The sequence below is a fragment of the Kluyvera ascorbata genome, from assembly GCF_023195735.1.
In the GTDB taxonomy this organism is placed as follows: Bacteria; Pseudomonadota; Gammaproteobacteria; order Enterobacterales; family Enterobacteriaceae; genus Kluyvera; species Kluyvera ascorbata.
In genome coordinates, this window is record NZ_CP096201.1 from 862,501 (window position 1) to 918,841 (window position 56,341).

Sequence of the window (56,341 nt, forward strand, 5' to 3'; positions counted from 1 at the left end):
GGGTACGCTGATGGTTGAGCCGACGGAATCCGAAGGCAAAGCTGAGCTTGACCGCTTCATTGACGCGATGCTGGCTATTCGCAGCGAAATCGACCGCGTGAAAGCGGGCGAGTGGACGCTCGAGGACAACCCGCTGGTCAACTCCCCGCACACTCAGAATGAGCTGGTGGCGGAGTGGAACCACGGTTATACCCGCGAAATCGCCGTCTTCCCGGCAGGCATGGCGAACAAATACTGGCCGACGGTGAAACGCCTCGACGACGTTTACGGCGACCGCAACCTGTTCTGCTCCTGCGTACCGATGAGCGAATATCAGTAATTCTCTGATTAGGCTATCTTTTAAAGGCGCTGCGGCGCCTTTATTTTTTGGGAGACGCGAATGGCAATAGCATTAGTGACCGGCGCCAGCCGGGGAATCGGCCGGGCGACGGCGTTACAGCTGGCGCAGGAAGGATATACGGTGGCAGTGAACTATCATCGCAACGAAGCCGCCGCCAGCGAGGCGGTAGGTGCGATTATTGCGCAGGGTGGCAAGGCCTTTGCCGTTCAGGCCGATATTGGCGATGAAGCGCAGGTAGAGGCGATGTTTGCGCGTCTCGACATGCAGGGCGAACCGCTAACGGCACTGGTCAACAACGCGGGCGTGCTGTTTACCCAAAGCCGCGTCGAGGCGCTAACCGCCGAGCGTATTAACCGAGTGCTGACCACCAACGTTACCGGCTATTTTCTCTGCTGCCGGGAAGCGGTAAAGCGAATGGCGATACCGCACGGTGGGCAGGGCGGGGCGATTGTTAACGTCTCCTCGGCGGCTGCACGTCTAGGCTCACCGGGTGAATATGTGGATTATGCGGCTTCGAAAGGGGCGATTGATACGCTGACGACCGGGCTGTCGCTGGAGGTGGCGGCGCAGGGCATTCGGGTGAACGGGGTGCGGCCTGGGTTTATCTATACCGAGATGCATGCCGACGGCGGGGAGCCGGGGCGTGTCGATCGCGTGAAGTCGGTGCTGCCAATGCAGCGCGGCGGTCAGCCGGAAGAGGTGGCGCAGGCGATAGTCTGGCTGTTGAGCGAGAAGGCGTCGTATGTGACGGGGAGCTTTATTGAGCTGGCGGGTGGGAAGTAGTGCGGTCAGCCCCCTCACCCTAACCCTCTCCCCAAAGGGGAGAGGGAACCGATGGTGCGGCTATCTGATATTAAGCTCGGACTGCTTTGCCCCCTCTCCCCTTTGGGGAGAGGGCCGGGGTGAGGGGGAAACAGACTTACAGACTCTCGCCGTTGCTAGCAATCACCGCTTTATACCACTCAAAACTCTTCTTGCGTGAACGTGACATATCGCCCGTGCCGTCGTCGTGCTTGTTCACGTAGATAAAGCCATAGCGCTTGCTGTACTGCCCGGTAGTGAACGACACGCAGTCGATGCAGCCCCACGGCGTATAGCCCATCAGATCCACACCATCATAGGTGACCGCTTTCATCATCTCTTCGACGTGCGCGCGCAGATAATCAATACGGTAGTCGTCGTTGATGCTGCCGTCGGCTTCGACTTTGTCGTACGCGCCAAAGCCATTTTCCACGATGAACAGCGGTTTCTGGTAGCGCTCGTACAGTTCACACAGCGAGTAGCGCAGGCCGACCGGGTCAATCTGCCAGCCCCAGTCTGATGCCTTCACGTGTGGGTTCGGTACGCTGCCTTCAAAGCCGGAGATTGCGTCACCGCTGCCGCCTTCCGCCTTCACGGCGTTGGTCATGTAGTAGCTGAAGCCGAGGTAGTCGCAGGTGCCTTCACGCAGAATCGCCTCGTCACCCGCTTCCATTTTGATGTTGAAGCCACGGCGTTCCCATTCGTTCAGCACGTAGCTTGGGTAGTAACCGCGCAGCTGCACGTCGGTGAAGACGTAGCGCTCACGCATCGATTCCTGGGCAAACATCACGTCTTCTGGTTTGCAGGAGAACGGATAGAGCGCCACCATTGCCAGCATGCAGCCGACTTTCATCTCTGGGTTGATGCGACGAGCGGCTTTCACCGCCAGGGCGCTGGCCACGAACTGGTGGTGCAGCACCTGGTACATGGTCTCTTCCGGATTTTCATGTTCGGTGTAGACCACGCCGGAGCAGCAGTAGCCGAACAGCGGCGCGCGCCAGTTACGCTGGTTGTTGATTTCGTTGAAGGTCATCCAGTATTTGACCTTATTCTTGTAGCGCTCAAACACCACTTCAGAGAAGCGAACAAAGAAATCAACAACTTTGCGGTTAGTCCAGCCGCCATACTGCTGCACCAGGTGCAGCGGCATTTCGAAGTGGGAGAGGGTGATCACCGGCTCGATGTTGTACTTCAGCAGTTCATCGAACATGTCATCATAGAATTTCAGCCCTTCTTCATTTGGCTGAGTTTCGTCACCGTTCGGGAAAATACGCGTCCAGGCGATAGAGGTGCGGAAGCATTTGAAGCCCATCTCGGCGAACAGCTTGATGTCTTCTTTGTAGTGGCCGTGGAAGTCGATGGCTTCGTGGTTCGGGTAGTATTTGCCCGGCTCGACCTGCAGGGTAATTTCGCGCGGAACGCCGTGGGCGCCGCCGGTTAGCACGTCACAGATGCTGGGGCCTTTGCCGCCTTTATTCCAGCCGCCTTCAACCTGGTGCGCAGCAACCGCGCCACCCCATAAAAAGTCTTTCGGTAAGGTCAGTTTTTTCATCTTTGCTATGCTCAGTTATTGGGCTTAATAAGGCTGAGTCTAACAAAGGGGAAATAAATGTCACGATATAACAAATCCCACAACAGGGAATATGTTACATCGAAAAAACACCCTGTATTTTTATGCTAATTTCTTCGCCAGCTTACGGCCTAATGATTCCAGAATATAGATAACCGGGATCTGGGTCGTAATATCGTAGACGCCGCCGATGCGCGTTTGCGGCACGTGCCAGGAGAGGTTGAAGTCGGCAAGCTTTGCCAGTCGTGAGTGTTCATGGCTGGTGATGGACATTACTTTGCAGCGATGCAGGCTGAACTGCCCGGCAAAGCGCAGAATTTCTTCGGTTTCACCCGATACTGAAAGCACAATAGCCAGCGCGTTTTTTGCCATGTCGTTGGTGACGGGGAAATAAGGATCGTCGATATGGTTGCTGAATTTCCCTATATTCGAGAAAAAACGTGCGCCATATTTTGCCAGCGAACCAGAGGTTCCCGCACCGACAAATATAATACGTTCTGATGCGAGAATAATATCAACCGCGTCATCCAGCAACTTATCAAATTCGTCATTATTAACGCCTTTGAAAAAGCTGATGATTTCGCTGGCACCAAAATTTGCCTGTTGCGGTTCATCCTGCTCTAAATACAATTTGAAGCGCACCCGAAACTCCGAGTAACCTTCGCAGTTGAGCTTTTTACAAAAGCGCATCACCGTGGTGGTGGAGACGCCCGCCGCGTCGGCCAGTTCACGGATGGTCATGTACATCACCGTGTCACGATTTTTAATGACGTAGTGATAGACCATCATCTCAAGATTATTGAGGCTGGCAACGGCGGCGTGGGAGAACATGCTCACGGTGATGGATACTCGTAAAAATAGATGACCTGAGGGAATGATAACATGCAGCCAAACGACATTACTTTTTTTCAGCGCTTTCAGGACGACATTCTCGCCGGACGGAAAACCATTACGCTGCGCGACGCGGCTGAGTCGCACTTTAAGGTCGGGGATGTGTTGCGCGTCGGGCGCTATGAAGATGATGGGTATTTCTGCACGATTCGTGTGGTGGCGACCTCAACCGTTACGCTGGATACGCTGAGCGAGCGCCATGCGGAGCAGGAAAACATGAGCCTGCCGGAGCTGAAAAAGGTGATTGCCGATATCTATCCCGGCGAGAACCTGTTTTATGTGATTGAATTTAAACGCGTTGAATAAAAGTGTGTACAGGTGTTAGCTGAATGAATTTGTTAACTAATTGATTATTCTTAGTTTACAAAAATTCATCTTTTTATTTTAGCTTACATGTGTTCACTGGAACCATTCTCAGTTACGCTAGGGTGTTTGCTTTATTTGTCGTTCGCCCGGAGCGCGTAATGGATAAGAAACCACTCATTAAACATGGATATTCTCTGGCAGAGGAAATTGCCAATAGCATCAGCCACGGCGTTGGCTTTGTCCTGGGAATTGTCGGGCTGGTTTTGCTGCTGGTTCAGGCGGTTGACGCCAATGCCAGCGCTACGGCTATCACCAGCTATAGCCTGTACGGCGGCAGTATGATCCTGCTGTTTTTGGCCTCTACGCTGTATCACGCTATTCCGTCACAGCGCGCCAAAGTATGGCTGAAAAAATTCGACCACTGTGCTATCTACCTGCTAATTGCCGGTACCTATACGCCGTTCCTGCTGGTGGGGTTGGACTCGCCGCTGGCGAAAGGGCTGATGATTGTTATCTGGAGCCTGGCGCTGCTGGGGATCCTGTTTAAGCTGACCATTGCGCATCGTTTTAAAATCTTGTCGCTGGTGACCTATCTCACGATGGGCTGGCTGTCGCTGATTGTGGTCTATCAGTTGGCGGTGAAGCTTGACATTGGCGGCGTTACGCTGTTGGCGGTGGGCGGGGTGGTTTATTCGCTGGGGGTGATTTTCTACGTCTGCAAGCGCATTCCTTACAACCACGCTATCTGGCATGCGTTTGTGCTGGGCGGTAGCGCCTGTCATTTTCTGGCGATTTATCTGTACGTGGGGCAGCACGCGTAGGAACGGAGCAAACCCGGCGGCGCTGTGCTTGGCCGGGCTACGGTTAATCGGTAGCCCGGGCGAGGCGTTTACGCCGTCCCCGGGGAAACACCGGACTCAATTACTCTTCGTCTAACGAATACGGCAGCGGCTTGATGCTCAACGTGTTGGCATCGTCGCGCACGCGGAACACGCTGTCGGCTTCCATATCATTGTTCATCACTACCTGCACCAGTACCTGACCATCTTCCAGCTGTACGGCGGCCAGCACGGTGCCGGTACGTCGCCAGTTGTCGCCCATTTTGAGCTCAAGATCTTCACCGGCTTCCGGTACGCGAGCGGCTTTACCTGCCAGCGTCCACAGCGCGCGTTTGTTGGCTCCGCGGAACTTCGCGCGAGCAACCATCTCCTGCCCGGTATAGCAGCCTTTTTTGAAGCTGATACCGCCCAGCGCCTGTAGGTTGGTGGCCTGCGGAATAAACTGCGCGCTGTTCGCTTCATCAATCACCGGCAGACCGGCTTCGATATCCAGCGCCAGCCACTGTTGGCTGTTGTTGAGCTGTGCTTCACCGCGCAGCGCGTCGGTAACGCGTTCTGCGGTCGCAGTATCGGTCACCAGCAGGAAACGTTCTTCCGGATGGGCAAACCACAGCAGGGACGTTTCACCTTCTTGCAGGCATGGTTTCTCGGCGTTTGGCAGCGTTGTGAACAGGTTAGCCAGCGCAGCGCGAGCCTGGAAACCGGCGACGCCGAGCAGGACAACATCGTCGTTTGGCGCAATCACCACCTTCGAGAAGACCGCGTACTTTTTCAGTTGGGTCAGTTGCGCTTCGCGCACGCTTCGACGTTCAATAAAAGCGAAGCCATCCTGACGACGGAACAGACGCAGGTTACTCCACATTTTGCCTTTGGCATCGCAGTGGGCGACCAGCAGATGCTGATGCTCACCCATCTGGGCCACATCTGCCGTGACCTGACCCTGCAGGTATTTCTCACTGTCGGCACCGGTAACGGTCGCCAGCGCCCAATCATCAAGCGTCATCAGCGTCAGCGGCAAACGGGCTGCAACGCCGGGCTGACGTGGAGGAAACGGAGTAAAAGCCATATTGATGTCCTGAATAGAGTTGCGAACGCACTTATCCACTCATGGTAAAAGAGATGCTTACCATTGCAAGCGGTTTTGCAGGGCGTTTTGTGCCCTCTGCGCGTTCTGCGAAGCGGATCGAAAGAAAAATAATCCCATTCATTTTTAAGGGGTTTTATCGGAATATGACGCGCATAATGTGATATTCCGGTAAGGTAACGGCAAAAAACACGTTAAACTAGACGCAACGTAATGCTGGAAGGAAATTATGGACATCAATAATAAAGCCCGTATCCACTGGGCATGCCGCCGCGGTATGCGCGAACTCGATATCTCCATTATGCCGTTCTTTGAGTACGAGTACGACACGCTCAGCGATGAAGACAAAGCCATTTTCATTCGTCTCCTTGAATGCGACGATCCTGACCTTTTCAACTGGCTGATGAACCACGGTAAACCTGCCGACGCTAACCTTGAGCGCATGGTACAACTCATTCAAACACGGAATCGGGAACGTGGTCCTGTGGCAATCTGATTTACGCGTCTCCTGGCGCTCACAGTGGCTTTCCTTGTTACTCCACGGTCTGGTGGCGGCTTTCGTGCTGCTGATGCCCTGGCCGTTGAGCTACACCCCGCTCTGGCTGCTTTTGCTCTCTCTGGTGGTCTTTGACTGCGTTCGCAGCCAGCGACGCATTCATTCGCACCAGGGGGAAATTAAGCTGCTGATGGATTCAAGGCTGCGCTGGCGTAATCAGGATTACGAACTGCTTGGTGCGCCGTGGATGCTGAATTCAGGGATGATGCTGCGGATTCGTCGTCTGGAAGGAGGCCGTCGTCAGCACCTGTGGCTGGCGGCAGATAGCATGAATCCTGAAGAGTGGCGTGACCTGCGGCGGATACTTCTGCAACAGCCCACGCCAACGAAGCACTAGGAGAACTGCTCGGCCATCTCGCCGAGAATCTGTTCGCACCAGCTCTGAATGCGTTCATCGCTAAGATCGTACTGGTTGGTTTCATCCAGCGCGAGACCGACAAAAAGCTGACCATCAGCAATAACCGGTTTCGGGCTGGTGAACTCGTAGCCTTCGGTTGGCCAGTAGCCGACAAACTTCACCCCTTTAGTCGCCAGCTTATCGTGCAGCATGCCCAGCGCATCAAGGAACCACTCGCCGTAGCCGAGCTGGTCGCCCATGCCGTACAGCGCGATGATTTTACCTTCCAGATTGAGCGTATCCAGCTGTTCCCAGACCGCTTCCCAATCTTCCTGAATCTCACCGAAATCCCAGGTCGGGATACCAAGAATGAGCACATCGTATTGCTCCATCAGGGTGGGGGAATCATCTTTCAGGTTATGTAATGTGATCAGTTCCGGGCCGATAATGTCGCGAATTTTTTCCGCTGCCATCTCGGTGTAGCAGGTGCTGGAACCGTAAAAAAGGCCGATATTCATGACGTACTGCTCTCGATTCTTGCGATGATGATGCGCCCAGTGTACCAGAAAGGGGGCTAATTCAGGCATAATGGTGCTGATTTAACACGCAGAGGGGCCGAGGTGGATAAGGATCTTGCACGAATCGAACAGTTTCTCGATGCGCTGTGGCTGGAGCGCAATCTGGCTGAAAATACCCTTAGCGCGTACCGCCGTGATTTGACCATGGTGGTCGAGTGGCTGGCGCATCGCGGGCTCTCGCTGGAGACGGCTCAGAGCGACGACCTGCAAAATTTGCTCGCCGAGCGTCAGCAGGGGGGCTATAAAGCAACCAGCACTGCACGACTGCTGAGCGCCATGCGCCGCTTCTTCCAGCATCTGTACCGCGAAAAATTCCGCCCGGACGATCCCAGCGCGCAGCTGGCGTCGCCGAAGCTGCCACAACGGTTGCCAAAAGATCTTAGCGAAGCGCAGGTTGAAAGACTGCTGCAGGCACCGCTGGTCGATCAGCCGCTGGAGCTGCGGGATAAGGCTATGCTTGAAGTGCTTTATGCAACCGGGCTGCGCGTTTCCGAACTGGTGGGGCTGACGATGAGTGATATCAGCTTGCGTCAGGGCGTGGTTCGGGTGATCGGTAAAGGAAATAAAGAGCGTCTGGTGCCGCTTGGCGAAGAGGCCGTTTATTGGGTGGAGAACTGGCTGGAGCACGGCCGCCCGTGGATGCTCAACGGCGTGGCGATTGATGTGCTGTTCCCCAGCCAGCGCGCCCAGCAGATGACACGCCAGACCTTCTGGCACCGCATTAAGCACTATGCCCAACTGGCGGGAATCGATAGCGAAAAGCTGTCACCGCACGTGTTACGCCATGCCTTTGCAACGCATTTATTGAACCACGGCGCGGACTTACGTGTCGTACAAATGCTGCTGGGCCATAGCGATTTGTCGACCACACAAATTTATACGCATGTCGCGACAGAGCGGCTGCGACAACTTCATCAACAGCACCATCCACGAGCATGATGCTGATTTAAAAGGACAGTTTATGAAACAAGGTTTAATGATGTTCACCCTGCTGGCGACGGCATTTTCCAGCCTGGCGCACGCTGACGATGCGGCTATCAAACAGTCACTGGCGAAACTGGGCGTGCAGAGCACCGATATTCAGCCGGCGCCGGTAGCCGGGATGAAAACCGTCCTGACCAATAGCGGCGTGCTGTACGTCACCGATGACGGGAAGCATATTATTCAGGGGCCAATGTATGACGTGAGCGGCGCGCAGCCGGTCAATGTCACCAATGCGCTGCTGATGAAGCATCTGAACGCGCTGGAAAAAGAGATGATTGTCTACAAAGCGCCGCAGGAAAAACACGTCATCACCGTTTTCACCGACATCACCTGCGGCTACTGTCACAAGCTGCATGAAGAGATGAAAGACTACAACGCGCTGGGCATTACCGTGCGCTATCTGGCTTTCCCACGTCAGGGCATTCAGAGCCAGGCTGAGCAGGATATGAAATCTATCTGGTGTGCCAAAGACCGCAACAAAGCGTTTGACGATGCGATGAACGGCAAAGGCGTTCAGGCGGCGACTTGCGATATCGACATTGCCAACCACTACGCGCTTGGCGTGCAGTTTGGCGTGAACGGTACTCCGGCTATCGTGCTCAACGACGGCTACGTGGTACCGGGCTATCAGGGTCCGAAAGAGATGAAAGCGTTCCTCGACGAACACCAGAAACAGACCAGCGGTAAATAATTCGCGTGAAACCACAGACTCAACTTCGCCGCCGTGAGGTGGATGACTCAATCGCACTGCCTGACGAACTGTCGCCGCTGCTGCGCCGTCTGTACGCCAGCCGCGGCGTGAAAACCCCGAGTGACCTGGAGCGCGGCCTGAAAGGCATGCTGCACTGGCGCTCGCTGACGGGTGTGGAAAAAGCCGTCGAGATGCTGCATGACGCGTTTGAAAAAGAGCTTCGCATCATGGTGGTGGGGGATTTCGATGCCGATGGTGCGACCAGTACCGCGCTAAGCGTGCTCTCTCTGCGGGCGATGGGCTGCCACAACGTCGAGTATTTGGTGCCGAACCGTTTTGAAGATGGCTATGGGTTAAGCCCTGAAGTGGTCGATCAGGCCCACGCTCGCGGCGCGCAGATGATCATGACGGTAGACAACGGGATCTCTTCCCATGCCGGGGTTGATCATGCGCATGACCTCGGGATCAGCGTATTGGTTACAGATCACCACCTGCCGGGCGAAACGCTGCCTAACGCCGATGCGATGGTGAACCCGAACCTCATCGACTGTCCGTTCCCATCGAAATCGCTGGCGGGCGTTGGCGTGGCCTTTTATCTGATGCTGGTGCTTTGCAACCATCTGAAAGAGAAGGGCTGGTTCGAAAAACGCGGGATTCCAGCGCCGAAGATTGTCGAATTTCTCGATCTGGTGGCGCTTGGCACGGTTGCCGACGTGGTGCCGCTGGATGCCAACAACCGCATTCTCACCTGGCAGGGACTGAGCCGCATCCGCGCCGGTTACTGCCGCCCGGGTATTAAAGCGCTGCTGGAGATTGCCAACCGTGATGCAGCCAAGCTGGTGGCAAGCGATCTCGGCTTTGCGCTGGGGCCGCGTCTGAATGCCGCCGGTCGCCTGGACGACATGTCGGTCGGCGTGGCGCTGCTGTTATGCGATAACCTCGGCGAAGCCCGCGTGCTGGCAAACGAGCTCGATGCGTTGAACCAGACGCGTAAAGAGATTGAGCAGGGAATGCAGGCGGAAGCGCTGACGTTGTGCGAACAGCTTGAACGCAGCCGCGCCGAGCTGCCCGGCGGACTGGCGATGTATCACCCCGAGTGGCATCAGGGCGTGGTCGGCATTCTGGCCTCTCGCATTAAAGAGCGTTTCCATCGCCCGGTGATCGCCTTTGCGCCTGCGGGTAACGGTCAGCTGAAAGGCTCGGGTCGATCCATTCAGGGGCTGCATATGCGCGATGCGCTGGAGCGTCTGGATACGCTGCATCCCGGCTTGATGCTGAAGTTCGGCGGTCACGCGATGGCGGCGGGGCTCTCTTTGGAGGAAGAACGCTTCGAAGAGTTTCAACGCTGCTTTGGCGAACTGGTTACCGAGTGGCTGGACCCGGCGCTGTTACAGGGTGAAATCCTCTCCGATGGTGAGCTGAGCCCACAGGAGATGACGCTGGAGATGGCGCAGATGCTGCGCGAAGCCGGGCCGTGGGGGCAGATGTTCCCGGAACCGCTGTTTGACGGGCGTTTTCGTCTGTTACAGCAGCGTCTGGTGGGCGAACGTCACCTGAAGGTGATGGTGGAACCGGTCGGCGGTGGCCCGCTGCTGGACGGCATTGCGTTTAACGTCGATACCGCCGTCTGGCCGGATAACGGCGTGCGTGAAGTGACGCTGGCTTATCGCCTGGATATCAATGAATACCGTGGCAACCGAAGTTTGCAGCTTATCATCGATCATCTCTGGCCGATTTAGCATCTCTTATACTGTAATTAAGGGCGGGAATCCGCTAAGATTCCGCTCTTATAACCGCATTTTTCTCGTCCATTAAAAGAAAATAGACCATGTTTGAAATAAACCCGGTAAATAATCGCATTCAGGACCTCACGGAACGCTCCGACGTTCTTAGGGGGTATCTTTGACTATGACGCCAAGAAAGAGCGTCTGGAAGAAGTAAACGCCGAGCTGGAACAGCCGGATGTCTGGAACGAACCCGAACGCGCGCAGGCGCTGGGTAAAGAGCGTTCCTCGCTTGAAGCGATTGTCGACACCCTCGATCAAATGTCTCAGGGTCTGGAAGATGTTTCCGGTCTGCTGGAACTGGCTGTAGAAGCCGAAGACGAAGAGACCTTCAACGAAGCCGTTGCAGAACTCAATACCCTGGAAGAAAAGCTGGCACAGCTGGAATTCCGTCGTATGTTCTCCGGCGAGTATGACAGCGCCGATTGCTATCTCGATATCCAGGCAGGTTCTGGCGGTACTGAAGCGCAGGACTGGGCAAGCATGCTCGAGCGTATGTATCTGCGTTGGGCAGAAGCGCGCGGCTTTAAAACCGAAATTATCGAAGAGTCCGAAGGGGACGTGGCCGGGATTAAATCCGTGACCATCAAAATCTCCGGGGACTACGCGTACGGCTGGCTGCGTACGGAAACCGGCGTTCACCGTCTGGTCCGTAAGAGCCCGTTCGACTCCGGCGGCCGTCGTCACACCTCGTTCAGCTCTGCATTCGTGTATCCAGAAGTTGATGACGATATTGATATCGAAATCAACCCGGCGGATCTGCGCATTGACGTATATCGCGCATCCGGTGCGGGCGGTCAGCACGTTAACCGTACGGAATCTGCGGTGCGTATCACCCACATCCCAACCGGGATCGTGACGCAGTGCCAGAACGACCGTTCACAGCACAAGAACAAAGACCAGGCCATGAAGCAGATGAAAGCGAAGCTTTATGAACTGGAAATGCAGAAAAAGAATGCAGAAAAACAGGCGATGGAAGACACCAAGTCCGATATCGGCTGGGGTAGCCAGATTCGTTCCTATGTCCTGGACGATTCCCGCATTAAAGACCTGCGCACCGGGGTTGAAACCCGCAATACGCAGGCGGTACTGGACGGAAGTCTGGATCAATTTATCGAAGCAAGTCTGAAAGCAGGGTTATGAGGAACCAACATGTCTGAACAAAACGCACAAGGCGCTGACGAGGTAGTCGATCTTAATAACGAAATGAAGGCACGCCGCGAGAAGCTGGCTGCACTGCGTGAGCAGGGCATCCCGTTCCCGAACGATTTCCGTCGTGACCGTACCTCTGATCAACTGCACGCTGAATTCGATAGCAAGGACAGCGAAGAGCTGGAAGCGCTGAATATCGAAGTTTCCGTTGCCGGTCGTATGATGACTCGCCGTATTATGGGTAAAGCTTCCTTCGTGACTTTACAGGACGTTGGCGGTCGTATTCAGCTGTACGTCGCGCGTGACGATCTGCCGGAAGGCGTTTACAACGAGCAGTTCAAGAAATGGGACCTCGGCGACATCCTGGGCGCGAAGGGCAAACTGTTCAAAACCAAAACCGGTGAACTGTCTATCCATTGCACCGAGCTGCGTCTGCTGACCAAAGCTCTGCGCCCGCTGCCGGACAAATTCCACGGCCTGCAGGATCAGGAAGCGCGCTACCGTCAGCGTTACCTGGACCTGATCTCCAACGATACTTCCCGCAATACTTTCAAAGTGCGTTCCCAGATCCTGGCGGGTATTCGTCAGTTCATGGTTGGCCGCAACTTTATGGAAGTGGAAACCCCAATGATGCAGGTGATCCCTGGCGGTGCGTCTGCCCGTCCGTTCATCACCCATCACAATGCGCTGGATATGGACATGTACCTGCGTATCGCGCCGGAACTGTACCTGAAGCGTCTGGTGGTTGGCGGCTTCGAACGCGTATTCGAAATCAACCGTAACTTCCGTAACGAAGGTATCTCCGTTCGCCATAACCCAGAGTTCACCATGATGGAACTCTATATGGCGTACGCGGATTATAAAGATCTGATCGAGCTGACCGAATCTCTGTTCCGTACCCTGGCACAGGATATTCTGGGCAACACCGAAGTGCCTTATGGCGACCAGACTTTCGATTTCGGTAAGCCGTTCGAAAAACTGACTATGCGTGAAGCTATCAAGAAATATCGTCCAGAAACTGACATGGCCGATTTGGATAACTTCGACTCAGCGAAAGCCATTGCTGAAAGCATCGGCGTTCACGTTGAGAAGAGCTGGGGCCTGGGCCGCATCGTGACCGAGATCTTCGAAGAAGTTGCCGAAGCGCACCTGATTCAGCCAACCTTCATCACCGAATATCCGGCAGAAGTTTCTCCGCTGGCGCGCCGTAATGACGTGAACCCGGAAATCACTGACCGCTTTGAATTCTTCATCGGCGGCCGCGAAATCGGTAACGGTTTCAGCGAGCTGAACGACGCAGAAGACCAGGCGCAGCGCTTCCAGGATCAGGTTAACGCCAAAGAAGCGGGTGATGACGAAGCGATGTTCTACGACGAAGACTACGTCACCGCGCTGGAACACGGCCTGCCACCGACTGCGGGTCTGGGTATCGGTATCGACCGTATGGTCATGCTGTTCACCAACAGCCACACCATCCGTGACGTGATTCTGTTCCCGGCGATGCGTCCGGTGAAATAATCGCGACAGCGAGAGGCAAAAAACCCGGCGATGCCGGGTTTTTTTATGCTTGATTGTCTGTGGCCCGGCTCAGCGACGAGCAAATGCTATAAACGCTTGACGTGCCTCTTCATCGGCCGCTTCCATCACCATCCACGGGCTAAACGCCCACGGCGTTAACGTTAGCGCCTGCAAAATATCGTCAAGTTCGCACCACTGATACTCAATCACTTCATCGTGATTGGCCTTCACGTCGCTGGTCACGCGCGCGGCATAGACCGGGCAGACTTCGTTTTCCACAATGCCGTTTGGCGCCACGGCGCGGTAGCGGAATTCGGTGGCGATAGGGGTGATATCGGCAATCTCAACGCCAAGCTCAAAGCGGCAGCGGCGGATGATCGCATGTTCGAAGGTTTCGCCCTGCTGTGGGTGGCCGCACACCGAGTTGGTCCACACGCCGGGCCAGGCTACCTTGCTTAAGGAGCGGCGCGTTGCCAGAAACTGGCCGCGTTCGTTGAATAACCAGCAAGAGAAAGCGAGATGCAGAGGGGTGGAGAGGGTGTGAGCGGCGTACTTCTCCAGAATACCTGAAGGTTTATCGTGCTCGTCGAGCAAAATGACGTGTTCGCCTGTCATGACAACTCCTGAAAATGAATGATGACCCGGCATAAACCCGCCGGGTCATATACTCAGGCAACCAGCGTAGCCCATAAATGGGAAAAAGGCATTACCAAAACAAGCCCCGGCAACATGTTGGCAACCGGGAAAAGCTTAATGTTACAGATACGCAACCCGGTCGCGACCATCAGCAGCCCACCGGCGCAGGAGAAATCGGCCATCATGGATGGAGTGATCATCGGCATCAGGAATACTGCCAGCATCGCCAGCGCCAGCTGAATCACCAGCTGTGGAATGGCAATAGTCATCACCGCAAAGCCTAGCAGAGTGGCGAAAATCCCGGCGGTAAACAGGTCGAGAATCGTTTTGATGTACAGAATTGACGGGTCACCGCTCATCCCTTCGGTCATTGCCCCGAACACGCCCGTACCGCTGGCGCAGAACAGCACCAGAATCGCCACAAACTTCTCGGTGAATTCTTCGTGGCTTAGCCCCTGTACCGGTGGGAAGACCTTGTTGATAAGGCCACGGGTAGAGCCTGCCGCTTTACCAATACCGCGTTCCAGATGCAGCAGTTCGCCAATCAGCGCGCCGACGATCATCGCCAGCACCACCGCAGGCATATATTTCACCTTCAGCACCAGCGTAATCCCCAGACCTACCGAGCACAGCCCGAAGGTCATCGGCAGCGCCGTTTTCACGCGTTCCGGGAGTTTACCGCCCGCCACTGCGCCAATCAGCCCGCCGATAATCACGGCGGACCCGTTAACATAAGGACCGATCAACATAAAAGTATTTCCTTTATCGCACTAGTCGTCGTGGCGCAGTGACCCTTCACCCCAGCGTGGAATGTTGTCCACGTCGATGTCGAACAGGTCCAGCGCGCGATTTACGCTGTGCGTAATAATGTCGTCCGCCGTTTGCGGACGCTGATAGAGAGCTGGAACCGGCGGGAAGATAATCCCGCCCATTTCTGTTACAGCGGCCATATTGCGAATATGGCCGAGGTTCAGCGGTGTTTCACGCGCCAGCAGCACCAGACGGCGGCGCTCTTTGAGCACCACGTCCGCCGCGCGGGTGAGCAGGTTATCGGTAAGACAATGTGCAATCGCGCCCAGCGTTCTCATGGAACAAGGGGCAACCAGCATCCCCAGCGTTTTAAATGAACCGCTGGAGATGGCGGCACCCAGATTGCCAATTGGGTGGACAACGTCAGCCATCGCCATCACCTCATCCAGACGGAAATCCGTTTCCAGTTCACAGGTTTTTTCCGCGCCTTTTGAGACGACCAGATGAACCTCCAGCGGAAGAGGCTGAAGGAGTTCCAGCGCCTTAACGCCATACTGAAAGCCAGATGCGCCGCTGATGCCGATGATAATGCGTGGTTTCATTGTCTATTCCTCTTACTCGAAGTCCGGCAGGAAGCGTTTCACGTCCACTTCTTTGAATTTAGAGCGTTCAAAGTGGTGTTTCAGGTGGAACGGTACGGTGCAGTCAAAGATGGTTTTGCACGACATGCCCTGTTGCAGAATGCTTGGGCTGTACTCCGGCACCTGAGACGGGTCCAGCGGGTGGCAGCGCACGCCTGGGATGGTGATGGTATCCACGTCGCCCTGGTAGCGAGTTTGCATCGCCCACAGCACATCATCGCTGTCGAAGATATCCACGTCTTCGTCTACCAGAATCACATGCTTCAGTTCCGGGAAGGCGGAGAACGCCAGCAGTGCCGCCTGACGTTGGCGGCCTTCGTCCGCCGGGGAGAATTTCTTGAATTGCATGACCGCCAGCAGTTTGCCGCCGCCCGCAGAGTGCGCGAAGACGTTCAGCAGTTTGCCCGGCATCGCACGACCAACCATATCCAGAATGCTCGCTTCAGTTGGGATACCCGCCATGTTGACGTGTTCCTCGCCAGGACCGACGGTGGTGCGCCAGATTGGGTTATGACGATGGGTGACGGCTTTAACTTTAATCACCGGCAACGCGTCTTTGGACTCGCCGGTATAGCCCGGGAACTCCGGCATCGCGCGGCCGGTGTTGGTGTTCTGGTCTTCACGAACGCGCACGTTTGGCAGCAGCTCGCCCTCGATAATGATCTCGGCGTGGGCAATCGCTTTTTCGTTGATGGTCAGGCATTTCACCATTTCAACGGCCTGGCCGCGCAGGGAACCGGCGATGCTCAGTTCATCAAAACCGAGCGGGGTAGTTGGTGGCTCGAAGCAGGCGGCAATTTCAATCGCCGGATCAACGCCGATGCTGATAGAAATAGGCAGTGGCTGGCCTAGCTCTTCCGCTTTCATGCGGAAAGCATCAATGTGACGGCCTGGGGTCAGCCACATAGAGAGCTCGTCGCGGCTCTGGACGCACAGGCGGTGAATGGTGATATCCGATTCGTGGGTTTCCGGATCGGAGGCGTAGCACAGCCCCATGGTGATGTACGGGCCCGCATCCTCTTCGGTATTTGTTGGCGCTGGCAGCAGTTTGCGCAGGTCAAAATCGGCGTCGGTGGCCAGATGAACCACTTCCTGAGCGACGGCTTTTTCAGTGGTCAGAACCGGTGGAATCGGGCTTTGTACGGAGTCTTTCAGCAGGTGCCCCAGTTTTTCTGGTGGGCAATCGAGGAAGTGGCTGACGCGTTTGCGGGAGCCGTTGATGCCGATAGCCACGCTGATGTCGTTAAAGCCTTTGATCTTGTTGAACATCATAACCGGACCGTTTTTACGCGTTGGGCGCTGGCAGGTGCCACCGGCGCCGACGTAACGGTATACGCCGGACAGCTCCGCATGTGGGTCCACTTCGGTATCGGTTTCAACGTATTCACCTGGCAGCGTTTTCAGCAACGCTAACGCAGAACGCAGGTCGCGAACGGTTGTTGTATTTTTCACGGTTTGTTCCTGTTGATAATCGGAAAGAATGTCTGCGCTAACCCTATTCCTTACACAATTAAGGGGCAAATACCGTTTAGCTTGGTCAGGGGAGATCAAAAAGATGTGGGTACAACAATAAAGGCTTCGTGCGTAAACTATAGCAAAGCGGATAGGGAGCGGAGACGGCATGGATTTAAAACGATTACGGTATTTCTGTCGGGTGGTTGAGCAAGGCTCGATAAGCCAGGCAGCAAAGGTGCTGAACATGGCGCAGCCACCGCTGAGTAAGCGCATTCAGGAGCTGGAAGATGAGCTGAAAACGCCGCTCTTTCTGCGTCGCGGTAACCGTATTGAGCCAACCGAAGCGGGATTTTTCCTTTACCGTAAAGCCTGCGAAATTCTGCGTCAGGTGGAAGATACCGCGCGCGAAACGATGGAAATTGCCCAAAAAGACCGGCTGCAGTTCCGTTTTGGGATGAGCCATCTGTTCCAGTCTTACTTTAAGCCGCTGCTGTTGGCGCTCTACCAGCGCTATCCGGAAATTGAAGTGAATATCTCGGTAACGGACTCCAGCCATCTGGAGATGATGCTCAATGAAGGCGCTATCGATCTCGCCTTTATTCAGCGCCCCTATCGCAGCGAAGGGTTCGACTATGTGTCGTTCGACCCGGTGAAGCTGGTGGCGGTTATCAATAAAAAATGCCTGCCACAGCCACCTGCGAACCCGTTTGATTACAATGCGCTGGGCGCACTGCCGCTGGTGTTGCTTCATCGTGCGAAAGACTCCGGCACTTACGAGATGCTTATCGATCTGTTCCGCAAAGCCGGGGTAAACCCAAAGGTGATTATGCACATCACGCAGCCGGGGGTGATTATCGACTGGCTGGAATCGGGGCTTGCTGCCGCGACGCTGCTGCCATCGTCTGAGGTCTGCGCTGAAAAGCTTAAGGAGTGCTATGTCGTGGAAGTATTCCCTTCACCGCAGATTTTCTACCCGGCCATGGTGAAAATACCGGCGGTAAACTGGTGCTCGCAGGTAATGGAGCTGGTGGCGGAAGGCTACCCGTTTCCAGACAACTCGCCGCGTTGATGGTTTGGTATCCAGCGTGACCCTGCTATCATAGTCCAACCGAACGTTTATGACCTGAGGATTCGTTTTGCGAGCAGGACGCCAACTCTCTTCCCCACTACGTCTGTTAATGTGCCTGATTATCGGGCTTGTCCTGTCTGGTTGTGCTGGAAATTCATCCAAATCAGAAGGCAGCTACAGCGGCTCGGTCTATACCGTGAAGCGGGGCGATACGCTTTCGCGCATCTCGCGGATGACGGGCACGAGTGTAGGGGAACTGGCGCGCCTTAACGGCATCTCGCCGCCGTATAACATCAACGTCGGCCAGAAACTGAGGGTGAGTGGTTCGGCAAAATCCTCCGGCAGTAAGAAATCCAGCGCGACGCAGACGGCGAAGGTTATTCCGTCCTCCGCCGTTCCGCAGTCCTCATGGCCGGCGGTAGGTCAACGCTGCTGGCGCTGGCCCGCCACCGGCAAGGTGGTGATGCGTTACTCCACCTCGGAAGGCGGCAATAAGGGCATTGATATCGCGGGTAGCCGTGGTCAGCCGGTCTACGCGGCGGCGGCGGGGAAGGTGGTCTACGTCGGCAATCAGCTTCGCGGCTACGGCAACCTGGTCATGATTAAGCATGACGAAGATTACATTACCGCCTATGCGCATAACGATAAGCTGATGGTGAACAACGGACAAAACGTGAAGATTGGTCAGCAGATTGCCACCATGGGCAACTCGGATGCGGACTCCGTGAGGCTGCACTTCCAGATTCGCTATCGCGCCACGGCCATCGACCCGCTGCGCTATTTGCCGCCGCAGGGTAGCAAACCGAAGTGTTAAGCGGTTATTTTATCGTCACTTAGCGGCCTAAAGACTTGCCAGGCGAGGCGTAACGTTTATAATGCTCCTCGCACACCTTAGCGGGCGTAGTTCAATGGTAGAACGAGAGCTTCCCAAGCTCTATACGAGGGTTCGATTCCCTTCGCCCGCTCCAAACTCAAGTCTCCTGAAGTCTACCAAACTCAATTTTCCCTTGATAAATCAGCAGTTATAGCATTCTATTAGTCTATTGAACTCAATTGTACTCCCCCAGGGTCAAGCTCAATGTGGGGGTATGGATGGGGGTATAATTGTACCCCCTGCTGAGAGGTACCCCCAATGAAGCTGACAGCTCGTCAGGTTGAAACTGCAAAACCTAAAGATAAGCCCTACAAACTCGCTGATGGTGGTGGTCTTTACCTGCTGGTTAATCCCAACGGTAAAAGGGTGATGCTGCCAACTTACTGATTTAGTGTATGATGGTGTTTTTGAGGTGCTCCAGTGGCTTCTGTTTCTATCAGCTGTCCCTCCTGTTCAGCTACTGACGGGGTGGTGCGTAACGGCAAAAGCACTGCCGGACATCAGCGCTATCTCTGCTCTCACTGCCGTAAAACATGGCAACTGCAGTTCACTTACACCGCTTCTCAACCCGGTACGCACCAGAAAATCATTGATATGGCCATGAATGGCGTTGGATGCCGGGCAACCGCCCGCATTATGGGCGTTGGCCTCAACACGATTTTCCGCCATTTAAAAAACTCAGGCCGCAGTCGGTAACCTCGCGCATACAGCCGGGCAGTGACGTCATCGTCTGCGCGGAAATGGACGAACAGTGGGGATACGTCGGGGCTAAATCGCGCCAGCGCTGGCTGTTTTACGCGTATGACAGGCTCCGGAAGACGGTTGTGGCGCACGTATTCGGTGAACGCACTATGGCGACGCTGGGGCGTCTTATGAGCCTGCTGTCACCCTTTGACGTGGTGATATGGATGACGGATGGCTGGCCGCTGTATGAATCCCGCCTGAAGGGAAAGCTGCACGTAATCAGCAAGCGATATACGCAGCGAATTGAGCGGCATAACCTGAATCTGAGGCAGCACCTGGCACGGCTGGGACGGAAGTCGCTGTCGTTCTCAAAATCGGTGGAGCTGCATGACAAAGTCATCGGGCATTATCTGAACATAAAACACTATCAATAAGTTGGAGTTATTACCCGGTAAAAGATACTGGCGTCTCAAATACCGTTCGCTAGGTAAAGAGAAGCTGCTCGCTATTGGCGTTTACCCCGATGTTTCTTTAGCTGAAGCCAGAAATAAGCGTGAGGATGCAAAAAGGACATTAGCGGCTGGCAACGATCCTTCTCTTGAACGGAAAATTGAGAAACTTAGTCGTCAACAAGATGCAGAAAACTCTTTTGAGGCTATCACGCGGGAGTGGTATCAGCGTCGCTATGACCGCTGGTCTGTCTCCTACCGCGAAGAAATGTTGAGAACCTTTGAAAAGGATGTGTTCCCTTATATCGGTCACCGGCCAATCAAAGATATCAAGCCGATGGAGTTGCTTGCTGTTCTTTCAAAAATAGAAGCACGAGGAGCAACTGAGAAGGTCCGTAAGGTTCGCCAGCGTTGTGGAGAAGTCTGGAAGTATGCCGTTGTGACTGGCAGGGCCGAGTACAATCCAGCACCTGATCTAGCCAGCGCCGTGATTCCTCATGAGAAAGAGCACTATGCTTTTTTAACCCAAGATGAATTGCCAGAGTTTCTTCGGACTCTGAACACCTATGTCGGTAGTGTACTTGTTAAGATTGCGATGCAATTACTTATTTTGACTGGAGTAAGACCTGGGGAGTTGAGGCAAGCGGAGTGGCAGGAATTTGATTTTGAGAAAAAGGTGTGGAATGTACCAGCGGAACGCATGAAAATGCGCCGCCCTCATCTGGTTCCGTTATCAAGCCAGGCAATTGACCTACTTAATCAGCTTAAACCCATAACGGGAGCAGGAGCGTTGCTGTTCCCAGGACGTAATAATCCTAAGAAACCGATGAGTGATATGGCATTGACTGTGTTGGTCAGGCGTATCGGCTATGCAGGACGCGTTACAGGGCACGGATTCCGCCACACGATGAGTACCATTTTGCATGAGCAGGGATTTAATTCGGCCTGGATCGAGCTACAGCTGGCTCATGTCGACAAGAACTCAATTCGTGGAACGTATAACCATGCTCAATATTTGGAAGGTCGGCGGGAGATGATGCAGTGGTATGGTGATTTCATCGGTCAAGCAGGAAAATCCGGATCACCGCTAGCTTATGCAGCTATTAGCTTTACTGCTGAATTAGAGTGAGAAGGGGCAAGTTGAGCCTCTTCTCAGCGAAGAGGCTCAACGTGAACCTATTTTTTGAGTTAATACTTTTTGCAAATTTTTTTTGTGCCGTTGGATGTAAAGATCTGCGGGGGGTAGGGATGAAAATCATGCTATGTTAGTCTTTGAGGAGTGAGTCAAAATGTTATAACTTTTTCAAAGAGGCGTTACATCGTGAAAGTCGTTTTTAATGTTAATGGTAAAAAAGTTCCGCTCAAATCTCTGCAATATATAAGTAAAGCAAATCAACTCGAAGTTATGCGGAATTGGTTTTTTGAGAATTTTGAAGATCCCGCGAACTCTTGCCCGTATGAATCCCGTGAAGGCGGGTATGCTTACATTTATGGGGGCCCATACGAAGCAAGTGAAGAGTTGCAAGCGATGTTTGAAGGATACGTGAAATTTGATTATATCCAAGAATTAGTCAATGAATTACAAGAACAGTGCTATGAATGGTCTGGTAATTCAAATAACATTAATGATTGGTACGATGAAGACTTGTATGATGCTGTTACATCTTCTGAACATCCTTTTTCTAAGTTCGTTGAAAGCATTGATGGAATAAAATTGCTGTCTAAAGGCGAATTTAAAGACAAACAAAAAGATCATCTGCTTAGTATCCTATATATTAATGTCATTACAGCCCTGGAAACACTTTATGTTGAGCTATTTATTAACTCTATAGATAAAAACGACTCATATCTTGCTGACTTTATAGAAAAAGGCAAGACGGAATTTAAGGTAAATAAAGAAATATTGGCTTTGCCATTCAAAGGTGAAACTATTGAAAACATGAGGGCAGAATTAATTAAGGTAATTAAAGAGCATTTGATTAGTGCAAGTTGGCATAGCACAAACAAAGTTGTAGGACGTTATAAAGCTACATTTGATATAAAAGTACATAAAGAGTGGCCAATAGATGCGATCGAAATAGCAACTCAAAAGCGTAATCATTTAGTCCATCGTGGCGGAAAAGATAAAGAAGGTAATTCTGTAGTGATTACTGAAAAAGATTTAGAAATGTTGCTGGATCATGCCCAATCTCTTGGGGAAAAATTGTTTGATAGCCTTGAGGTGGCATTACAGAAAAAAGATGAGAGTGAATTTTGAGTCTCGGGGTAGGTTGATAGTGCTACCGATAACGAGCAAGCAAATGATACTCGGCAGGCTGTGCCTGCCGGAGGATTACTTTTTACTTCCAAATTGAATGCCGAGAAGTTTATTCTCTGCTTTATCGCCACGTAGAGTAAGAACAATTTTTGATTTCAGTTCTAACATTTCGATTTCAGATAAAGTTGTTTCCATAGCATTAAAGTTTTCAGTGTTTAAAGATGCTATATATTGCTTTCCGCTTCGTTTTAATGACTGATTGACAAATGAGAACCATCTTGCGCGAACACCTGGATCTATATCAGCAAAAAGACGGTTATCATGCCATAGCATATCCATGGCATGGTTTTCACCACATGTAAATACTAACCAGTCAAAGCATAATATCCTAGCATCATTGATCCCATCCGAATCATCACCCTCGATTTGGATGCTTAGATCATAACGAATTTTGTTGTCACCAGTATTAACATCCAAAACTATTCCTGCTGGTACCCTTGGGTACATTATTTCTGCGAGCTCAGCAAAAATTTTATCGTATTCTGAAAGAGGATTTGTAGAAGCATAGTTTACCGCTAATCTGTCTTGTTCAACTTTTCGTTCTCTTAGATTTTGAGCTTTCTGTTGAAGGTTAATAGCAAAATTTAAATAATCATGTAACCTTTCTTTTTCTTCTTTAAATTCAGCTAGTTGTCTAGCTATGACTGCGTATTCGTCAAATGCTTTCTTGCCTTGCAGGGATTCCAAATATGAATCACGCAATGCTGAAATATCCTTAATGTCAATTTTAAGAGATTCAATTTCTAACAAAAGTTTTATTTTATCATTTTCAAGTCTTTTCTTTCTGTTAAAAGATAATGATTTGTGAAAATTTTCAACTGACTCAAAATGGGCCAATGTTTCTGGCTTGAAAATCTCTTGTAAGCCATTGTACAGTTCAAGAAGGTCTTCTCTTGAAATGTCAGGGTGTGCTAATAAAGTTTTTTCTATATTATTTACTTTAAATTCAGCTATATTTTTGTTTTTTTCAACTTCTCGTAATTTTATAGTTAAACTGTTTGTTTCATTCTCAATAACTCTGTATTGCTCGTGAACTTGAAATGCATTCAGTTCATCCTGCAGTCTTGGGATCTCTCTTTCTAGCCACTCATAGCGTACTTTAGGTTGAGAGCCTGCTCTAAACATGTCTTTTAGAATATCATCGTCTTGCCAATTTTTTAGCGATTGACTTACTTTATCCAGCTCCTGCTTATTATTTCTTTTAGATAATATTAAATTATGATCTATACCGAGAAGAAATGCGGTGCGAAGCAATGCTTCAAAGTCCTGCTCCTTTTTTGTCCTAGTTGGACTGATGCAGTCATCTCTGGTATATCGCGAAAAACGCTTAAATAAAGATCTGAATGATAAATACGGAATGTTATTCTCAAGATTAAATATCCCTATTTTATCTAATAAATCTTTAAATGCTTTTAAAGATATTGTTTTGTCATTTAATAATAATTTTTTCCCATTGCCCGTTCTAGATATTAAGTATTCAACTCCATTATGAGAAAAAAGTAAAGAGAACCACCAATCTGGAACTGCTGAAGTTAATTTTTTATCAGCATTAGCTCCTAAACAATGTTGAATGAGACCGAGAATAAGTGTCTTACCGACTCCGTTACTACTGCCTTCTTTTTCTTTAGAGCTATCACCAATGATCAACGTTAGTCCTGTATCATTGAAATACACTGGATGAAAAGTTGGCTGATCGCAAGTTAAGCGAATTAACTTCATTTAACTTTCCTTATTTTGTAATTTGTCATCATTGCAACAGATTGGCATTATTCTGTTTTCATTATCTAGCGTTATTTGTTTGATGCAAAAAAGAATGTCTACGGCAAGCATAAATTGTGTAAAAGAGGGCGTGATTATCGTTGATTTATTTTTCCGCTCTATTTTTGTCCATAATTCTTCTATGGATACCGGTCCATCAATTAACGAACGGATGTATCCTGCAATCGCAATTAGGGAGTTACTAAACCTAACATGCTTATGTGGCAGAAGCATTGCTTGGATGTTCATAAGCATCACATGTCTCAAAATATTTAGCTAAAATTAACTCTGCTGCAAATCGATAACTCGCGACCGCACTTGTGGGAACTTGCGGGGGAAGGAGTTTATCTATCATCCAAGTATATCTTAAATCTGCATAATTGTGGTTATCTTCAGTTATCGCCAATTTACTTTTTGCATAAGTATCTTTAACTTCTTGAGCTATAGTTTGTTCAAGACCGCTATCAACAGAATCTAAAAATTCATTTATCAAATATAGTTGATAGCTAAAAGATTCCAGCCTGCTTTTTATTGGTTTTGTAATACCATTTATTTTTATTTTATCTTCGAAGTCCGGGGCTGTTTCACTTAAAAAATTCATGGGTGAAGAAGATTTTTGTGCTAAAAAAGTCAATACTTCGCCAACAGCTCGAGTATCTGTAAAGTCTAAATCAACCTCAGGAATGAAACCTACAATATCTTGCTTTTCACCCTCGGATAATGACATAAACTTTTGAAGGAGCTCCATCCCGCCCATTGCACCTGCGTGATTAAGACTTTTACTGATTGCAAGTGTATTTAATGAAAGTCCAACAGGTGCTGGAATACCCTTAAAATAATCATTCATTACAAAAGTATATTTTGATACTTTCCCCCATTTGGCGACTAATTTATCAAAGTCGCCAATCGATTTATTAACAGCTCCTAGCTCTTTGGTTTGATTTGAAGGTTTAGGTCCATAAACTTGGAAGTAATGAGCCTCATGAGCAATCCACCCATCATTCCCGCCATCTCCCCAGTTTCCCCAAGGGGAAACAGCTTGAAAGCCAGGAGTCGCGTATTGCATAACCTTCGAAAAAAGCGCCTGAAAACTGTCTCCCATACATTCATGTACTTTTAACCGAAAGAACTGTCTGTAGAGGTAATCTTGCTGTGTCGAACTCATTTTCGTCTCATCCATGATGAACACTTTTGATGATAATATCCTCTCATTCATTGTTGTAAACCTATGATTAGCAAAATTGGAGATGCTTTCACTTTAGAGTAGGTATCTAAAGGTAATAAATTATCAAAACAGGTTGTATAGATATCAAATTGAATACGATTTTACATATATGTTAATCTGATTAGTATCAGAGAAAAACAGGAGTCCTTAATGTCGCTTATCCCCCTACAACTCTTCAAAAACCTCTCCGATGAAACCCGTTTGGGTATCGTGTTGCTGCTCAGGGAGATGGGAGAGCTGTGCGTGTGTGATCTCTGCACGGCGCTGGATCAGTCACAGCCCAAGATCTCCCGTCATCTGGCAATGCTCCGGGAAAGTGGACTATTGCTGGATCGCAAGCAGGGCAAGTGGGTTCACTACCGCTTATCTCCGCATATTCCTTCATGGGCTGCTCAGGTAATTGAGCAGGCTTGGTTAAGCCAACAGGACGACGTACAGGCCATCGCCCGTAAGCTGGCATCGGCAAACTGCTCTGGTAGCGGTAAGGCTGTTTGCATCTAAAAAATTTGCCTGAACATATATGATTTTTCGAATGTGAGGTATTCAGAATGAAGACGTTAACGGTGTTTGACCCGGCAATGTGCTGCAGTACCGGCGTATGTGGCTCAGATGTCGATCAGGTTCTGGTTGATTTCTCTGCTGATGTGCAGTGGCTGAAAGGACGTGGCGTACAGGTTGAACGTTACAACCTGGCGCAGCAGCCCATGAGCTTTGTTCATAATGAGAAAGCGAAAGTATTCCTCGAAGCATCTGGAGCAGAAGGGCTTCCGCTACTGCTGTTGGACGGTGAAACGGTGATGGCAGGGCGGTACCCAAAACGTGCTGAGATAGCTCGCTGGTTTGGTATACCGCTGGAGAGGGTAGGGTTAGCTCCCACCAGCTGCTGTGGTGGTAATACTTCCTGTTGCTGATATGTCAGGAGGACATATGAAATTCTTACAGAACATCCCGCCTTATCTGTTTTTTACCGGTAAGGGAGGCGTAGGAAAAACTTCCATTTCCTGCGCGACGGCTATCCGCCTTGCCGAACAGGGTAAGCGGGTTTTGCTGGTCAGTACCGATCCTGCCTCGAATGTCGGCCAGGTATTCGACCAGGCTATCGGTAACACCATTCGCCCTGTGACGGCAGTTCCTGGGCTTTCTGCTCTGGAGATTGACCCGCAGGAAGCCGCCCAACAATACCGCTCCAGAATCGTTGATCCTATCAAAGGTCTTCTGCCTGATGACGTTGTTAACAGTATCAGCGAACAGCTTTCAGGAGCCTGTACGACTGAGATTGCGGCGTTCGATGAGTTTACTGGCTTACTGACCGACGCTTCTCTGCTGACCCGCTTTGATCACATCATTTTTGATACAGCGCCGACGGGCCACACTATTCGCCTTCTCCAGCTTCCCGGTGCCTGGAGTAGCTTCATTGAAAGTAATACAGATGGTGCTTCCTGTCTTGGCCCAATGGCCGGGCTGGAAAAGCAGCGTGAGCAGTATGCTCATGCAGTAGAGGCGCTATCCGATCCTGAACGTACCCGCTTGGTTCTGGTTGCACGACTGCAAAAATCTACGCTGCAGGAAGTCGCCCGCACTCATGAAGAACTGGCTGCAATTGGCCTGAAAAACCAGTACCTGGTTATTAATGGTGTGCTGCCTAAAGCAGAAGCTGAACATGACGCCCTTGCCGCTGCGATATGGCAACGGGAACAGGAAGCACTGGCAAATCTTCCTGCCGGTTTATCTGAGCTATCGACAGATACCTTATTACTCCAGCCAGTCAACATGGTTGGCGTGTCTGCATTGAAGGGACTACTGGACACCAGTGCAAGAGCATTACCGCTGCCTGCAACGAACGTCCTGTACACGCCTGAAAACTTATCGCTCTCTGTCCTGGTTGATGATATCGCTCGCAGTGAACACGGTTTGATTATGCTGATGGGCAAAGGTGGCGTAGGTAAAACCACGATGGCTGCTGCCATCGCCGTCAGGCTGGCGGATATGGGATTTGATGTCCATCTCACCACCTCAGATCCCGCTGCACATCTCAGTGCAACGCTCAATGGAAGTCTCAAAAATCTGCAGGTCAGCCGAATCAACCCTCACGATGAAACTGAACGCTATCGGCAGCATGTTCTTGAGACGAAAGGCAGGAATCTGGATGAGGCAGGGAAACGGCTGCTCGAAGAGGATTTACGTTCTCCTTGCACGGAAGAGATTGCGGTGTTCCAGGCGTTCTCACGCGTAATCCGTGAAGCAGGCAAACGGTTTGTGGTCATGGATACGGCACCTACCGGGCATACGCTATTACTGCTTGATGCTACCGGGGCTTATCACCGTGAGATTGCCAAGAAGATGGGGGATAAAGGTCATTTTTCCACTCCGATGATGCAGCTTCAGGACCCGGAACGCACCAAAGTCCTGCTGGTCACTTTGCCTGAAACCACACCGGTACTGGAAGCGACTAACCTGCAGACTGACCTTGAAAGAGCGGGGATTCATCCGTGGGGCTGGATTATCAATAACAGCCTTTCCATTGCGGATACGTGTTCTCCGTTGCTTTGCCAGCGTGCCCGGAAGGAAGTGCCTCAGATTGAGGCTGTTAAGAATCAGCACGCTGACCGTATAGCGCTTGTTCCGGTGCTGGCGTCAGAGCCCGCCGGTATTGAAAAGCTCAGAGAGTTGATGAGTTAATTTTTTGGCATATACAGGGCGACAAAGTCGCCCTGTCAGGAGGTTTTATGTTACTGGCAGGCGCTATTTTTGTCCTGACCATCGTGTTGGTTATCTGGCAACCGAAGGGATTAGGGATTGGCTGGAGTGCGATGCTGGGTGCGGGGCTGGCTCTGATATCTGGTGTTGTGCATGTAAGCGATATTCCGGTGGTGTGGAATATCGTCTGGAACGCGACAGCGACCTTTATTGCCGTGATTATCATCAGCCTGCTGCTTGATGAATCAGGTTTTTTCGAATGGGCAGCGCTGCACGTATCTCGTTGGGGGAATGGTCGTGGTCGTTTGCTCTTTACCTGGATCGTCCTGCTCGGCGCAGCGGTAGCGGCACTGTTTGCCAACGATGGTGCGGCACTTATTCTGACGCCGATAGTCATCGCCATGCTGCTGGCATTAGGGTTCAGTAAAGGTACTACGCTGGCATTTGTCATGGCCGCCGGGTTTATTGCCGATACAGCCAGTCTGCCGCTTATCGTGTCGAACCTGGTGAATATCGTCTCGGTGGACTTCTTTGGTCTGGGATTCACCAAATATGCGTCGGTAATGGTGCCGGTTGATATTGCAGCCATTTTTGCCACGCTGGTTATGCTGCATCTGTTCTTCCGCAAAGATATTCCGCCTACTTACGACCTGGCTCTCCTGAAAGCACCGGCAAAAGCGATTAAAGATCTGGCAACCTTCAGAACCGGCTGGATCGTGTTGATCCTTCTTCTGGTTGGCTTTTTCGTTCTTGAGCCGCTCGGTATTCCCGTTAGCGCGATTGCGGCTGTTGGCGCTGTAATCCTGTTTGCGGTGGCGAAACGAGGCAATGCCATTAACACTGGCAAAGTGCTGCGTGGTGCGCCATGGCAGATCGTCATATTCTCGCTGGGGATGTATCTGGTGGTCTATGGTCTGCGTAATGCCGGACTAACAGAATACCTCTCCGGTGTGCTGAACGTGTTGGCAGATAAAGGACTTTGGGCCGCGACGTTTGGTACCGGCTTCCTGACGGCTTTCCTGTCTTCCATCATGAACAATATGCCTACCGTGCTGGTTGGCGCTCTCTCTATTGATGGCAGCACCGCAACAGGCGTTATCAAAGAGGCGATGATTTATGCCAACGTGATTGGCTGCGATCTGGGACCGAAAATTACACCGATTGGTAGCCTGGCAACGCTGCTCTGGCTGCATGTCCTTTCACAGAAGAACATGACCATCACCTGGGGATACTATTTCCGCACCGGGATCGTCATGACTCTGCCTGTGCTGTTTGTAACGCTGGCCGCGCTGGCGCTACGTCTCTCTTTCACTTTGTAATGAGATACTGATATGAGCAACATCACCATTTATCACAATCCAGCCTGCGGCACGTCGCGTAATACGTTGGAGATGATCCGAAACAGCGGTACTGAACCGACCGTTATTCTTTACCTCGAAAACCCACCTTCACGCGATGAGCTGGTCAAACTCATTGCGGATATGGGCATTTCCGTCCGTGCTTTGCTGCGTAAGAACGTCGAGCCGTATGAGGTACTGGGTCTTGTAGAAGATAAATTTACTGACGACCAGCTAATCGACTTTATGCTGCAACATACGATTCTGATTAACCGTCCGATTGTGGTGACGCCACTGGGAACTAAACTGTGTCGCCCTTCCGAAGAGGTACTGGATATTCTTCCGGAACGTCAGAAAGGAGCGTTTACCAAAGAGGATGGCGAGAAGGTCATTGGCGAAACGGGGAAGCGTGTTAAGTAATCAGCCCACTTCAAAATATCGGACGCCTGTTAACGCTATGCGGGCGTCCACCTTTCGCTCATAGCAGACCTCGCAACGCTTCAGGCGGTCCGCTTTGTGCCAGGAACGGACATTCATAACATCGTGATATGTTACTTTATGGAAAACAGGTCATAATACCTAAACGGCACATTGATTTTCCTTAGGATAAATAAAATGACTGATAAAAAATTGTCCAATTATACCGAGAAAGAATTCTATGATTTCATTACAAAAATCAGAATGGTGGATTTCGCATCTGAAGCTGAACATAGCAAGGCTATTTATGAGTTTGGTCAACTGACTGAGCATCCTGATAAATGGGATTTAATTTATCGACCAAAGCCAAATGCAGATAATTCAACACAAGGGATCATCAATGAGATAAAGAAGTGGCGTTCAGCTAACGGCAGATCAAGCTTTAAACCTGAATAGCTACTCAATGACTATTCTTCGTAATCTGACCTGCTCCCTGTTGCTCAATACGCCAAGATTTGAGTCATGCTGTCATCAGCTGCAAAAGTAACGGTCACGTCCGCTCCTCGCTCAAAGCGGACTTGTAAGCACAGGGGGGAGGATAGGGATTATGAATGGCATTCATTAATTTCTGGAATTGCCTACGAAGCAATTCCCCTTTTCCATAGATGCCTCAAGAGGTATTAACACTGACTACAGCCAAAAGAACGCTCTTGACGGCTGTAGGATTTGGTTCTCTCTTTAGCGAAGTAACTCAAGCGAAACGTCAGTTGATCATATACCTCGCTGTAACCGTGGGAGTTAATATCCAGGTAATAAAGTGGGTTATCGGGAAAGCGGGCTAGCGTCCAGTGCTCTGGGCGGTGACTAAGCTGCAAAGCACTCAACCAGGCCTCTCGTATCAGAGACGCCAGGCCCGTCCCGCCTTCTTTGTAACTTCCCAGTCCATTGAACGTATCGTTATTCACGAACAACACCATGTGGTAATGCGATTTCTGATTAATCTCACCCACCTCCCGAACCCAGGCATCGCGAAGGTGGCATGGATATGTTCGTGTGCCCTGTTTCAACTTACTTCTGTAGCGTGCAGCAATCTTCGCATCGAGGGATTCAATGAAGCGAGATATCAGGCCCTGTCGGTTAATGAGCATATTGTCAGGAAGACGCAGGTCTACCCGTACCGCCATTGTGCGTGCGTGTTCTGCAGTCGCGTTATCGATAACGCGTAGAATACGTTGCAGGTAAGTGGTGTTGAATGGTGCGTGTCGTCTATCGAGACAGATATTGTCAAACATATAATTTCCTTGGGTAATGAATTACGGGCAGGGCAAAGCCTTACCCGTAATAGGCAGTTAAAGGGATTAAGGATTTAAAGGGGGGTAAGACCAGCCATTAAGGCTATCGTGTATGAGTAGCCGTATACGGGTGTGGCATTGAGATGATATTGTTTATATATCAGTTGGTTAATTAATATTACCAACCCGTCGTGGACTACTAATGACCAATCCACCAGCACCAAGGGCCGGATGATGGAAAGTGATTGATTTTTACTCCGAAGTTATATGCCCCCATATAATAACTTTCTGGTGTACCAATCAATCCCATGATTGCCTGGTACGTATCACTAAATTCGTATCTCCCGACTGTATATCCCTTTTCTGCATTGAGGGCAGCGTTTCTCACCGCCGTATGACAGGCCGCACATCGTGCACTGCCATTGGGTTGTTGTAATGACTGGAGGCAGTTGTGCCACGAGTTGCTGAAGTTTCTCTATGGTGGAAGACTTCCCACTTGCTGGTGCCAACCAGGGGCACTGCAAAAGGACTTCCGGTTGTCCCCGTGGAATATCATGTTCAAACCATGACGGTGAAGTTCTGGTGGGGAGGTGGAATATCAATGGGCACTGACAATGGTGGCAGCGCCACTCTTCACTTTCTGCCATATTCACCTGGCGGGCAGGCACAATTTCGCCGGTTCTACGCTGTGCGATATAACATTTTTGTACTCGCATTTTCCAGACCTCACATTGGCCTGGTGGCACGAATATAATTCTCAGTCAACGTTTTCAGTCCCCGATATGATTCTTGTTTTTCTGACATCCATTGCTTCAACGTGTCAGGAAGCGGTAAGTGCAGCGTATACCATTCATCTAGATCCCGGCCTGAGACCAGTTCACACCAGCACAGCAGCGTAAGCGCCTGTCGAGAACCCGGTTGTGTATGCAGCCGGAACAGCATTTGTAATTGTTCCGCCAGTCTGCTTTTCCCAAGACGGTAACATTCACTGAGCAACACGCCAGGCAACAGAGAATAATCAGTTTGTTTGTTCAGACGGGGAATAACGGCACACTCTTCCTCGTGGGATGTTTGAGTGACCTGTAACAGATACTGTGGGACGACAATTACGCCACCCGGCGACCGGCACGATGTAACCGCCAGCTTGTGCCAGTGCTCTATTTCCTGCTGACACAAACCATGACACAAATTGATGCGAGTAAAGTCATTTAGCCAGGCCTGGTAATGGTTAAGCAATGGGATGTTTTTCATAGGTGATTTTCCTTGATTCTTAAATTTCAGGCAGCCGTAAGCCTCCGCAGAGTGCGGATAGTGCAAGCACGGCCTGGATGAATGTTATTTGGTGAAGTGAGGCTTACTACTGTTTGCGGGATTCTTCAATACGGGCCTGAAGCCAGGCTTCCACTTCGCTTTGCAACCAGCGAGAGCTGCGTCCCAGCTTTATCTGTTTAGGGAAAAGCCCTTCCTTGATGAGTCGGTATATCCATTTATCACTAACCCCAAGTAGGCGGGTGATAAACACCATATCGACAAACTGATCTTCGAGCAGGGAAGGTTTGATGGTCATTGTTGGATTCTCCGGTAGCTAAATGGATATCGGAGTCGGGTTATGAATTTCTGTTGCCCGCTCCGGCATAGATACCGGTGGTGCTGTAAAAAATGTTGGCTTTAGCGGATACCCCGAGGCCTGCCCAGTCCACTCAATGGGAACACTTCGCTGGCACCGTAGTAGTACTGACCGTGTTTTAACTTCTCTTTAGCCAGATATCCATAAGCGACCAAAGCATTACCGTAAACAAAAAGAGAAGACGCTGTCCCTGAGAAGCCGTATGCGATAGCAGACCTGAAGTGCAGTAACTCTGGCAATATCACCAGGAACAGAGGTGCAGCTGGTAATTTATGATAAGAACCCCTACTCAAAACCGTGATTACAGGCCTATACAGCAAAATTATCAACAATAATAATTACCTTTACATTGCGTTTTTATTATCTTTTTATACTACTAATATTTAGTTATTATCACATTATTTTGTATTAAAAATAGGCAGCAGAGGATTGTATGAAACACCGGATTTTGACAAAAGAAGACGAAAATGAAAGGGTAAATAATTATTATTTACATTTTTTGAATGAACGGAAGTTAGATTTACCTCCTCCTTCTCCGGGGTGTGCCCCCGAAGATTACATCCGACATATACGTAAGCACTGGAGTGATTTACCCACGACTTTTACAGATACTGAAATGTTTCGCCTGCTGGAGGATATGCGGCGAAATTGCAGGCAATCTCTTCTTCCACTTGAGAGTTTTTCATGGCTGGAAAGCAGTGAACGGGCTTGTTTTTTCGGCTGGCATACACTTATGGATCATTTGTCCCGAGATCCCTCTGGTGTTTTAAAGGAACTATCTCGTCACAGTCACGTTAGTATTGTCATTGCCGATTATCTGTCAAAAAACAAGTATCCTTCGAATGCCAGAGGGCAACTTATCCAGATTATTCGAATTCTCGATTTGATGTCTGATCAACGAGCAAGAAACGAACTGCTGGAAAGAATTAAACAATCATGGATACAAGTCTTTAAGATAAAGACCCCGTTCAGGGAAGTCTCACCAGAAGATAATGATGAATGTCAGTGGACATGGGATCAGCTTAAAAAAGAAAACATTGCACTGGATAAATATTCAGTATTCTCCGGAACAAGAGAAATTTTTAACTGTATCCAACTTTCGTTTGATATCTGGTGCGCAAATCACTTTACTGACAGTAATTCCATAAAGCTTTTCAGGTTGGCCTTCAATAGTGCCAAAGCTCAGAGAAAATATAAAAACAGTAAATCAGATAAGATTTCTCTTCAGGTTTTCATCGACTTTAAAACCCGGGAGAAGCTGAAAATTATCTCCCGCAACAGACATCTCAGTACAGCAGATGCTCTTCAGGAAATGATTGAAGAGGAGTTCAAGCGCATTAGCGGTAACAATCTAAAATAAATCAGATATATATCATCCTCTTGAGCATACCTCAATTAATGGCAGAACCGTAAGGTTCTGCCATTTTTGTTTTCTTTTTCAGAGGAATAGAAATGAATAATCCTGAAGGTACGGAGCCGCTGCAGCACTCGCTGTCCGGTCTGCCGCACTGGGTATCTGAGCGCATTCTGCAGCAACTGAACCAGTTAACCAGTTACGAACCAGTGATTGGCATTATGGGCAAAACCGGGGCCGGTAAATCGTCGCTGTGTAATGCCCTGTTTGCCGGAGACGTGTCCCCGGTCAGTGATGTATCTGCCTGTACCCGTGCACCCCAGCGCTGTCGGCTGCGAGTTGGACGGCACAGCATGGTGCTGGTGGACCTGCCGGGTGTCGGTGAAAGCGAGGTCCGTGACCGGGAATATCAGGCACTGTACCGGCGCCAGTTGCCACAACTGGACCTGGTGCTGTGGGTGATTAAAGCCGATGACAGGGCGTTGTCGGTGGATGAGCGTTTTTATCGCGAAGTGATTGGTTCTCACCGTCACAAGGTGCTGTTTGTGGTCAACCAGGTCGACAAGCTGGAGCCCTGCCATGAATGGGATGCCACCTGCGGCTCTCCGTCATCCCGCCAGAAAATCAATCTCAGCCGCAAGCTCAGTGATATCCGACAGTTGTTTACACCATCAAATCCAATGTGCGCGGTGTCAGCACGAACGGGATGGGGGCTCGGGTCACTGGTGGAAACGATGATGCGCAGCCTGCCAGCCCGTGCCAGCAGTCCGCTCAGTGCACAACTGCACGAAACATTACGGAGCGAGCCCGTAAAATCGCAGGCCCGGGACCGTTTTGGTGAAGCTGCAGGTGAGGTTGTTGATGCCGTTGCTTCGCTGCCTTTTGTGCCGGAGCCGGTGAAATCGCTCATTCGCAGTGTGCGGGATATGGTGGTGAGCACGGTTCGCGCCGTTTGGGATTTCTTCTTCTGAGAGCTTAACCCTTTCTGTTCCAGTATTTCTAGAGCCCTGTCGCCACTGTGCGACAGGGCTTTCTTTTATCTGTTTTCTGAATCAACAAGGAGTCTGCTTATGACCCGTCTGGCTTCGCGCTTTGGCGCAGCAAACCTTATTCGTCGTGACCGTCCGTTAACCCGTGAGGAGCTGTTCCGCACAGTTCCCAGTGTGTTCAGCGAAGACAAACATGCGTCCCGCAGCGAGCGGTACACGTATATACCTACAATTTCCCTGCTGGACAGCCTGCAACGCGAGGGTTTTCAGCCGTTCTTTGCCTGTCAGACCCGGGTGCGTGACCCAGGTCGCCGCGAGCACACAAAGCACATGCTGCGCCTGCGTCGGGAGGGGAAAATTACCGGCAAGCAAGTCCCGGAAATCATTCTGCTCAACTCTCATGACGGCACCAGCTCGTATCAGATGCTGCCGGGATTATTCCGCGCGGTATGCCAGAACGGGCTTGTCTGCGGTGAGTCGTTTGGCGAGGTGCGTGTGCCGCACAAAGGAGATGTCGTGAGTCAGGTGATTGAGGGGGCGTATGAAGTACTTGGTATTTTTGACCGTGTAGAAGAGAAGCGGGATGCCATGCAGTCGCTGATGCTGCCGCCACCTGCACAACAGGCTCTGGCACAGGCTGCACTGACGTACCGTTTCGGTGAGGACCACCAGCCGGTGACAGCACCTCAGATACTCTCCCCACGCCGCTGGCAGGATGAGAGCAATGATCTGTGGACCACATATCAGCGTATTCAGGAGAACCTGATTAAGGGCGGGCTCAGTGGTCGGAGTGCGAAAGGCGGGCGAACGCATACCCGTGCCGTGCGTGGCATTGACGGGGACGTGAAGCTTAACCGGGCACTGTGGGTGATGGCGGAAGCGATGCTCAGTGGTCTCTGCCCTGCGTGAGTTCACACTTTGCATCAAATAACGTTACGGCGGTGTTAATAAATGACACTCCCTGTCATTTCTGGCGGGGATTTTTGCCGGTTAATTCACCGGAAAATGGCGCAGGCCTGACAGATACAGGCTTCAGGCCTTCCTCAAAATAGCCGCTCCCGCAGACATATCCTGTCAACCCCCTCCTTTAGAATCGCATGCCTTTCAACCGGTTAACCTGCACGGAGAATACATCATGCCACTGGCAGAGCGCCGCTACGACAGACTGGCGGTCAGGCTGTCGCTGATTATCAGCCGCCTCGTGGCGGGTGAAACGCTGGACATGCAAAAGCTCGCAACCGAGTTTGATGTGTCAGTCCGCACCCTTTACCGGGATTTTCGTGAGCGGCTGATTTATCTGGATCTCGAATGCCATCAGGGCTGCTATCGCCTGCGGACAGGGGCCGGGCCACAGGGCGAGCTGGATGTCCTGACGTTTGCCCACCGTACCGGCATCGCCGGTCTCTTTCCGGGGCTGGACCGTCGGCTGGTGAGCCTGCTGCTGAACTGCGAGGGTGCCCCCTGCCTGACCGGAGATGCGGTTTCTGTGGGCTCACCTGCGACCCAGCTGTCCTTTTACCGGCTGGTACAGGCTATTACCACCTGCCAGCGCGTCACGTTGCTGACTGACGGAAATCGTTGCGAAAGACTGGCCCCTTACAGGCTGATTGCCCAGCAGAGCCACTGGTACCTGGTTGCGGAGCATCACGACCGTCCGGTGGTGTTTTCGCTCAGTGATATTCACCTTGTGCAGCCCCTCACTGAGAGTTTTAAACGCAACGAGCGCTTTTACCGACTGACAGAAGATTTAAGTTTTATCCGAGCACTGCCGCATTTTCAGTTTATTCAACAGGCAATCACCAACATAACTACAACCTAAAGGAAATCAGCTTCTTGCCGATACCCTTTTAGGGGAAATTCTACACACAACAAGGTATTTATGATGAAGCGAAACCTGAACACCAGCTACCGGCTGGTATGGAACGAAGTTTTGGGAGCATTTGTTGTTGTCTCAGAATTGGCAAAAGCAAAAGGAAAGCGCAGCACTGCTGTTCTCGCGCTGGCAGTTGCCGGACTGGTGGCAAGCCCTGCGGCACTGGCTGATGATGCGACGGACAATATCAGTACCATCGTTGCCGGAGACGTGGCGAGCAACACTGTTATCAGCAACCATGACACCCAGTTGGTTTTCGGTACGGCAAACAACACGGTCATCAACACCGGTCAAGAATATGGCGATGATGACGATGCCAACAGCGGTGGCCAGTTTGTTCAGACCGGAGGTGTGGCAAACCAGACGACCATTAACGCTAACGGTCTGCAGGGCGTGCTGACAGGCGGCAGCGCCACGGACACCACTGTCAACAGCGGCGGCGGTCAGAGTGTACATGGTCAGGCGACAGATACGGTGCTCAATGGCGGGGCGCAGTGGGTACACAGCGGCGGCAGCGTATCCGGTACTGTCATTAATGAAGGCGGATATCAGCTGGTCAAAGCCGGGGCGCAGGCGACCGGTACCGTGGTCAACACCGGTGCACAGGGTGGCCCGGATGCGGAAAACAGCGACGGAATGTTTGTCGCCGGTACGGCAACGGATACCACCATTAATGCGAATGGTCGTCAGATTATTGCCGTCGGTGGGCTTGCCACCGGCACAGTGATTAAAGCGGGCGGCGACCAGAGTGTGCACGGTTCGGCACACACGACCCGTCTTGATGGCGGCAATCAGTACGTGCATACCGGTGCATCCGCAGCAGACACGGTAATCAATGCGGGCGGCTGGCAGGTGGTACAAAGCGGTGCGACAGCGGACAACACCACGGTTAACGCGGACGGTAAACTGCAGGTGAATGCAGGAGGAGCCGCCACGAATGTTACCCAGAATGCGGGTGGCGCACTGGTGACGAATACCAGCGCCACCGTCTCCGGGACCAACAGCCTGGGGGACTTCAGTGTGGATGCGGCGACCGCCAGCGCCACTAACGTGCTGCTGGAAAACGGCGGGCGTCTTGATGTGCTGGGTAACGGCAGCGCCGATACCACTAAGGTTAATCAGGGCGGTATTCTGGCAGTCTCCTCCGGCGGTAAGGCGCAGAACATCGTGATGCATGACGGCGGTGTGCTGATTGCCGATACCGGCGCAACGGTCAGCGGCACAAACACCTCCGGCGCATTCGGCATTGACGGCGCAACCGGCAAGGCCAGCAACCTGCGCCTCGATAACGGCAGTCAGTTCACGGTGCTGGGTAATGGCAGTGCGGATAACACCACCGTGGGGGCAGGCAGCACACTGAATGTGGCGCAGGGCGGAACGCTCACCGGTACCACCTCATTTGGCGACGGTGCATCGCTGACGGGGAACGCCACCAACAGCGGACAACTGCACTTCAGCACGGGTAACGGTCAGAACGCGGTCATCAGCGGTTCGGTAAGCGGTGACGGGCAGCTACTCAAAGACGGTGACGGCACCCTGACGGTCAGCAACGGCACGCTGTCCCAGTCACAGGTAAACCTGAATCAGGGTACACTGGCACTGAATAATGCCATCATCAACAGCGATATCATCGCACAGTCCGGTACGCAGGTGCGCCTGACCGGCAACTCGGTCATGAACGGGGCGATTGACCCGACTGACGTCACCCTCGACAGCGGTGCCCGCTGGAATATTCAGCGTGGTGCGGCGGTGAAATCGGTGCTTGATAACCTGGATAACGCCGGAACCATCAGTTTTGCGCCAGCACCGGCAAACAGTCCGTTTGTCCCTGAAACGCTGACTGTCACGAATCTGACAGGACGCAACGGCACCCTTAATCTGTCTATTCGTCTTGATGACCCGACCTTCCCGACCGATATGCTGGTCATTGATGGCGGGCAGGCAACCGGTAAAACCTGGCTGAATTTCACCAATACCGGTGATGCCGGACTGGGGCTGGCGACAACCGGCAACGGTATCAAAGTGGTGGAGGCGATTAACGGGGCCACCACCGAAGCCGGAGCCTTTGCGCTGGGCCGTAAACTGCAGGCCGGGGCGTACAACTACACCCTGAGCCACGGCAGTGCCGATGAAAACTGGTATCTCTCCAGTGAAGCGGGCTACCGTGCCGAAGTGGCACTGTACGCCTCTTTGTTTGCACAGAGCATGGATTATGACCGCACACTGGCAGGCACATACAACCAGCGCAGCAGTGCGGTGAACGACCAGGGGTTCTGGGGACGTATTCAGGGCGGGCATACCGGGCATGATGGTAACGGTGGCATTGCACAGGGCGACACCCCGGAAAGCAGTGGCAGCTACGGCTTCATCCAGCTCGGCGGAGACCTGCTGAAGCATGATACCGGCTCGCTTTCCCTGACCAGTGGCCTGTATGGCGCGGCAGGCCAGTCGCTGGTGGATGTGAAAAACGATGACCGCTCTGCGGCAGGCAGCGTGCGCGACACGGTGTACAGCCTCGGCGGATATCTGACAGCCGTTCATGATACCAGTGGTCTGTGGGCCGATGTGGTGGCACAGGGCTCCCGCCACAGCCTGAAGGCCAGCTCTGCGGATAACCGTTTTGATACTGACGGCACCGGCTGGCTGGCCTCTCTGGAAACCGGTCTGCCGTTTAACATCACTCAGGGACTGGTGCTGGAACCACAGCTGCAGTACGTCTGGCAGAGACTGGCCCTGGATGAGGGGCATGACAACGGCGGTTACGTGAACTTTGGTGACGGCAGTGCGCAGCATGTGCGTGCCGGACTTCGTTTCGGCAGTTCGTCTGAAATGGACTTCGGTCAGGGGAATTCTGCAGTCGCAGGGTTTGCTGACAGCATGAAGCGCAGCGCAAGCGAGCTGCCGGTGAACTGGTGGGTGCGTCCGTCGGTCATCCGCACCTTCAGTTCAGACGGCGAGATGAGCATGGGTACCGCGACTGCAGGCAGCAATGTCAGCTTCACGCCATCTCAGGATGGCACCTCGCTTGACCTGCAGGCGGGTATTGAAGCGCGAGTACGGCAGAATGTCGCACTTGGCGTGCAGGCCGGTTATACCCGTAGCGTCAGCGGTAACAGCGCTGACGGTTACAACGGTCAGGCTACACTGAAGGTCGCCTTCTGATAATCCGGCCACTCTGACCAGAGTGGCATCAGCAGTCCCCACAGCCCCTGTTGCCACGCCTGCAGGGGCTTTTTGCATTTAAGGAGCCCCTCATGCCTGAATCTCACTGACTGCCACAGGGACCGTTCACCCGGCAACAGGCAGAAGCAATTACCCGTCACTATCACAACATCACCCCTGAAGACGACCAGGGCAGTCACTTCCGCCTGGTGGTCCGCGACGCCGAAGGCCGGATGGTCTGGCGGGCAGGGAACTTTGAGCCGGATGCTGGTGAAGGTCTTAACCGCTACATTCGCAGGTCAGGCATCCGCACTGACACTTTCACCCGCTGACCCCGAATCATTTACCAGCAACATTTCACCTTCCCGAACCCACTTTATTACCCCATACGCCAGCCATCGCCGCTGGCATTTTTTATTAATGGAGACATACCCATGACAACAGCGACACAAAACAACCTCGTATCTGCTAACGAATCCGAATTTGAACTGACCGTAACGCAGGTACCCGATGAACAACGTATCGATTTCTGGCCGCAGCACTTTGGCACCATTCCACAATGGATAACCCTGGAGCCGCATATTTTCGCCTGGATGGGCCGCTTCTGTGATGAGTACAGCGGTGGTATCTGGTCCTTTTACACGCTCAGCAATGGCGGCGCGTTTATGGCTCCTGATGCTGACAGTGACGATAAATGGCGTCTGTTCAACAGCATGAACGGGAATGGTGCGGAAATGAGCGCAGAAGCTGCCGGTATCGCGGTCTGCCTGATTGAATACAGCCATCATGCCTGCCGTACAGAGTGTGACGCAATGACCACGCACTATTACCGCCTGCGGGACTATGCCCTGCAGCATCCAGAAGCCCACGCCATTCTGCGCATCATTGACTGACCGGAGGAGCAACGGATGAAACAGCTTTCCTTTTTACCCGGCGAGATGACGCCACAGGACCGGCGTCTCATTCAGCGAGCGCTCAGCGTTCTGGACCGCCACCTGCATGAGCCCGGGGTGGCCTTCACTTCCACCCACGCCGTACGCGAGTGGCTGCGGCTGCATATGGCCGCGCTTGAGCGGGAAGAGTTCCGGGTGTTGTATCTGGACAACCAGAATCAGCTTATTGCCCATGAGACGCTCTTTAGCGGCACGATTAACCGCACCGAGGTGTATCCCCGGGAAGTGGTCAAGCGCGCCCTGTATTTCAACGCGGCGGCGGTGATACTCGCTCATAACCATCCCTCCGGCGAAACGACACCCAGCCAGGCTGACAAAGCCCTCACGCAGCGACTGGTTCAGGTACTTCAGATGGTGGATATCCGTGTCCCCGACCATCTGATTGTTGGCGGAAGGCAAATCTATTCGTTCGCAGAACACGGTCTGCTGTGAGGTATGACATGAAAATTATCAGTAAACGCCGGGCAATGACGATATACCGCCAGCATCCGGCCTCACGCATTTTTCGATACTGCAGTGGAAAATATCAGTGGCACGGTAGCGTCTGCCATTACACCGGCAGGGACGTGCCGGATATCTCAGGTGTCCTGGCGGTATACGCCGAACGTCGCCAGGACCGCAACGGGCCGTATGCCTGCCTGATGAGTATTACCCTGAACTGACAATAACGGAGGTTATCAATGAGCAACATCACATGGGGCCTGCAGCGGGATATCACGCCACGCCTGGGAGCCCGTCTGGTACAGGAGGGGAACCGGCTGCATTATTTAGCTGAACGGGCCAGCATCACCGGCCAGTTCAGTGACGCAGAATGCCGGAAGCTGGATGTGGCATTTCCGTACTTTATCCGCCAGATGGAATCCATGCTGACTACCGGTGAACTGAATCCTCGCCACACCCACTGCGTCACTCTGTACCGCAACGGTTTCACCTGCGAAGCCGATACCCTTGGCAGTTGCGGCTACGTATATATCGCCATTTATCCCACTCAGCGCTAATAACTTCCACGAGAGCAAACATGAAATCTCAACCTGCAACAACTCAGCGGGCGGCGAAGCCCTGCCTGTCACCCGTGGATGTCTGGCAAATGTTACTGACACGTCTGCTGGAACAGCACTATGGTCTCACCCTCAACGACACACCATTCAGTGAGGAACGTGTTATACAGGAACATATCGATGCCGGTATCACGCTGGCTGATGCCATTAACTTTCTAGTGGAAAAGTACGAACTGGTTCGTATCGATCGCAGAGGGTTTAGCTGGCAAGAACAAACGCCATATCTCACGATTATTGATATCATGAGGGCCCGCCTGGATCTGGGTTTATTAAATCGTAATTAGTCTGATACTAACGGTGTCGCTGCTTTCGAGTATGCCTGCCATTTGCTATCATCTCGCTTCCTGCTGATTTATCGACAAAGGTAATTACTTGAATTCAAAGCCTCTGTGCTTTGGGGGTATCTTTGGGGGTATAAGTTAAGATATAACTTGAAAACTCTATGTTTTTCAAGTTATTGGTTGGCTTGTTCTAATCCCTTCGCCGCTCCAAATCTCATTTCTCTATATTTTTCTAATTCATTAATGATGGCGTAAGGTAAGACTCTGGCAAGACTTCCTAAAATCGCCCAACAAGACTGTAGCGCGATTGTAGATAAATAGAATAGCGGAATGCGTATTCGTGCGTTAGCACGTAAATATGGTGCATCCAGAGCGACTATTGCTACAGCTTTACTCAAGGTGGGATAAATAATTACATGCTTTTCCGGCATACATTATAAATAATGTATTCAGCTTCTTTCGGCGTTTTACCGGCTAAATCGGTATAAACCGTGTGGGCGATGTAGTGTGCAAACACGATGTTCTGTTCAGTAATGCCCAGTTTGCCTCTTAACCCTTCTATTTGTTCATCAAACATAGATTGCGGGTCTTGATTATCTCTGCCTGCTGCAATGTTACGGGCCATCGTTGCCCACGAATTACAAAGAGTCTCGTTTTTAGCGCTGCTTAATTCGTTCTCCAGCACTTTGTCACCGGAAATTACGTGTTGTGCCCAAGCTGAATTGTTGGCGATGAATTTCTTCGAATCGGTCGCTATACCGTACTCGACTCGAATGCCACTATCGTGATAGCTCCCGTCACCGTCTTTACTAGCTAACTTTAAAGAAATTCGACAGCCTGGAATTGTTTTATGATCCTTAACTGAAACAAAGACAGTATCCGTGTCGCAATCAGCAAAGCTATCATCAGGGTTAGCGTATGTATTCGTTTTGATGAGTAGTCCGGTAAGACCGTTTTTGTAGCCTTTTGCTGGCAGCGTTTTAAAAGCGTTGCGATCGCCCTTTTTTATTGCTTCCCGAAAGTGATCCATTCCAATGCGGGTTGCTAGTTGATCAATGCTCTCCGCTGCATAAGATAAAGATGGCACAGCGACTAAAATAATGGTCAGCAAAGACTTGGCTGGAAAACTGGACTTAGTAATCTGTGTTTGTGACATGTTGTTATCCTTCAGAATTCACCCCTGCGGCGTTGGTCATCGCATCATAGACCGTTGGCATGGAATGTCACTATTGGAGTGCGGCTCTTTGGTGGGTACCTACGCAAATTCAGGGGAAAGAAAAAAACCTTTGAACTATGTTGTTTCCCGAAGCATTAGCGTGTCTCCTTAGCCTGGAGACCGCAAAATAGCGTTGGCCTCACCCTGGCGTATCTGTGGTCAGATAGGGAAGAATTAAGAACTAGAGTAGTTAAAAAATTTAAATTTTAAATTACTGAATAAATAGTTACCGCGTGCGGTGAATGAACGCATGTTTTATCTAGAACTGCTCGCTTTAAGCACTCTTATCACATTAAAATGCGGGGCGTAACGTAGGTGTTTCAGTGGCGTTTTACTTAAGCAAAGGAGAGCAGATTTGAAAAATAATCATTTAATATCAGATGGTTTACTAACCTCGCTGAGCGTTCTTGAATTACTGTCGCTTCATTCCGAAATTTTAACTGAATTACGTTCAAGAGATGTAATACGAACCAAGAATAATCCTGTCGGTGACTATGCTGAATGGCTGGTTTCTGAAGCACTAGGTATGACTCTTCTCAGTAATTCGTCGGCGGGCGCTGATGCCATCGATTCTGATGGTTTGAAAGTGCAGATCAAAGCGAGGAGAGTTACGCCGGATAACCCTTCACGGCAGCTTAGTGCCCTACGTAACTATGAAGCAGCCGACTTTGATTATTTAATCGCGGTTATTTTCGATGAAGCTTACAACGTTCTTGATGGGTACAAAATTCCGCATGAAGTAATACGAGGTTATGCGCGGTATAGCGATCACGTTAACGCACGCATCATTAACCTCAAAGGGGCGATTCTTGCTGATCCTCGAGTCACTTCCATCAAAGAAAGACTGGCTGTCAGCAATCCAGTTTCAATAGATGAAGCATCTATCCAAACCTCTCCGTTAGAGACTGGGGAGAACGTTTTGGAGCCGCAAGAGAGGATAACAGGCCACGCTACGCTGGCTGAGCACCTCAAGGCTATCGGAATGGAGTGTTTCGTAAACTACTACCCTCATTTTGCCGATTCAAACTTATCAAGCGCTGACATCATTGAGCAAATGCACTCATGCGAGGGATATACAGAGAAGAGCTGTCGGACCCGTATCAGTAAAGCGCGAAAAGTGATCAGGGATGGTTTAAGTATTGAAGCGCTCACGTTGATCGCTCACTCAGGGCGAATACAAGATTCTGTCAAAAAAGATGTACTTGAACTTATCCGTGATCTTAAATAGTACGTGTTGTTGCTTCTCCTGTATTGCATCTAATTTTATTAATAAATTCATATTATTATGTGGTGTGTGGATGGTATTGCCCCCTCCAGGAAGGCGAGGCTCATCGGCACGGATATTATGGCGCGTTGAAGAGTATCGGCGTCCACGGCGAAGACGCATATGGCTCATGGACTCACTTGCTATACCACCACGCCAGGCGGTGAAAATATCGAATATCACCGCCTCGTCGCCCATCATTGTCTCTCCACGTTTTCCCGTGCCGCGGCTATCAGGCGTTGCGACCAGCCATCACGCCACCGTCAACGTCCCAGATGGCGCCTGTCACCCAGCTCGCTTTATCGGAAAGCAGGAAGGAGACCGCTTCTGCAACATCGGCAGGGGTGCCAACTCGACCAATCGGATGGAAGCTGTCAAAACTATTCATCACTGAACCAACCTCTTCTTTCGGGATAAAGCCTTCGTAAATTGGCGTGTGTACCACCGCTGGAGAAACCGCATTGACGCGGATCCCATTACCGCCCAGCTCAATAGCCAGGTTTTTGGTCAGCGCGTGCAGACCCGCTTTCGCCATCGAATAAGCCGAAGAAGGCGTGGCGCCAATAGCCTGCTGCGCCCACATTGAACCGATATTGACGATAGCGCCGTGAATCCCGGCATCCACCATGTTGCGTACCACGTCACGGGTGATGAAGAAGGTGGCGCGGTTGATGCTCATATACATGTCATAGTCCGCCATCTCGTGCTCGGTGAACGCTTTCGGGAAGAATACGCCGGCGGCGTTGACCAGCAGGCTGATGTCCTGATGTTCCGCATTAATGGTGTTGATGACGTGCTGCATTCCCTCTTCCTTCATCAGGTCGGCAATGATGATAGAGACCTGACCGTCGGCCATCAGCGCCTGACGAGCCTGTTCAGCTTTATCCTGACGATTCCCGACCAGTACGACGCTGCCGCCATTTTTCAGTACCAATTTTGCGGTTTCAAAGCCCATACCGCTTGTACCGCCAACCACTAACAATTTTTTACCGGAGAATAATGCGCTCATTGCGGACCTCATTTGTCATGTACGTTTCAACGGCGACATGCCGTTTGCTGTGGGGGCATGATGACAGCGAGTGCAGAGGGTGACGAATCAGAAGATATCGCTAAGCGGTAAAGAAAAACTATCTCGTGATGCGCGAGTGATGGTTCCTCGTGGGATGAGGGCAACGTAAGGCATTACCTGAGAGGGAATACCGTCTTACGGGATGTGCGTAAAGAGGGGAAATAAGCTACTAAAAATGGTTGTTTTTATATTTCTAATCATTAATGCCTTCGCTCGATTTCTGCTTAATTCGTAAGTTTATTCTTTATATTAATATTATTAGGCATCGTAACTATTGTTGAAAAATAAGTAACCAACGAAACTATTTTGTTTTATTGTATTGATTTTAATGAATAAAATAGTTTTATAAAGATATGTAAGCCTAATGTAAATTAATCTTTTGTGTGATCTAAAACGCTATTTTCGATTAGTCAACCGTGCATTTTTTGAGCTCTGTCACGTCTCTCAATTCGATACATTCATGAAATAAATCTTTACGATCTTGATCACTAAAATATCTTTCTTAAAAAAATAAAATGCAATTTCATAAAAATGAAACATAATTCCAATTGAGGGTTATTGCATGTTTAAGAAATCTCTGGTCATGATTGCTTTATGTGGCGCATCCTTCGCAGCATCCGCAGTGACAGTCGATCTCCGTCATGAATTTATTGATGGTGGCAAAACAGATAAAACTAACGCAGACCGTGTTTCAGTTTCTCACCGCTTCGCGAACGGATTTGGTTTCTCGGTAGAAGCGAAATGGAAATCAGGCGGGGATAATACCGATCAACCGTTCTCCGACTTTGTCGGCAACGGCCATGAAGAATCGATTAGCTACCAATACAAATTCAATAAAAACTTCTCTATTCAACCAGGCTTTAATATCGAAAGTAACGATAGCCGTTCTATTTATAAGCCGAATCTGCGCGTACAATACAGCTTCGATAGCGGCTTCTACGTCGCCGCACGTTACCGCTACGACTACACCCGTTACCCGTCAAATGCTAACAAAGACGATGATAAGGTGAACCGTGGTGACGCATGGGCAGGTTATGTGTTCGGCGACTGGCGTACCGAGCTGAACTACGTTTATGCGCGCAGTTCAGAAGGTAATGCACGTAACAACAATAAACCGTACTCCCAGGAATATAACGTCAAAGTGGCGTACAAAATCGATAAAAACTGGGCGCCATACGGCGAGGTGGGTAACGTAGGCGTAAACGACCGTGACGACCGCCAGACCCGTTTCCGTGTAGGTGTGGCATACTCGTTCTAATATATCTCTCTTCGCAATAGCCCCGGCATAATTGTCGGGGCTGCACCTTTTCTTTTTCCATATCGTCAGGTATGAAAATGTAGATTCTTTATTATGCGGCTTCTGCTGCCGTCTATTTTTAATTCTGTGGCATCGTATCGATACTCCTCCATCTCCAACGGATAAAAACTTTCTCGCTGCGTTTTTTCGCGATAGGTGATGATTCATCCCCCTGGACAGGTCTATGCTTAGTCTCGAACCTATATAAAAATTAGAGGCAATGTCATGGATAAGGAACTACTGGACGCAGGTTATCGTGTCTATACCGGGGAGAAGATTGACGTCTACTTCAATACGGCGATTTGCCAGCATTCTGGGAACTGCGTGCGCGGAAGCAGCATGCTGTTCAACCTGAAGCGCAAGCCGTGGATCATCCCGGATGAAGTCGATGCGCAAACGGTAGTACGCGTTATCGACACCTGCCCAAGCGGGGCGCTGAAATACCGTCATCATGATTAAGCGAGGGATACATGGAAATTCTGGAAGGGCATAACAAGTTTTACGTCAACGACGGCGACGGTAACCAGGTGGCGGAAATCGTCTTTGTTCCCACCGGTGAGCACCTGAGCATTATTGAACATACCGATGTTGATGAGAGCCTGAAGGGGCAGGGCGTGGGTAAACAACTGGTGGCAAAGGTGGTTGAGAAAATGCGTCAGGAACAGCGCAAAATCATTCCACTGTGCCCGTTCGCCAGGCATGAGTTTGATAATACCCGCGAGTATGACGACATTCGTGCCTGAAATGTGGCGCCAGCTTAGGCTGGCGCACCTTTTTTAGCGGAGCTGTTCAACTAACAGGGCAACCGCGATAAGCACCATCAAACCGCCTGAAATACGGCTGACAACCCGTGACGCCTGTGGGCGACTCGCCAGCAACGCGCGTGAACCGTAGCCCACCAGTAAATAGATAATCGTGCAGGTAATAAGGTGCATCACCCCAAGTGCCGACATCTGCATAGCCACCGACCACCGTCCGTGTGGGTCGGTGAACTGTGGCAGCAGCGCCAGAAACAGTAAAAATACTTTTGGGTTCAGGCCGCTGATGCACAGACCTTTTAATGCCCACTGGTTCCAGCCACCACGTTCCTGAGAAGCGCTGGCGACCGTTGCCGGATGGCGCAACAGCGATATGCCGAGCCACAGCAGATAGCACGCGCCCAATAGGGTAATGACCGATAGCGCCAGCGGATGTCCGGCAATGAGCACGCCCACCCCAGCCACCACTACAACGGTTGCCAGCAAATGTCCAGACATCAGCCCCGCCACTGCTGGAACGATGCTGCGTCCGTGGATCCCGGCGCTGATGGTATAGGCCCAATCGGCCCCCGGCGTCATGATCAGCAAAAACGAAACCAGCCAGAATCCCGCAACCAAACTCATCTCCATGCCCGATACTCTCCGCGCTTACCCATGACGTTAGCCTTTAAAAACCGTACTGAATGTCAGGAAAGAATATCGTTATTGCCACGCAATGAGCTTTCAATGTTATGCTGAAAACCCGGTCGGAATGAGAGAATCTTCTAAATGGATAGCATTGATCGAAAAATTCTTGCTGAACTACAGGCCGATGGCCGTTTATCTATCACCGAGCTCGCTGAACGGGTGAATCTGAGTTTATCGCCGTGCCACCGACGCTTGCGGGTGCTGGAGCAGGAAGGGGTGATTACCGGCTACCGCGCCAACCTGGACCCGGGAAAAATGGGCTTTAACTTTGTGGCGTTGGTCTTTGCGACGCTGAAAGAGGGCGACAGAAAGGCGGTCAGCGCGTTTGAAGAGGCGGTGGAAGAGATCCCGCAGATCGTGATGGCCCAGCGTCTGTTTGGCGATCCGGACTATCTGATGCAGGTGGTGACGCGCGATCTCTCTTCGTTCCAGAAGCTCTACGATCAAAAGCTATCCGCGATGCCGGGCGTGCAGCACCTGCGTTCAACGCTGGTGATGAAAACGGTGGTGCAGGACCGGCCTTTCCCGCTGGAGACGCTGAAATAATTTCAGTTGCCATGTATTTGGCTGAAACGATTCGTGTGCTAATATTTATGCGTAGGGGATGGCATTCCCCCTTGAACCGCCGTGTGGCTGATGATGCCTGTTTGTATTCCTGGACCGGGAATGAACAGGCACACCTCTATCGCGTCCAGGATGATTAATTCATCTGAGGATGCGTCAATGCTCTCTGAACACTTCGCTCGTAAAAATTCGCTGTTCTTCTTAATACAGTGGCTCCTGCTGGCTACCGTTATTGCCGTGCTTGTCGGCTCTGCATCTGCTTTATTCCTCTTCTCGCTTGATTGGGCGACGGCCACGCGCCTTCAACACCACTGGCTTATCCTGCTGTTGCCGTTTGCTGGTTTTGCGGTGGGCTGGATTTACCTGCGTCTTGGTCGCTCGGTTGAAGCGGGAAATAACCTGATTCTGGAAGAGGTGCATAGCCCGGCTAACACTATCCCGCTGCGGATGGCGCCGCTGGTGTTTATCGGCACGGTCGTTTCTCATTTGTTCGGCGCGTCGGTCGGCCGCGAAGGGACGGCGGTACAAATGGGCGCCTCGATAGCCGATCGGTTCACGCCGCTGCTCGGGCTTGATAACGATGCGCGTCGTATGGTGCTGATGGCAGGCGTTAGCGCAGGCTTTTCCTCTGTGTTTGGTACCCCGCTCGCCGGGGCGATTTTTGGCCTTGAGGTCATGGCGATTGGCCGCATGCACTACACCGCGATCTTTCCCTGCCTGGTGGCCGCAGTGGTGGCAGACCAGGTCGGCCTGATGTGGGGCGTGCACCATACGCACTACGCGATGTCATCCATCCCGGCGGTATCGGCCTGGACGCTGGCGGCGGTTATCGTCGCTGGCTGCTGCTTCGGTCTGGCTGCGCGCGTTTTTGCTGATGCGACGCATCTGGTCGGGGGCATGATGAAAAAATGGATTGCCTACGCACCGCTGCGCCCGTTTATCGGCGGGGCCGTTGTCGCGGCGGCGGTCTACTTGCTGCACGCCGATCGATACATTGGTCTGGGGATCCCCGTTATTGTCGATGCTTTTCAGCATCCACTGGCACCGTGGGACTTCCTCGGTAAGCTTATTTTTACCGTTGCTTCGCTCGGCAGTGGGTTTAAAGGTGGCGAGGTGACGCCGCTCTTTTATGTGGGGGCAACGCTTGGGAACGCGCTCGCACCGCTGCTTCATCTGCCGTTTGCCTTCCTGGCGGGGCTGGGCTTTGTCGCGGTCTTTGCCGGGGCGGCAAATACGCCGATTGCCTCGACGCTGATGGCGATTGAACTGTTCGGTGCTGACGTCGGCGTTTATGCGGCGATGGCCTGCGTGGTGGCCTATCTGGTTTCAGGTTACACCAGTATTTATCGCTCTCAGCGGGTGGCCTGTCTGAAACACAGCATTGTGCCGGAAGGGATAAAGCTGGCGGAGCTTCCTGCCTGGCAGCGTGAAAATCGTCGTCCGGAAGCGGTCGTTGAGGATACGAAAGCATCATGACTCGTAGCTTCATTGCAAAAATGTAAATAACTAACTCAATATTTGTTATTTCAGAATGACTGCGCATTCTGGCTATCTTGATTTCAGCCCACTTTCGGCATCGAATCAGGAGAAACCAGAATGAGCAGACAGATCAAATTAGGGGCTTTCCTTCCCGGCGGCGGCCAGCATATTGCGGCGTGGCGTCACCCGGACTCCCCGGCCGATGGAGCAACCAGCTTCGAATTTCATAAACAGCTTGCCCAGACCGCCGAGCGTGGCCTGTTTGATGCCTACTTCCTGGCCGATGGCCTGGCGATTCCCGCTTCCGGCGTCACCGATGGCGGCACCGCTAAAGTGGCAGGTTTCGAGCCCGTCACCCTGTTTTCCGCGCTGGCCCCGCTGACGCAGAACATTGGTTTTATCGCCACCGCCTCCACCACCTATGAAGAACCCTACAACCTGGCGCGCAAGTTCGCTTCGCTGGACTTGATTTCGGGCGGGCGTGCTGGCTGGAACGTAGTGACCACCGCCACTGAAGCCGCGGCGCACAACTTTAATCTGGACACCCAACACCCGCATGAATACCGCTACCAGCGGGCGAAAGAGCACGTTGAGGTGGTGAAAAAACTGTGGGACAGCTTTGAGGACGACGCGTTTTTGCGCGACAAAGCCTCAGGCCAGTTCTTCGATCGCAGTAAGGTGCACAACACCGATCACGTCGGCAAATTCTTTAAGGTGCGCGGGCCACTGAACGTGCCGCGTTCAGCCCAGGGTCAGCCGGTCATCGTGCAGGCGGGGCAGTCTGAAAGCGGCCGCACGCTGGCTGCTGCCACCGCCGAGGTTATTTTTACATCACACCAACATCTCAACACCGCGCAGGACTTCTACCGCGATATTAAATCGCGTGCCCGCGCCGTGGGTCGCAACCCGAACCACGTGCTGATTATGCCTGGCGTCGCGCCGTTTATTGGCCGTACCGAGGAAGAAGCCAAAGAGAAGTACCACAAGCTCACTTCACTGATTGTTGAAGCTGACGGTATCGCTTTGCTGAACGGGCTGGCCGGTGGCGGTATCGACCTCGGTAAATTTGACCCTGACGGCCCGTTGCCGCCGCTGCCGGTCACCGAAGGTATGAAATCGCGTCCTGAGCTGATTCGCCAGATTGCCGACGAAAACAACTTCACCATTCGCCAGCTCTACCAGTGGGTGGCGACCGCGCGCGGTCATTTCACCGTGGTGGGCAGCGCCGAGCAGGTGGCGGATACGCTGCAGGAGTGGTTTGAAAACGAAGCCGCGGACGGCTTCAACGTGCTGCCGCCGTGGCTTCCGGGCGGACTGGATGACTTTATTGAGCTGGTGGTGCCGATTTTACAAAAACGCGGCCTGTTCCGTACTCAGTACGAGGGCAAAACGCTGCGTGAAAATCTGGGGCTGCCGTTTGCCAGCAATCGCTATAGCGCCGTGCGCGACAGCAAAGTGGCTTAAGGAGGCACTATGTTCTACTCCACGACCCGCATTCGTCTGAAGGCGCGCGTACAGAATAAGCCTGCGTATCTGCTGTGGTACCAGCGCAGCCTGTCGCTGATTGCGCGCTACGGCCTGCTGGTGCTGTTCTTCGCCGGTTGGCAAATCGCCAGCACCGCCGGCTGGCTGAACGCGGCGATTATCCCGCCGCTGGATAAAATCTTTATTGCGCTGTGGAACGGTATAACGCAAGGCGCATTGCTGGGCGATATCACTATCAGTCTCCAGCGCGCCGGGCTGGCTTTTGCCGCCGCCATCGTCGTGGGGATCCCGCTGGGGCTGTTTATGGGGCAAATTCGCCCGCTGGAACAGGCGCTGGACCCCATTTTACAACTGTTCCGCCAAACCTCGGCGCTGGCGCTGTATCCGATCTTTATTCTGCTGTTAGGGCTCGGAGAAACATCTAAAGTGTTCGTGATTTTCTGGGCGGCGCTGTTCCCGATTCTGCTGTCGACCATCAGCGGCGTGAAAGAGGTGGATACCAAACTGCTGGAGATGGCGCGCACCTTTGGTGCCGGACGTATGACGCTGTTCTATCGGGTGATTGTTCCCGCCTCCGTTCCCTCTATTTTTATCGGTCTGCGCCTGTCGGCCACCACGGCGTTGCTGCTATTGATTGCCGCCGAAATGATCGGTGCGAATCAGGGGATCGGTTTTAGGGTGATGAATGCGCAATATAACTTCCAAATACCCATGATGTTTGCCGCGATATTTCTGCTGGCTTTTGCCGGACTATTAGCTAATGCGATTCTGGTTGTACTTCAACGTCGCTTGTGTCGATGGAATATCCGTAGCCGTTAATTTTGCACGTTATTTTGCGTTTTTACTTATCGCCATAAAGGAATTTTTATAATGAAAAAACAGTTCTATTCTGCGTGGGTTGCGGTGCTTTTCTTATTGGGTATTAGTGCGTCGGTTCGCGCTCAGGATGAGGTGACGATGCGTTATATGGCGAGCTACGGCGGTATTTCCGCTCATGAACTGGCGGAAGCGCTGGGATATTTTAAAGGCACCGGGGTATCGATTAAAAACGCCGGTTATGCCAGCGGCGGCCCGGAGTCTTTATTTGCACTGGCCTCAGGCAGCATTGATATCGGGTCGGCTGCCACACCGGCGGTTATCAACGCTATCGCCAACGGTAACGACTTTGTGGCGGCTTATCCCACCAACGGTATCAACGAGACCACCAAATCCATCTTCTACGTGAAGGAGGATAGCCCGATTAAGTCCATCAAAGATTTAGTCGGAAAAAGCGTGGCGGTAAACACCCTGGGCGCCCATCTGGACTACACCCTGCGTGAAGCGCTGCACCAGGCGAATCTGCCGGAAAACGCCGCCAGACCGGTAGCGGTTCCGGGCCCGCAGCTTGAGCAAACTCTGCGTTCTGGGCAGGTTGACGTTGCGGCCTTTGGCTATTGGCAGACGACGTTTGAAGGCGTTGCACGCAGCCACGGTGGCCTGCGTCCAATCTTCAACGACGCCGACGTGTTGGGGCCGATTGCCGGGGGCTTTACGGTACTGCGTTCAGACTTCGTGAAGCAGCACCCGGATGCGGCACGTATCTTCGTTGTGGAGTCGGCGCGTGCGCTGGACTACGCTCGTGAGAACCCTGCGCAGGTGCGTGAGATCATGGCGAAGATCCTCAAAGAACGCGGTGAAAACCCGGATGTGGCGCAGTACTTCACCGGCTACGGCGTACGTAAAGGCGGGCTATCAGAGCCTCATGACGTGCAGTTCTGGCTGGATATTCTTGAGCGCGACGGCGTGCTGAAAAAAGGCCAGCTCAAAGCGTCAAATATTTTGCTGAAAACGGAAGGTGTATGATGACATCAACCCCGCAGACCGCCCGCGGTGATATTTCTATTCGCCGCTTACGTAAGACCTTCTCCCTTGAGGGGAAGCCGTTTGATGTCTTCCGCGACCTTAATTTACAGATTGAAAGCGGGCAGAGTATTGCTATCGTCGGGCCCAGCGGCTGCGGGAAAACCACGCTGCTGCGAATCCTCGCGGGGCTTGAAACGCCGGACGCGGGCGATGTGGTGATTGACGGTCAGGCGGTGCATGGGATGAGCCGCGAACGAGCGGTGATTTTCCAGGAGCCGCGCCTGCTGCCGTGGCTGACGGTGCTGGAAAACGTCAGCTTCAGCCTGGATGTCCAGGGCGTACCGCGTAAGCAGGCCAGAGCGCGGGCGAAAGAGGCGATTGAGCTGGTGGGGCTCAGCCACTGTGAACAGGCGCTGCCCAACCAGCTTTCCGGCGGCATGGCCCAGCGTGTCGGCATTGCCAGAGCGTTGACCATCCAGCCGGAGATCCTGCTGCTGGATGAGCCGCTGGGGGCGCTCGATGCGATGACCAAAATCACCATGCAGGAGGAGCTGGCCCGCATTCGCGATGTGGAAAAGATGACGATGGTGTTGGTCACACACGATCTGGAAGAGGCGATTTATCTCGCCGACCGCGTGATTATTTTACCGAAAATTAAAGGCGATCCGATTCGCATCATTGAAGTGACATTGCCGCAGCCGCGCGAACGTAGCAGTACGGATTTTGTCCTGCTGCGCCAGCAGCTTATGGCGGAATTCGGTCTGCATTAATTTCGTGAATTAAACTGAAATTATTTAAATTTTATTTCCACGCAAATAATACGGATGATTTTTTTAATTAAAAAAAGCAAAGTGGTAATTTGTTAATAACTCTAAGTGGAAAGTGAGTGGTATTTTAAAATAATGTAAAAGTGCGCTACTATTGGCGCACACATTACATTTAGCTATGCGAATATCATCATTATGCCTGCTATTAATAAAAAACTATTTTCTCTGGCGACCATCGCGCTGCTGGTCAATTCAGCGGCTTACGCAAATACCGATACCACCGAAAAAACCGATGTCCTGCTGATTGGCGGCGGTATTATGAGTGCTTCTCTGGGCACCTGGTTGCAGGAATTGCAGCCTGACTGGAAACAGGTGATGGTTGAGAAGCTCGACAAAGTCGCGCTGGAATCATCTAACGGCTGGAATAACGCCGGTACCGGTCACTCCGCCAATATGGAACTGAACTACACGCCGGAACGCCCAGATGGCACCATCGACGTGACCAAGGCGCTAGAAATTAACGAACAGTTTATGATTTCCCGCCAGTTCTGGTCTTCGCAGGTGAAGCGCGGCATTCTGAATAACCCGCATAGCTTTATTAACTCCACGCCGCACATGAGCTTCGTCTGGGGCGACAAAAACGTTGATTACCTCGGTAAACGTTACGATGCGCTGCAGAAAACCACGCTGTTCCAGGGCATGAAATTCTCCACCGATCATCAGCAAATTGCCCAGTGGGCGCCGCTGGTCATGGCTGGTCGTGACCCGCAGCAAAAAGTGGCTGCTACCTGGACGCCAGTGGGCACCGACGTTAACTACGGTGAAATTACCCGTCAGCTGATAGGCAGCTTGCAAAAGAACAACCACTTCACGCTGCAAACCTCCTCTGAAGTGACCGAGTTTAAACGCAACGGCGACAACTCCTGGCATGTGACCATTGAAGATGTGAACAGCGGCAAGCAGCACGCTATCGACGCGAAATACGTCTTTATCGGTGCAGGCGGCGGTGCGCTTAAACTGCTGCAAAAAACCGGCATTCCAGAAGCGGATAACTATGCGGGCTTCCCGGTAGGCGGCTCCTTCCTGATGACGGAAAACCCTGACGTCACGCGTCAGCATATGGAAAAAGTGTACGGCCAGGCTTCCGTTGGGGCACCGCCGATGTCCGTGCCGCATATCGATGCGCGCTTTATTGATGGTAAACGCGTGGTACTGTTCGGGCCGTTCGCCACTTTCTCCACTAAGTTCCTCAAACAAGGTTCGTTCTTCGACCTGTTAAGCACCACCACGACCAGCAACGTCATGCCGATGACTCACGTAGGTCTGGATAACTTCGACCTGGTGAAATACCTGGTAAGCCAGGTGATGCTGAGCGACGACGACCGCTTTGCTGCGCTGAAAGAGTACTACCCAGAGGCGCGTAAAGAAGACTGGAAGCTGATTCAGGCCGGCCAGCGCGTGCAGATTATCAAGAAAGATGCCGACAAAGGCGGCGTGTTGAAGTTGGGTACCGAAGTGGTGGTTGACCAACAGCGCACCATCTCCGCGCTGCTGGGTGCATCTCCAGGTGCGTCTACCGCAGCG

At 51.8% G+C, this 56,341-nt stretch carries 60 protein-coding genes, 1 tRNA gene, 3 pseudogenes and 1 riboswitch (2 of these 65 running past the window's edge); of the genes and pseudogenes, 46 read left to right on the top strand and 18 right to left on the bottom strand.

The annotated features are described in order from the left end of the window. Both gcvP and MY052_RS04140 read left to right on the top strand, forming a co-directional pair. A protein-coding gene (gene gcvP, locus MY052_RS04135; protein WP_248538246.1) for an aminomethyl-transferring glycine dehydrogenase crosses the window boundary here: on the top strand, positions 1-319 show its final stretch. It extends 2,555 nt beyond the left edge of the window; only the last 319 of its 2,874 coding nucleotides appear in the window; its start codon lies off the left edge, out of view; it ends in the stop codon at positions 317-319. A 60-nt stretch (positions 320-379) separates the two neighbouring features. After that, on the top strand, positions 380-1,123 hold the full coding sequence (locus MY052_RS04140) for an SDR family oxidoreductase (RefSeq protein ID WP_248538247.1): 744 nt from the start codon (positions 380-382) through the stop codon (positions 1,121-1,123). A gap of 136 nt (positions 1,124-1,259) precedes the next feature. Here MY052_RS04140 and bglA read toward each other — a convergent pair whose 3' ends face one another. Next, on the bottom strand, positions 1,260-2,693 hold the full coding sequence (bglA, locus tag MY052_RS04145) for a 6-phospho-beta-glucosidase (RefSeq protein WP_248538248.1): 1,434 nt from the start codon (positions 2,691-2,693) through the stop codon (positions 1,260-1,262). Between the two features lie 120 nt (positions 2,694-2,813). Next, complete coding sequence (locus MY052_RS04150; RefSeq protein ID WP_035895546.1) at positions 2,814-3,542, bottom strand: MurR/RpiR family transcriptional regulator; 729 nt, start codon at positions 3,540-3,542, stop codon at positions 2,814-2,816. A gap of 51 nt (positions 3,543-3,593) precedes the next feature. Here MY052_RS04150 and yqfB point away from each other — a divergent pair, with 51 nt between their 5' ends. Continuing rightward, on the top strand, positions 3,594-3,908 hold the full coding sequence (gene yqfB, locus MY052_RS04155) for a N(4)-acetylcytidine aminohydrolase (protein WP_035895547.1): 315 nt from the start codon (positions 3,594-3,596) through the stop codon (positions 3,906-3,908). Between the two features lie 158 nt (positions 3,909-4,066). Further along, positions 4,067-4,729, top strand: coding sequence for a PAQR family membrane homeostasis protein TrhA (gene trhA / locus MY052_RS04160; RefSeq protein WP_248538249.1), 663 nt, complete (start codon positions 4,067-4,069; stop codon positions 4,727-4,729). A gap of 100 nt (positions 4,730-4,829) precedes the next feature. Here trhA and ygfZ read toward each other — a convergent pair whose 3' ends face one another. Continuing rightward, complete coding sequence (gene ygfZ / locus MY052_RS04165) at positions 4,830-5,813, bottom strand: tRNA-modifying protein YgfZ (RefSeq protein WP_202217207.1); 984 nt, start codon at positions 5,811-5,813, stop codon at positions 4,830-4,832. A 247-nt stretch (positions 5,814-6,060) separates the two neighbouring features. On the opposite strand from ygfZ, the gene sdhE reads away from it, so the two are divergent. Then, positions 6,061-6,327, top strand: a complete 267-nt coding sequence (sdhE, locus tag MY052_RS04170) for an FAD assembly factor SdhE (protein WP_248538250.1) — start codon at positions 6,061-6,063, stop codon at positions 6,325-6,327. Beyond that, positions 6,308-6,724: a protein YgfX gene (locus MY052_RS04175; protein ID WP_035895554.1), complete on the top strand. Its 417-nt coding sequence runs from the start codon at positions 6,308-6,310 to the stop codon at positions 6,722-6,724. The genes sdhE and MY052_RS04175 overlap by 20 nt, the downstream gene beginning before the upstream one ends. Here the strand turns inward: MY052_RS04175 and fldB are convergent. Further along, on the bottom strand, positions 6,721-7,242 hold the full coding sequence (gene fldB, locus MY052_RS04180) for a flavodoxin FldB (RefSeq protein ID WP_035895556.1): 522 nt from the start codon (positions 7,240-7,242) through the stop codon (positions 6,721-6,723). The two genes, MY052_RS04175 and fldB, sit on opposite strands and share 4 nt — an antisense overlap. A gap of 102 nt (positions 7,243-7,344) precedes the next feature. Here fldB and xerD point away from each other — a divergent pair, with 102 nt between their 5' ends. From xerD to lysS, 5 genes are all read left to right on the top strand, one after another. Continuing rightward, positions 7,345-8,241 carry a site-specific tyrosine recombinase XerD gene (xerD, locus tag MY052_RS04185; protein WP_035895558.1) on the top strand — a complete coding sequence of 299 codons (897 nt, stop codon included), beginning with the start codon at positions 7,345-7,347 and terminating at the stop codon, positions 8,239-8,241. 22 nt (positions 8,242-8,263) lie between these two features. Beyond that, the gene (gene dsbC, locus MY052_RS04190; RefSeq protein WP_248538251.1) at positions 8,264-8,977 is read left to right on the top strand and encodes a bifunctional protein-disulfide isomerase/oxidoreductase DsbC; all 714 of its coding nucleotides are present in this window, start codon (positions 8,264-8,266) and stop codon (positions 8,975-8,977) included. 5 nt (positions 8,978-8,982) lie between these two features. Then, positions 8,983-10,716 (top strand): single-stranded-DNA-specific exonuclease RecJ, encoded by a 1,734-nt coding sequence (recJ, locus tag MY052_RS04195; protein ID WP_248538252.1) that lies wholly within the window; start codon positions 8,983-8,985, stop codon positions 10,714-10,716. A gap of 89 nt (positions 10,717-10,805) precedes the next feature. Continuing rightward, positions 10,806-11,904, top strand: a protein-coding gene (prfB, locus tag MY052_RS04200; protein WP_115073720.1) for a peptide chain release factor 2 whose coding sequence is annotated in 2 segments (ribosomal slippage) — positions 10,806-10,880 and positions 10,882-11,904 — 1,098 coding nt in all. Because the reading frame shifts where the segments join, the coding sequence is not laid out codon by codon here. Positions 11,905-11,913: 9 nt separating this feature from the next. Further along, positions 11,914-13,431, top strand: coding sequence for a lysine--tRNA ligase (gene lysS, locus MY052_RS04205; protein ID WP_123650673.1), 1,518 nt, complete (start codon positions 11,914-11,916; stop codon positions 13,429-13,431). Between the two features lie 69 nt (positions 13,432-13,500). Here the strand turns inward: lysS and idi are convergent, their stop codons facing one another. Genes idi through MY052_RS04225 form a run of 4 tightly spaced genes read right to left on the bottom strand, consistent with a single transcriptional unit; the run spans position 13,501 to position 16,910 of the window. Next, positions 13,501-14,046 carry an isopentenyl-diphosphate Delta-isomerase gene (gene idi / locus MY052_RS04210; RefSeq protein ID WP_248538253.1) on the bottom strand — a complete coding sequence of 182 codons (546 nt, stop codon included), beginning with the start codon at positions 14,044-14,046 and terminating at the stop codon, positions 13,501-13,503. Between the two features lie 53 nt (positions 14,047-14,099). Further along, on the bottom strand, positions 14,100-14,816 hold the full coding sequence (locus MY052_RS04215) for a DUF554 domain-containing protein (RefSeq protein WP_035895569.1): 717 nt from the start codon (positions 14,814-14,816) through the stop codon (positions 14,100-14,102). 21 nt (positions 14,817-14,837) lie between these two features. Continuing rightward, on the bottom strand, positions 14,838-15,419 hold the full coding sequence (locus MY052_RS04220) for a UbiX family flavin prenyltransferase (RefSeq protein ID WP_123650671.1): 582 nt from the start codon (positions 15,417-15,419) through the stop codon (positions 14,838-14,840). 12 nt (positions 15,420-15,431) lie between these two features. Then, entirely contained in the window at positions 15,432-16,910 is a 1,479-nt protein-coding gene (locus tag MY052_RS04225; RefSeq protein WP_123650670.1) for a UbiD family decarboxylase, read from the bottom strand. A 169-nt stretch (positions 16,911-17,079) separates the two neighbouring features. Between MY052_RS04225 and MY052_RS04230 the strand changes: the two genes are divergently transcribed. The 7 genes and pseudogenes from MY052_RS04230 to MY052_RS04260 all read left to right on the top strand — a co-directional run bounded on the left by MY052_RS04230 (position 17,080) and on the right by MY052_RS04260 (position 22,246). Continuing rightward, positions 17,080-17,982, top strand: coding sequence for a LysR family transcriptional regulator (locus tag MY052_RS04230; protein WP_248538254.1), 903 nt, complete (start codon positions 17,080-17,082; stop codon positions 17,980-17,982). A 67-nt stretch (positions 17,983-18,049) separates the two neighbouring features. Further along, complete coding sequence (actS, locus tag MY052_RS04235; RefSeq protein WP_035895576.1) at positions 18,050-18,796, top strand: amidase activator ActS; 747 nt, start codon at positions 18,050-18,052, stop codon at positions 18,794-18,796. A gap of 80 nt (positions 18,797-18,876) precedes the next feature. Further along, positions 18,877-18,950, top strand: a tRNA-Gly gene (locus MY052_RS04240). Between the two features lie 164 nt (positions 18,951-19,114). Further along, positions 19,115-19,222: pseudogene (locus MY052_RS04245) on the top strand (Arm DNA-binding domain-containing protein); the annotation flags it as partial. A gap of 54 nt (positions 19,223-19,276) precedes the next feature. Further along, positions 19,277-19,974, top strand: a protein-coding gene (locus tag MY052_RS04250; protein WP_095033700.1) for an IS1-like element IS1B family transposase whose coding sequence is annotated in 2 segments (ribosomal slippage) — positions 19,277-19,526 and positions 19,526-19,974 — 699 coding nt in all. Because the reading frame shifts where the segments join, the coding sequence is not laid out codon by codon here. A gap of 16 nt (positions 19,975-19,990) precedes the next feature. Next, positions 19,991-21,118 (top strand): annotated as a pseudogene (locus MY052_RS04255) (tyrosine-type recombinase/integrase); the annotation flags it as partial. A gap of 192 nt (positions 21,119-21,310) precedes the next feature. Next, entirely contained in the window at positions 21,311-22,246 is a 936-nt protein-coding gene (locus MY052_RS04260; protein ID WP_046449101.1) for a hypothetical protein, read from the top strand. Between the two features lie 75 nt (positions 22,247-22,321). Here MY052_RS04260 and MY052_RS04265 read toward each other — a convergent pair whose 3' ends face one another. The 3 genes from MY052_RS04265 to MY052_RS04270 are packed head-to-tail and all read right to left on the bottom strand — an operon-like array spanning position 22,322 to position 25,244. Next, positions 22,322-24,025 carry a DUF2326 domain-containing protein gene (locus MY052_RS04265; RefSeq protein WP_248538257.1) on the bottom strand — a complete coding sequence of 568 codons (1,704 nt, stop codon included), beginning with the start codon at positions 24,023-24,025 and terminating at the stop codon, positions 22,322-22,324. Beyond that, positions 24,026-24,319, bottom strand: coding sequence for an ABC-three component system middle component 6 (locus tag MY052_RS24250; protein WP_046449099.1), 294 nt, complete (start codon positions 24,317-24,319; stop codon positions 24,026-24,028). After that, on the bottom strand, positions 24,282-25,244 hold the full coding sequence (locus MY052_RS04270) for an ABC-three component system protein (protein ID WP_248538258.1): 963 nt from the start codon (positions 25,242-25,244) through the stop codon (positions 24,282-24,284). The genes MY052_RS24250 and MY052_RS04270 overlap by 38 nt, the downstream gene beginning before the upstream one ends. A 195-nt stretch (positions 25,245-25,439) precedes the next feature. Here MY052_RS04270 and arsR point away from each other — a divergent pair, with 195 nt between their 5' ends. The 6 genes from arsR (at position 25,440) to MY052_RS04300 (ending at position 30,196) form a co-directional block, all read left to right on the top strand. Beyond that, the gene (arsR, locus tag MY052_RS04275) at positions 25,440-25,790 is read left to right on the top strand and encodes a transcriptional regulator (protein ID WP_248188261.1); all 351 of its coding nucleotides are present in this window, start codon (positions 25,440-25,442) and stop codon (positions 25,788-25,790) included. 47 nt (positions 25,791-25,837) lie between these two features. Beyond that, a complete protein-coding gene (gene arsD / locus MY052_RS04280) occupies positions 25,838-26,200 on the top strand; it encodes an arsenite efflux transporter metallochaperone ArsD (RefSeq protein ID WP_046449097.1) in 363 nt (120 codons plus the stop codon). Positions 26,201-26,216: 16 nt separating this feature from the next. Continuing rightward, on the top strand, positions 26,217-27,968 hold the full coding sequence (arsA, locus tag MY052_RS04285; RefSeq protein ID WP_248538259.1) for an arsenical pump-driving ATPase: 1,752 nt from the start codon (positions 26,217-26,219) through the stop codon (positions 27,966-27,968). A gap of 47 nt (positions 27,969-28,015) precedes the next feature. Then, the gene (gene arsB, locus MY052_RS04290) at positions 28,016-29,305 is read left to right on the top strand and encodes an arsenic transporter (RefSeq protein ID WP_248538260.1); all 1,290 of its coding nucleotides are present in this window, start codon (positions 28,016-28,018) and stop codon (positions 29,303-29,305) included. 12 nt (positions 29,306-29,317) lie between these two features. Next, positions 29,318-29,743, top strand: coding sequence for a glutaredoxin-dependent arsenate reductase (gene arsC, locus MY052_RS04295; RefSeq protein ID WP_048998205.1), 426 nt, complete (start codon positions 29,318-29,320; stop codon positions 29,741-29,743). A 195-nt stretch (positions 29,744-29,938) separates the two neighbouring features. After that, positions 29,939-30,196 (top strand): bacteriocin immunity protein, encoded by a 258-nt coding sequence (locus MY052_RS04300; protein ID WP_123652887.1) that lies wholly within the window; start codon positions 29,939-29,941, stop codon positions 30,194-30,196. Between the two features lie 224 nt (positions 30,197-30,420). Here the strand turns inward: MY052_RS04300 and MY052_RS04305 are convergent, their stop codons facing one another. From MY052_RS04305 to MY052_RS04320, 4 genes are all read right to left on the bottom strand, one after another. After that, positions 30,421-31,032 carry an inovirus Gp2 family protein gene (locus MY052_RS04305; protein ID WP_048998200.1) on the bottom strand — a complete coding sequence of 204 codons (612 nt, stop codon included), beginning with the start codon at positions 31,030-31,032 and terminating at the stop codon, positions 30,421-30,423. A gap of 329 nt (positions 31,033-31,361) precedes the next feature. Next, complete coding sequence (locus MY052_RS04310) at positions 31,362-31,748, bottom strand: putative zinc ribbon protein (protein ID WP_101743250.1); 387 nt, start codon at positions 31,746-31,748, stop codon at positions 31,362-31,364. 10 nt (positions 31,749-31,758) lie between these two features. Then, positions 31,759-32,283, bottom strand: coding sequence for a hypothetical protein (locus tag MY052_RS04315; RefSeq protein WP_049003181.1), 525 nt, complete (start codon positions 32,281-32,283; stop codon positions 31,759-31,761). A gap of 106 nt (positions 32,284-32,389) precedes the next feature. Continuing rightward, the gene (locus tag MY052_RS04320; protein WP_049003182.1) at positions 32,390-32,599 is read right to left on the bottom strand and encodes a helix-turn-helix transcriptional regulator; all 210 of its coding nucleotides are present in this window, start codon (positions 32,597-32,599) and stop codon (positions 32,390-32,392) included. Between the two features lie 493 nt (positions 32,600-33,092). On the opposite strand from MY052_RS04320, the gene MY052_RS04325 reads away from it, so the two are divergent. From MY052_RS04325 to MY052_RS04375, 11 genes are all read left to right on the top strand, one after another. Then, complete coding sequence (locus tag MY052_RS04325) at positions 33,093-34,019, top strand: hypothetical protein (RefSeq protein ID WP_248538261.1); 927 nt, start codon at positions 33,093-33,095, stop codon at positions 34,017-34,019. 92 nt (positions 34,020-34,111) lie between these two features. Further along, entirely contained in the window at positions 34,112-34,984 is an 873-nt protein-coding gene (locus MY052_RS04330) for a GTPase family protein (RefSeq protein WP_248538262.1), read from the top strand. 99 nt (positions 34,985-35,083) lie between these two features. After that, positions 35,084-35,911 (top strand): DUF932 domain-containing protein, encoded by an 828-nt coding sequence (locus MY052_RS04335; RefSeq protein ID WP_248538263.1) that lies wholly within the window; start codon positions 35,084-35,086, stop codon positions 35,909-35,911. Between the two features lie 226 nt (positions 35,912-36,137). Continuing rightward, positions 36,138-36,821, top strand: a complete 684-nt coding sequence (locus tag MY052_RS04340; RefSeq protein WP_123268950.1) for a helix-turn-helix transcriptional regulator — start codon at positions 36,138-36,140, stop codon at positions 36,819-36,821. 63 nt (positions 36,822-36,884) lie between these two features. Further along, complete coding sequence (locus tag MY052_RS04345) at positions 36,885-40,037, top strand: AIDA repeat-containing protein (RefSeq protein WP_248538896.1); 3,153 nt, start codon at positions 36,885-36,887, stop codon at positions 40,035-40,037. Positions 40,038-40,147: 110 nt separating this feature from the next. After that, positions 40,148-40,369: a DUF905 domain-containing protein gene (locus MY052_RS04350; RefSeq protein WP_248538897.1), complete on the top strand. Its 222-nt coding sequence runs from the start codon at positions 40,148-40,150 to the stop codon at positions 40,367-40,369. A 102-nt stretch (positions 40,370-40,471) separates the two neighbouring features. After that, the gene (locus MY052_RS04355) at positions 40,472-40,930 is read left to right on the top strand and encodes an antirestriction protein (RefSeq protein ID WP_020324813.1); all 459 of its coding nucleotides are present in this window, start codon (positions 40,472-40,474) and stop codon (positions 40,928-40,930) included. Between the two features lie 15 nt (positions 40,931-40,945). Beyond that, positions 40,946-41,422, top strand: a complete 477-nt coding sequence (locus MY052_RS04360) for a JAB domain-containing protein (RefSeq protein WP_020324797.1) — start codon at positions 40,946-40,948, stop codon at positions 41,420-41,422. Between the two features lie 8 nt (positions 41,423-41,430). Then, entirely contained in the window at positions 41,431-41,652 is a 222-nt protein-coding gene (locus MY052_RS04365; protein ID WP_048997881.1) for a DUF987 domain-containing protein, read from the top strand. Between the two features lie 18 nt (positions 41,653-41,670). Beyond that, a complete protein-coding gene (locus MY052_RS04370) occupies positions 41,671-41,988 on the top strand; it encodes a type IV toxin-antitoxin system YeeU family antitoxin (RefSeq protein WP_248538264.1) in 318 nt (105 codons plus the stop codon). A 20-nt stretch (positions 41,989-42,008) separates the two neighbouring features. Beyond that, complete coding sequence (locus tag MY052_RS04375) at positions 42,009-42,332, top strand: TA system toxin CbtA family protein (RefSeq protein ID WP_248188259.1); 324 nt, start codon at positions 42,009-42,011, stop codon at positions 42,330-42,332. Positions 42,333-42,995: 663 nt separating this feature from the next. On the opposite strand, the pseudogene MY052_RS04380 reads toward MY052_RS04375, so the two are convergent. After that, positions 42,996-43,485, bottom strand: a pseudogene (locus tag MY052_RS04380) (hypothetical protein); the annotation flags it as partial. Positions 43,486-43,900: 415 nt separating this feature from the next. Here MY052_RS04380 and MY052_RS04385 point away from each other — a divergent pair. Then, positions 43,901-44,773: a DUF6998 domain-containing protein gene (locus tag MY052_RS04385; protein WP_248538265.1), complete on the top strand. Its 873-nt coding sequence runs from the start codon at positions 43,901-43,903 to the stop codon at positions 44,771-44,773. Between the two features lie 268 nt (positions 44,774-45,041). Here MY052_RS04385 and MY052_RS04390 read toward each other — a convergent pair whose 3' ends face one another. Further along, positions 45,042-45,818: an SDR family NAD(P)-dependent oxidoreductase gene (locus MY052_RS04390; protein ID WP_248538266.1), complete on the bottom strand. Its 777-nt coding sequence runs from the start codon at positions 45,816-45,818 to the stop codon at positions 45,042-45,044. Between the two features lie 622 nt (positions 45,819-46,440). Here MY052_RS04390 and MY052_RS04395 point away from each other — a divergent pair. The 3 genes from MY052_RS04395 (at position 46,441) to MY052_RS04405 (ending at position 47,918) form a co-directional block, all read left to right on the top strand. Next, a complete protein-coding gene (locus MY052_RS04395; protein WP_035896500.1) occupies positions 46,441-47,136 on the top strand; it encodes a porin in 696 nt (231 codons plus the stop codon). Between the two features lie 264 nt (positions 47,137-47,400). Further along, on the top strand, positions 47,401-47,634 hold the full coding sequence (yjdI, locus tag MY052_RS04400; protein ID WP_248538267.1) for a 4Fe-4S mono-cluster protein YjdI: 234 nt from the start codon (positions 47,401-47,403) through the stop codon (positions 47,632-47,634). Between the two features lie 11 nt (positions 47,635-47,645). Further along, entirely contained in the window at positions 47,646-47,918 is a 273-nt protein-coding gene (locus MY052_RS04405) for a GNAT family N-acetyltransferase (protein ID WP_035896503.1), read from the top strand. Positions 47,919-47,951: 33 nt separating this feature from the next. Here MY052_RS04405 and MY052_RS04410 read toward each other — a convergent pair whose 3' ends face one another. Beyond that, positions 47,952-48,563 carry a LysE family translocator gene (locus MY052_RS04410; protein WP_248538268.1) on the bottom strand — a complete coding sequence of 204 codons (612 nt, stop codon included), beginning with the start codon at positions 48,561-48,563 and terminating at the stop codon, positions 47,952-47,954. A gap of 138 nt (positions 48,564-48,701) precedes the next feature. On the opposite strand from MY052_RS04410, the gene MY052_RS04415 reads away from it, so the two are divergent. From MY052_RS04415 to mqo, 7 genes are all read left to right on the top strand, one after another. Beyond that, positions 48,702-49,166 carry an Lrp/AsnC family transcriptional regulator gene (locus tag MY052_RS04415; RefSeq protein WP_035896505.1) on the top strand — a complete coding sequence of 155 codons (465 nt, stop codon included), beginning with the start codon at positions 48,702-48,704 and terminating at the stop codon, positions 49,164-49,166. A 45-nt stretch (positions 49,167-49,211) separates the two neighbouring features. Then, positions 49,212-49,273, top strand: a riboswitch (Fluoride riboswitch). Between the two features lie 70 nt (positions 49,274-49,343). Next, positions 49,344-50,660 (top strand): voltage-gated chloride channel family protein, encoded by a 1,317-nt coding sequence (locus tag MY052_RS04420; RefSeq protein ID WP_248538269.1) that lies wholly within the window; start codon positions 49,344-49,346, stop codon positions 50,658-50,660. Positions 50,661-50,780: 120 nt separating this feature from the next. Beyond that, the gene (locus MY052_RS04425; protein ID WP_035896507.1) at positions 50,781-52,127 is read left to right on the top strand and encodes an LLM class flavin-dependent oxidoreductase; all 1,347 of its coding nucleotides are present in this window, start codon (positions 50,781-50,783) and stop codon (positions 52,125-52,127) included. Between the two features lie 9 nt (positions 52,128-52,136). Continuing rightward, positions 52,137-52,967 (top strand): ABC transporter permease, encoded by an 831-nt coding sequence (locus MY052_RS04430; protein ID WP_035896509.1) that lies wholly within the window; start codon positions 52,137-52,139, stop codon positions 52,965-52,967. A 51-nt stretch (positions 52,968-53,018) separates the two neighbouring features. After that, complete coding sequence (locus MY052_RS04435) at positions 53,019-53,990, top strand: ABC transporter substrate-binding protein (RefSeq protein WP_051910806.1); 972 nt, start codon at positions 53,019-53,021, stop codon at positions 53,988-53,990. Continuing rightward, on the top strand, positions 53,987-54,760 hold the full coding sequence (locus MY052_RS04440) for an ABC transporter ATP-binding protein (RefSeq protein WP_115073723.1): 774 nt from the start codon (positions 53,987-53,989) through the stop codon (positions 54,758-54,760). Before MY052_RS04435 ends, MY052_RS04440 begins: the two co-directional genes overlap by 4 nt. 192 nt (positions 54,761-54,952) lie before the next feature. After that, positions 54,953-56,341, top strand: partial view of a malate dehydrogenase (quinone) gene (gene mqo / locus MY052_RS04445; RefSeq protein ID WP_123650665.1) — the 5' portion only. Its footprint extends 267 nt past the window's final position; 1,389 of the gene's 1,656 nt are visible here — the first part of the coding sequence; its start codon is at positions 54,953-54,955; its stop codon lies off the right edge, out of view.

Excerpts from the sequence above, each read along its gene's own strand:
- MY052_RS04140 (WP_248538247.1), top strand. The coding sequence starts at position 380 with ATGGCAATAGCATTAGTGACCGGCGCCAGCCGGGGAATCGGCCGGGCG.
- MY052_RS04435 (WP_051910806.1), top strand. The coding sequence starts at position 53,019 with ATGAAAAAACAGTTCTATTCTGCGTGGGTTGCGGTGCTTTTCTTATTG.
- MY052_RS04265 (WP_248538257.1), bottom strand. The coding sequence starts at position 24,025 with ATGAAGTTAATTCGCTTAACTTGCGATCAGCCAACTTTTCATCCAGTG.
- ygfZ (WP_202217207.1), bottom strand. The coding sequence starts at position 5,813 with ATGGCTTTTACTCCGTTTCCTCCACGTCAGCCCGGCGTTGCAGCCCGT.
- MY052_RS04320 (WP_049003182.1), bottom strand. The coding sequence starts at position 32,599 with ATGACCATCAAACCTTCCCTGCTCGAAGATCAGTTTGTCGATATGGTG.
- yjdI (WP_248538267.1), top strand. The coding sequence starts at position 47,401 with ATGGATAAGGAACTACTGGACGCAGGTTATCGTGTCTATACCGGGGAG.
- MY052_RS04415 (WP_035896505.1), top strand. The coding sequence starts at position 48,702 with ATGGATAGCATTGATCGAAAAATTCTTGCTGAACTACAGGCCGATGGC.
- MY052_RS04440 (WP_115073723.1), top strand. The coding sequence starts at position 53,987 with ATGATGACATCAACCCCGCAGACCGCCCGCGGTGATATTTCTATTCGC.
- MY052_RS04390 (WP_248538266.1), bottom strand. The coding sequence starts at position 45,818 with ATGAGCGCATTATTCTCCGGTAAAAAATTGTTAGTGGTTGGCGGTACA.
- MY052_RS04215 (WP_035895569.1), bottom strand. The coding sequence starts at position 14,816 with ATGTTGATCGGTCCTTATGTTAACGGGTCCGCCGTGATTATCGGCGGG.
- MY052_RS04220 (WP_123650671.1), bottom strand. The coding sequence starts at position 15,419 with ATGAAACCACGCATTATCATCGGCATCAGCGGCGCATCTGGCTTTCAG.
- yqfB (WP_035895547.1), top strand. The coding sequence starts at position 3,594 with ATGCAGCCAAACGACATTACTTTTTTTCAGCGCTTTCAGGACGACATT.
- MY052_RS04360 (WP_020324797.1), top strand. The coding sequence starts at position 40,946 with ATGAAACAGCTTTCCTTTTTACCCGGCGAGATGACGCCACAGGACCGG.
- MY052_RS04410 (WP_248538268.1), bottom strand. The coding sequence starts at position 48,563 with ATGGAGATGAGTTTGGTTGCGGGATTCTGGCTGGTTTCGTTTTTGCTG.
- MY052_RS04365 (WP_048997881.1), top strand. The coding sequence starts at position 41,431 with ATGAAAATTATCAGTAAACGCCGGGCAATGACGATATACCGCCAGCAT.
- arsR (WP_248188261.1), top strand. The coding sequence starts at position 25,440 with ATGTCGCTTATCCCCCTACAACTCTTCAAAAACCTCTCCGATGAAACC.
- MY052_RS04355 (WP_020324813.1), top strand. The coding sequence starts at position 40,472 with ATGACAACAGCGACACAAAACAACCTCGTATCTGCTAACGAATCCGAA.
- MY052_RS04430 (WP_035896509.1), top strand. The coding sequence starts at position 52,137 with ATGTTCTACTCCACGACCCGCATTCGTCTGAAGGCGCGCGTACAGAAT.
- lysS (WP_123650673.1), top strand. The coding sequence starts at position 11,914 with ATGTCTGAACAAAACGCACAAGGCGCTGACGAGGTAGTCGATCTTAAT.
- MY052_RS04270 (WP_248538258.1), bottom strand. The coding sequence starts at position 25,244 with ATGGATGAGACGAAAATGAGTTCGACACAGCAAGATTACCTCTACAGA.
- MY052_RS24250 (WP_046449099.1), bottom strand. The coding sequence starts at position 24,319 with ATGCTTATGAACATCCAAGCAATGCTTCTGCCACATAAGCATGTTAGG.
- MY052_RS04310 (WP_101743250.1), bottom strand. The coding sequence starts at position 31,748 with ATGCGAGTACAAAAATGTTATATCGCACAGCGTAGAACCGGCGAAATT.
- MY052_RS04305 (WP_048998200.1), bottom strand. The coding sequence starts at position 31,032 with ATGTTTGACAATATCTGTCTCGATAGACGACACGCACCATTCAACACC.
- arsB (WP_248538260.1), top strand. The coding sequence starts at position 28,016 with ATGTTACTGGCAGGCGCTATTTTTGTCCTGACCATCGTGTTGGTTATC.
- MY052_RS04405 (WP_035896503.1), top strand. The coding sequence starts at position 47,646 with ATGGAAATTCTGGAAGGGCATAACAAGTTTTACGTCAACGACGGCGAC.
- MY052_RS04315 (WP_049003181.1), bottom strand. The coding sequence starts at position 32,283 with ATGAAAAACATCCCATTGCTTAACCATTACCAGGCCTGGCTAAATGAC.
- arsA (WP_248538259.1), top strand. The coding sequence starts at position 26,217 with ATGAAATTCTTACAGAACATCCCGCCTTATCTGTTTTTTACCGGTAAG.
- MY052_RS04300 (WP_123652887.1), top strand. The coding sequence starts at position 29,939 with ATGACTGATAAAAAATTGTCCAATTATACCGAGAAAGAATTCTATGAT.
- arsC (WP_048998205.1), top strand. The coding sequence starts at position 29,318 with ATGAGCAACATCACCATTTATCACAATCCAGCCTGCGGCACGTCGCGT.
- MY052_RS04230 (WP_248538254.1), top strand. The coding sequence starts at position 17,080 with ATGGATTTAAAACGATTACGGTATTTCTGTCGGGTGGTTGAGCAAGGC.
- MY052_RS04345 (WP_248538896.1), top strand. The coding sequence starts at position 36,885 with ATGAAGCGAAACCTGAACACCAGCTACCGGCTGGTATGGAACGAAGTT.
- bglA (WP_248538248.1), bottom strand. The coding sequence starts at position 2,693 with ATGAAAAAACTGACCTTACCGAAAGACTTTTTATGGGGTGGCGCGGTT.
- MY052_RS04375 (WP_248188259.1), top strand. The coding sequence starts at position 42,009 with ATGAAATCTCAACCTGCAACAACTCAGCGGGCGGCGAAGCCCTGCCTG.
- MY052_RS04395 (WP_035896500.1), top strand. The coding sequence starts at position 46,441 with ATGTTTAAGAAATCTCTGGTCATGATTGCTTTATGTGGCGCATCCTTC.
- MY052_RS04330 (WP_248538262.1), top strand. The coding sequence starts at position 34,112 with ATGAATAATCCTGAAGGTACGGAGCCGCTGCAGCACTCGCTGTCCGGT.
- fldB (WP_035895556.1), bottom strand. The coding sequence starts at position 7,242 with ATGAATATCGGCCTTTTTTACGGTTCCAGCACCTGCTACACCGAGATG.
- idi (WP_248538253.1), bottom strand. The coding sequence starts at position 14,046 with ATGACAGGCGAACACGTCATTTTGCTCGACGAGCACGATAAACCTTCA.
- MY052_RS04325 (WP_248538261.1), top strand. The coding sequence starts at position 33,093 with ATGAAACACCGGATTTTGACAAAAGAAGACGAAAATGAAAGGGTAAAT.
- MY052_RS04420 (WP_248538269.1), top strand. The coding sequence starts at position 49,344 with ATGCTCTCTGAACACTTCGCTCGTAAAAATTCGCTGTTCTTCTTAATA.
- dsbC (WP_248538251.1), top strand. The coding sequence starts at position 8,264 with ATGAAACAAGGTTTAATGATGTTCACCCTGCTGGCGACGGCATTTTCC.
- sdhE (WP_248538250.1), top strand. The coding sequence starts at position 6,061 with ATGGACATCAATAATAAAGCCCGTATCCACTGGGCATGCCGCCGCGGT.
- MY052_RS04150 (WP_035895546.1), bottom strand. The coding sequence starts at position 3,542 with ATGTTCTCCCACGCCGCCGTTGCCAGCCTCAATAATCTTGAGATGATG.
- trhA (WP_248538249.1), top strand. The coding sequence starts at position 4,067 with ATGGATAAGAAACCACTCATTAAACATGGATATTCTCTGGCAGAGGAA.
- MY052_RS04370 (WP_248538264.1), top strand. The coding sequence starts at position 41,671 with ATGAGCAACATCACATGGGGCCTGCAGCGGGATATCACGCCACGCCTG.
- arsD (WP_046449097.1), top strand. The coding sequence starts at position 25,838 with ATGAAGACGTTAACGGTGTTTGACCCGGCAATGTGCTGCAGTACCGGC.
- MY052_RS04340 (WP_123268950.1), top strand. The coding sequence starts at position 36,138 with ATGCCACTGGCAGAGCGCCGCTACGACAGACTGGCGGTCAGGCTGTCG.
- MY052_RS04335 (WP_248538263.1), top strand. The coding sequence starts at position 35,084 with ATGACCCGTCTGGCTTCGCGCTTTGGCGCAGCAAACCTTATTCGTCGT.
- MY052_RS04425 (WP_035896507.1), top strand. The coding sequence starts at position 50,781 with ATGAGCAGACAGATCAAATTAGGGGCTTTCCTTCCCGGCGGCGGCCAG.